We start from the raw sequence: 57671 nt of genomic DNA, 5'->3' as shown, positions 1-57671 counted from the left end.
CTTCGTCACCGTCAATGGTGCTGCGCCAAAGGCGCTTGAGGCGAAGGGCGACCAGATCTGCATCGAAGGCCTATCGCATGGCGAGCGCTACAAGCTGACCCTTCGCGCCGGCCTGCCGTCCACCGTCGACGAAATGCTCGAAGCGCCCGTCACCCTCGATATCTATGTCGCGGACCGCGCCCAAATGGTGCGCTTCACCGGCGACAGCTTCGTGCTGCCGTCGACCGCGCGCCGCGGCATCCCGCTCGTTTCCGTCAACACCGACAGCGCCAAGCTGAAACTCTACCGCGTCGGCGATCGCAGCATCGCCCAGGTGCTGCAGAGCTCGCAGTTCCTGACCCAGCTCGACGGCTACAGCGCCCAGCGCATCGAGGATGAGATCGGCGAACTCGTCTGGCAGGGCTCGATCGACATCGAGCGCGACGTCAACAAAGAGGTCGTCACAAGCTTCCCGGTCGACGAGGCACTGCCTCAACGCAAGCCCGGCGTCTACGTCCTCACCGCCGCACCGACCACCGGTATCAGCCAGGAATGGGATGCGCGCGCGACGCAATGGTTCGTCGTTTCCGATATCGGCATCTCCACCTATGCCGGCACAGACGGGCTGAACGTCTTCGTGCGCTCGCTTGCGACTGCCGAGTCGATCGAAGGCGTCGAACTGCAGCTCGTCGCCAAAAACAACGAGATCCTCGGCACGGCGGTGAGCGATGATGACGGCCGCGTGACCTTCACTGCTGGCCTGATCCGCGGCACGGCCGGGCTCACGCCCGCCGTCATCACCGCCAAGAAGGGCGAGGACGACTATGTCTTCCTCGACATGAGCCGCGCCGGCTTCGACCTTTCGGACCGTGGCGTCACCGGGCGCGCGGCTCCTGGCGCCATCGACATTCTCGCCTGGACCGAGCGCGGCATCTATCGTGCCGGCGAAACCGTGCATGCGGCAGCGCTTGCCCGTGACGTTGACGGCATGGCGATCGAGAACCTGCCGCTGACCTTCGTCTTCCTCCGCCCGGATGGTGTCGAATATCGCCGCATGACCAGTGCCGGCGGCAAGCTCGGCGGCCATACGCTCGACCTCGACACCCAGGCAAACGCCATGCGCGGCACCTGGACGATGCAGATCTTCACTGACCCGAAGTCGCCTGCGATCGGCGAGAAGCAGTTCCTGATCGATGACTTCGTGCCGGATCGCACCGAATTCGATCTCACCAGCGACGCCAAGGAAATCGCCGTCGGTGAGACGGCAAGCGTGGCAGTCGACGGGCGCTATCTCTATGGCGCACCGGCTGCCGGCCTCGAACTTGAAGGCGAAGTGACGATCAAGCCGACGCGCGAAAACGCCGCCTTCAAGGGCTATTCCTTCGGTCTTGCCGACGAAGAGGCGAGCGAAGACACGCGCCTGCCGCTCGAAGAGCTTTCGTCGCTCGACGAAGAAGGCAAATCCAGCTTCGACGTCCTCATCGACGAAGTGCCCTCGACCACGCAGCTGCTAAATGCCACCGTGACCGTTCGCATGCGTGAAGCCGGCGGCCGCGCCGTCGAGCGCTCGCTAAAACTGCCGGTGCGCGCCGAGGGCCCGATGCTCGGCATCAAGCCGGAATTCGAGGGTGAGCTCGCCGAAAACTCCGTCGGCAAGTTCCGCGTCATCGCCGTCGATCCGGCCGGCAGCAAGATCGCCATGCAGGGGCTCCTCTGGAAGCTGATCAGCGTCGAACGGAACTATCACTGGTATCGCGACGGCAGCGCCTGGAAATACGAGCCCGTCGTTACCACCAAACAGGTGGCCAACGGCAGCGTCGACCTGACGGAAGACGGCGGCGATATCTCCGTGCCCGTCGGCTGGGGCCGCTATCGCCTGGAAGTCGAGACGGCCGCGGTCGATGGCCCGACTTCGAGCGTCGAATTCGACGCCGGCTGGTATGTCGCGGCCACCTCGACGGAAACGCCTGACGGCCTTGAGATCGCGCTCGACAAGGAGAAGTATGCGGTCGGCGACACGGCCAAGCTGAAGGTCTCGCCGCGTTTTGCGGGCGAACTGCTGGTCACCGTCGGCACAGAGAACCTGATCACGACCGAGACGGTATCGATTGCGGCTGAAGGCGGCGAAGTCGAATTGCCGGTCACCGACGCCTGGGGCGCCGGCGCCTATGTCACCGCCACGCTCTACCGGCCGGGCGATGCCCAGGAAAGCCGCATGCCGATGCGCGCCATCGGCATCAAATGGCTCACCGTCGATCCGGCCGAGCGCAAGCTCGCCGTCACGCTTAACGCGCCCGAAAAGATGGAGCCGCGCCAGCCGCTCGACATCAGCCTCCAGGTCGCCGGTGCCGGTGCCAATGAGGAAGCCTATGTGACGATCGCCGCCGTCGATGTCGGCATTCTCAATCTCACCCGCTACGAGCCGCCGAACCCGGAAGCCTGGTATTTCGGTCAGAGACAGCTCGGCCTTGAAATCCGCGACCTTTACGGGCGCCTGATCGACGGCTCGCTCGGCGCGACCGGAAAACTGCGCACCGGCGGCGATGGCGGCCAGGTCGCGCTTCAGGGCAGCCCGCCCACGGAAAAGCTGGTCGCCTTCTTCGAAGGACCGGTACAGCTCGACGGCGACGGCAAGGCAACCGTCAGCTTCGACATCCCGCAGTTCAACGGAACGGCGCGACTGATGGCCGTTGCCTGGACGAAATCCGGTGTCGGCCACGCCACGCGCGACGTGGTGATCCGCGACCCCGTCGTCGCTACCGCCAGCCTGCCGCGGTTCCTGGCGCCCGGAGACCGGTCGGACCTGAGGCTCGATATCGCCAATACCGACGCACCGGCCGGCGATTACCAGATCCATGTGACGACCAGTGGCCAAGCCACGGTCGAGCAACCGGGGACGGGCAGCACGGTCACCCTGGACCAGGGCGGTCGCTCCTCCATCACCTTGCCGGTCGTCGGGCAATATCCCGGCAACGGCGTCGTCACCGTGGCGCTGACCGGCGCCAACGGCCTTTCGCTCGAGCAGTCGCTCGACCTGCTCGTGCGTCCGGCAACCCTGCCGGTGACACAGCGACAAGTGGTTTCGATCGCGCCAGGAAGCAGCCTGACGGTCGACGGGCAGTTGCTCGCCGACAGCATCCTGCAGGGCGCTTCCGTCAACCTCAGCGTCACCCGCTCTGCCGCCTTCGATATGCCGGCACTGCTGATGACCCTCGATCGCTATCCCTATGGCTGCACGGAGCAAACGACCAGCCGCGCGCTGCCGCTGCTCTACCTGAGCGAACTCGCCAAGCAGTCCGGCCTTGCCGATGACGAGGGCGTGACGAAACGGGTGCAGGAAGCGATCTACCGCGTGCTCTCCAACCAGTCCTCGTCGGGCAGCTTCGGGCTTTGGGGGCCGGGCTACGGCGACCTCTGGCTCGATGCCTATGTCACCGACTTCCTGACCCGCGCCCGCGAGCAGAAATATGACGTGCCCGAGGCCGCAATGGTTCAGGCGCTGGAAAACCTGCAGAACGGCGTCAGCTACGACACCAACGCCAAGGATCGCGGCAACGAGATCGCCTATGCGCTCTACGTGCTTGCCCGCAATCGCAAGGCGGCGATCAACGACCTGCGTTATTACGCAAACACGCTGATCAACGATTTCCCGACGCCGCTCGCCAAGGCTCATATCGCCGCAGCGCTTTCGCTGTATGGCGATGCTCAAGGGGCGCAGGACACGTTTGCCAACGCGGCGAACATGTCGACGGGCCTCGTCAATGTCAGCCTGTCGCGCTCCGACTACGGCTCGTCGCTGCGTGACGGCGCGGCGGTGCTGGCGCTTGCGGCCGAAAGCCGACCGGTCCCGCCGATCGTTCCAGAGCTATCGAAAATGGTCGCCCGCGAATGGGAACAGAAGACCTATACCAGCACCCAGGAACAGGCCTGGATGCTGCTTGCCGCCCGCGCCATCCAGAATGGCGACGAGGACATGGCGCTCGACGTCAACGGCGCATCGAAGTCCGGCAGCTATGCCGCCCAGATGACCGGCGACGCGCTCATCACCCACCCGGTGGTGATCCGCAACCAGGGTGCCGATCCGGTTTCGGCCGTGGTCACCACGGTCGCCGCCCCCGCCCAGCCGCTTTCGGCCGGCGGCGACGGCTTCACCATCGAGCGCACCTACTACACGCTCGACGGAGCCGAGGCGAACGTCATGGAAGCGCGGCAGAACGAACGCTACGTCGTCGTGCTGAAAGTCACGGAGGCCAACGACTGGCCGTCGCGCGTGCTGGTCACCGACCTGCTGCCGGCCGGTTTCCAGATCGACAATCCGAGCCTCGTCGACAGTGCCCAGCTCAGCAATTTCGAGTGGCTCGGCGAAATCACCGCGACCCATACGGAGTTCCGCAACGACCGCTTCGTCGCAGCACTCGACCGCAACATCGGCGCCGGCCGCGAGGTCACGCTGGCCTATGTCGTGCGCGCGGTAACGCCGGGCACGTATGACCATCCGGCCGCAACTGTCGAGGACATGTACCGGCCGCAGCTTTCGGCCCGCACCGCCACCGGGCGCATGGAGGTGCTGGCCGCGCAATAGGCAAGATCATGTCGATTGGGCGCAAACTGCTGATCGCCTTGCCCGTCTGCCTGCTGGTGACGGGGCTGACGGGCTTTGCGATCGAAAAGGCTGACGAGGCCTTCCCGCCGCCGCTTGCGGAGGCGGACGTCGTCTCGCGCGAGGTGGACGACGCCAACGGACAGCTCTTGCGCGCTTTCGCAACGCCGGATGGCCTCTGGCGACTGAGGACCACGGTCGACGATGTCGATCCGCAGTTCCTGAAGATGCTGATCGCCTACGAAGACCAGCGTTTTGAGGAGCATTCCGGCGTCGATATCCTGGCGCTTGGCCGCGCCGCGCTTCAATTCGTCAGCAATGGCCGCATCGTCTCGGGCGCCTCCACGCTTTCCATGCAGGTCGCCCGGCTGATCGAGCCGCGGCAGCAGCGCTCGATAACCGCCAAGCTGTTGCAAATCGCCCGCGCGATCCAGATCGAGCGACGGCTATCGAAGGACCAGATCCTCAATCTCTATCTCACCCATGCGCCTTATGGCGGCAATATCGAGGGTGTGCGCGCCGCGAGCCTCTCGTGGCTAGGCAAGGAGCCGAAACGGCTGACGGCCGGCGAAGCGGCCCTGCTCGTGGCACTACCGCAACTGCCGGAGAAGCGCCGCCCGGACCGCAACCATGCCGCCGCTGTCGCCGCCCGCGAACGGGTGCTGACGCGTCTCGCCGTTGCTGACGTGATTGGCGACGGCGAAGCGGAACGCGCGATCGCCACGTCCGTTCCGTCGCGCCGGCTGCAACTCCCGGCCTATGCCGCGCACCTCGCCGAACGGGCGTTGCGCAAAGATCCGAAGGCGGTTCGGCATGAGACGAGCTTGCGCCTTGCCGTCCAGCGCAGCCTCGAAGCCGTGGCAAAGGAAGGGGCAGCCAAGCTCGGACCGAAGGTTTCGGTCGCCATGGTGATGGCCGATGCGAAGACCGGAGAGATCGTCGCTTCGGTCGGATCGGCCGACTATTTCGATGCGAGCCGCTCCGGCTGGATCGACATGACGCGCATCACGCGTTCGCCGGGCTCCACCCTCAAGCCCTTCATCTATGGCCTTGCCTTCGAAGAAGGACTCGTCAGCCAGGAAACGATCATCGAGGACCGGCCGGCGGACTTCTTCGGCTACCGCCCACGCAACTTCGACATGAGCTACCGGGGCGATGTCAGCGTACGCGAGGCGCTGCAATTGTCTCTGAACGTTCCGGCGATCCGCCTGCTCGACGCGGTCGGCCCGGCCGAGCTGATGATGCGCTTTCGCCGCGGCGAGGTGAAGCCGGCACTTCCTGCCGGCGAAGCACCCGGCCTTGCGATCGGTCTTGGCGGCGTCGGACTTTCCCTGCGCGATCTCGTGCAGCTCTATGCGGCGCTTGCCAATCGCGGCTTCCCGCTCCGGCTCGGCGACGGCGTTGAGGGCAAGGCGGGCCTGATCGAAGCGGAACCGGTGCTTTCGCCGGTCGCCGTCTGGAATGTCTCCGACGCGCTCTCCGACGTGTTGCCGCCCGCTGGCAGTCGCCAGCGCGGCATCGCCTATAAGACCGGCACCAGCTATGGCTACCGTGATGCCTGGTCGGTCGGCTATGACGGCCGCCATGTCCTCGGGGTCTGGGTCGGACGGCCCGACAATGGCGCGGTTCCCGGTCTCACCGGCTATGGCAGCGCCGCCCCCATTCTCTTCGAAGGCTTCGCCAAATCCGGCTTCGGCATCACGCCGCTGCCCGATGCGCCGGCCGGCGCGATCCGCATTTCTCAAGCCGAACTGCCGATCAGCCAGCGCCGCTTCTCGCTGACGGCAAGCGGCCTCGTCAACGCTTCGGCCCGCGAGCCGGCGCCGCAGATCGTGTTTCCGCCCGAGGGCGCACGCGTCGAGCTCAGTGCGAACCATCAGGCGCTTTCGCCGCTGACACTCAAGCTCCAAGGCGGACGCGCGCCGTTCCGCTGGCTTGCCAATGGCAAGCCGCTGCCGGAGCTCACCCGCCGGCGGGTCACGCAGTGGCAACCGGATGGTGCCGGCTATTCGACGCTGACGGTAATCGATTCCGTCGGCCGCGCCGCCAGCGTGCGCGTCTTCATCGAGTAACAGTGCGGATCTCGCGTGCCGCGTCTTCAGCCCGCTCGGCGAGGAGCGCTTCGATCTCCTCCTCCAACCGCACCGCATCGAGCGGCTTGTGGAGAAGACGGTGGCCGCTTGCGGTCACTTCCTTCAGCCGTGTCGGCGACGTATCGCCGGAAAGGATCAGCGCCGGCACCTCCCGCCCGAGATAGGCCCTGATCTCCCGGATCGCACCGATCCCGGTCTTGCCGGCCTCGAGACGGTAGTCGGTGATGACAAGATCGACCGGCACCTCTCCCAGGCGCGCAGCCTTCGCAAGCTCCTTTCGGGCCCCGGCAGCCGAACGCCCGGCATAGACCGCATAGCCGAGCGTGCGGAGCAACAGCGCCGTCGCATCCAGCGCGTCGCGCTCGTCGTCGATGACGACGATGCCCCCATGCTGCGTCGCAGCGGCCGGATGGGCGCGTCCGGGCTTTGCCAGCGAAGGCGGCGCGACCACCGGCAAAGTGATGGAAAACATCGAACCGCGACCCTCCGTCGAGACTACCTTGACCGGGTGGCCGAGCAGAGCGGCGGTACGCTGCACGATGGCAAGGCCGAGCCCGAGCCCCTGCGCCCGGTTGCGTGCAGGATTTTGCAGTTGCACGAACTCCTCGAAGATTGCGTCCTGTTCGGACGCCGGGATGCCGACACCGGTGTCCCAGACCTGCACCTCCAGCGCAGCACCGCGGCGTCGGCAACCGATCAGCACCGTGCCGGTCCGCGTGTAGCGGAAGGCATTGGAAAGAAGGTTGTCGAGGACACGCTTCAGCATCATCGGGTCGGTATCGACCCAGACATCCGTCATCACCACGCGCCATCCGAGGCCATGGTCCTTCGCAATGCCGGAGAACTCCGCCTTGAGGTCGTGGAACAGTCGCCGTAGGGACACCGGTTCTCGCGCGACGGTCACGATTCCCGCGTCAAGCTTGGAAATGTCGAGTAACGCGTCGAGCAGACCGCCGAGATTGCCGATAACCGAGCGCGCGCGATCGGCGAGGTCGCGGGCGTTCTTGGCCGGAACGTCACCGTTGCGACCGAGTGCTGCGAGCGTCGAGGTGAAAAGGCTGAGGGCGTGGATCGGCTGACGCAGGTCGTGGCTTGCGGCAGCGAGGAACCGCGACTTGGAGCGATCGGCGCTCTGCGCCTTGTCGCGCTCTGCCTCAAGGCTCGTGATCAGCGACAGATTCTCGAAACGCAGCCGCACCGTTTCGGCAAGCGTCCTGTGGGTGACGCGGCTGTAGTAGAGGTCGACGCCGAAGAGGCAGATGGTGAAAATCAGATAGGTGTCGTAGATCGGCCCTTCGCCGAGGAAGCAGCGGATCGCGAAGGGCAGGAGGATCGCAACCAGCGAGCCGGCATAGGCGAGCGGAAAGGCAGACAGCGACGGCACCGCACCGCTGGCAATGCCTGTGATCACGATGCAGACGAAGGCAAGCGTCTGCGGCTCGTCCGGATGGAAGGCGAACCAGCCAAGCGCGCCCCAGAGACCGCTGGAAACCCACGAAAGCAGCGTGAAGCGCCAGGCCCATCGCCGCCAGTCCCGCGTCCGCCCTTCATCGGTCTGACGCCGATATCGCCAGTCGAGAAGAATGCGGGCGAACGTCAGCAGATAGAGTGCGGCACCCCATGAAAACAGCAGATCCCACGACACAAGATCGCGCAGGACATAAGCAACCGGCAGTGGAATTGCGAAATTGGCAAAAAGCACCGCGTAAGATTGACGAAATAATAAGCCTATCAGGAGAGGTTGCAGGTGTTCGCGAGTCTCCATTGCCGCTCCTGTCTCGATGCAACGCCATGTCCGCGGAGAATTGCCGATTTCGATGAAGGATTGCTTACATGCGCAAACTGCTGACGATCGTGGTGGCAGACGATCACGCCATCGTTCGCGAGGGCCTGAAGCTGCTGCTCTCCACCATGGACCACGTATCGGTGGTTGCGGAAGCGGCCGACGGCGAGACGCTGACGACCATCGTTCGCGCCAGCAGTCCTGATCTGGTGATCCTCGACCTCGGCATGCCGGGGGTTGCCGGCGTGCAGTTCATCAACGAACTCCGGGCGGTCGCGCCGCGCATGAAGATCCTGGCGCTGACCGCAAACATCGAGCCGCGAACCGTGCGGGCCGTGATCGCCGCCGGGGCCAGCGGTTACCTGACGAAGACCGGCGACCCGGCCGAACTGAATGCAGCACTCGACGCAATGCTGCGAAACGAAATTTATCTCAGCCAATCGGTTCGTTTCGCCATCGACGAACCCCGCAGCCACCAGCCGCCGCCGACAACCGATACGGCGCTCTCCCCCATCCCCCTCACCCGCCGCGAAATGCAGATCCTCTCTCTCGCCGCCCAGGGGCTGACCGCGCGCGAGACCGCCGATCGCCTCGGTATCAGCCCGCTCACGGCCCGCAAGCATCGCGAGAACCTGATGCGCAAGCTCAGTCTGCACAACACGGCAGAGATCGCGGCCTATGCGCTGCGCATCGGCCTGCCGATCGGTTGATATCGCAGTCCTCGCCGGTCTTTCCGGAAATCACCTTCCCTTAACCACGGCAAAACAGGCGATCCTGCCACAACGCCGAAATACGGCACCTGCCGTATGTCAATCGGATACAACCAAGCGTAGTTCTCCCGCTCTATCGCGCCACCGAGATGGTTCGACGCCAAGACGTCGGCCCGGGGCGTTCCGGCTATTTCGGGAGGAGCCCCCATGCCGTCGCTGGAGCATTGGATTTCGTTCGCACTGGCAACGGCGATTTTCGCCTTCATGCCGGGTCCTGCCATTCTCTATATGACGGCGCAGACGTTGGCGCATGGCCGCAAGGCCGGCCTCCTGGCGGCGCTCGGCATTCATATCGGCTGCTACGTCCACATCGCCGCCGCGGCGCTCGGGCTTGCCGCCCTGCTTCACCATGCACCGCTTCTCTATGGGGCGATCAAGCTTGCCGGCGCCGTCTATCTGGTCTGGCTCGGCGCGACCATGCTGCTCGGGGTCGGCAAACATGCCGCCCACGCCGAGGCTGCGAAACCCGGCGTCCTGCGCGACAGCATCGTGGTGGAGGTCCTCAATCCCAAGACCGCCTTGTTCTTCGTGACCTTCCTGCCGCAGTTCGTGGATCCGGCCGTGGCGATGCCGATGTCGCTGCAGTTCCTGATGTTCGGCCTGCTGGTGAACCTTGCCCTGTCGGTCGCCGATATCGCGGCCGTCTTCCTCGCCTCCTTCACCCTCGGTCGGCTGGTTGGTGGCGCCGGCAATCTTGTTCCGCGCACCTGCGGTTCGATCCTCATCGGCCTCGGCCTGATGCTGGCAAGTCAGCCGATCTGATCGCCCAAAGACGGTGCGCGCGCCGGGTCCGACCTTGGTGTATCCTTAAGGGCGCTGAAGTCGGGGGGCGCCATGCTGAATGCAACCGAGATCGCCAAGGCCGCCGAAAGCCTGCATCAGGCCGAACGCGATCGAAAACAGATCGGGCTCCTGTCGCTCAAGCATCCCGAAATGACGGTCGACGACGCCTATGCGATCCAGGCGGCTCTGGTCCGGCGCAAACGCGACGACGGCCACCGCATCATCGGCTGGAAGATCGGGCTGACGTCCAATGCCATGCAGCAGGCGCTCGGCATCGACACGCCCGATTCCGGCGTGCTCTTCGACAACATGCTGTTCGACGACGGCGCAAGCATACCCCCCGATCGCTTCATCCAGCCACGGGTCGAAGCGGAGATCGCGTTCATCATGAAAACCGGGCTCAAAGGCCCGCGGGTCAACATCGTCCAGGTCCTGAACGCCACGGATTATGTCATGCCGGCGCTGGAAATTCTCGACAGCCGGATCGTCCGCACGGATCCGAAAACAAAGAAGGCGCGCATCCTCGTCGATGCGATCGCCGACAATGCCGCCAATGGCGGCCTCATCCTCGGCGGCCGCGCCGTGCGCCCCGATACGGTCGACATGCGCTGGATGGGGGCGATCGTCTCGCGCAATGCGGTGATCGAGGAAACGGGGCTTGCGGCCGGTGTGCTCAACCATCCGGCGCGCGGCATCGCCTGGCTCGCCAATCGTCTCGCGCAATGCGGCGACGCGATCGAGCCCGGCCAGATCGTTCTCTCAGGCTCTTTCATCCGCACGCTCGAAGCCAGGAACGGCGACACGATCGTCGCCGATTTCGGCGCTTACGGCTCGGTCAGTTGCCACTTCGCGTGAAGTGTATAACGACAGGCAAGCTACACACCCGCCGCGCGGATATCACTGCACCAGGATGGCGCGGAAATCGTTGACGTTGGTGCCGGTCGGGCCGGGCTTGAAGAGATCGCCGAGCGCATCGAACGCCGACCAGCTGTCGTTCTTCTGCAGGAATGCCGCGGCATCCAGCCGTTGCGCCGCGAGACGGGCGATGGTGGTATCGTCGGCGAAAGCGCCGGCGTTGTCCTCGGAGCCGTCGATGCCGTCGGTGTCTGCGGCCAGCGCCGAGACCCCTTTGGCACCGTCGATGCCGAGCGCCAGCGCCAGCAGGAATTCGCTGTTGCGTCCGCCCTTGCCCTTGCCGCGGATGGTGACGGTCGTCTCGCCGCCCGAGAGAACGACGACCGGTTTGGTGAACGGTCGACCGCGGCCGACGACTTCCCGGGCGATCGCCGCATGCACACCGCCAACGTCGCGCGCCTCGCCCTCGATCGCATCGGAAAGAATGATCGCGTCGATGCCGGCGGCACGCGCCTCTGCAGCCGCGGCCTCGAGCGAGACGGATGCGGATGCGATCAGCCGGACTTCGTTACGGGCAAAACGCGGGTCATCAGGAGATGGCGCGGCGCTTTCCGGGCTATTGATCCACGCCATAACCTTTGCCGGCAGGTTCAGACTGTAGCGCTCGATCAGCGTCAGCGCATCCTCGCGCGTGCTGGCGTCCGCCAGTGTCGGGCCGGAGGCGACCAGCGCCGGATCGTCGCCCGGAATATCGGAAACGATCAGCGAAACGACCTTGGCCGGATAGGCCGCGGCAGCCAGCCGACCGCCCTTGATCATCGAGACGTGCTTGCGCACGGCATTCATGGCGCTGATCGGCGCGCCGGAGGCAAGCAACGCCCGGTTGACGGCGATCTCGTCTTCCAGCGTCAAGCCGGGTGGTGGCGAGGGCAAAAGCGCCGAGCCACCGCCGCAGACGAGCGCGACGACAAGATCGTCCGCCGTCAGGCCGCCGACTTCGGCGAGCAAGCGCTTCGAGGCCAGCAAACCGTTTTCATCAGGCAGGGGGTGCGACGCTTCCAGCACCTCGACCGTCTCGCATGGGGCAGCATAGCCATAGCGGGTGACGATCACGCCCGAGAGCGGACCATCCCAATGGCGTTCGAAGGCGGCTGCCATCTGGGCCGCACCCTTGCCGGCCCCAACCACCACCGTCCGCCCCTTCGGTCGCGCCGGCAGGTTGGCCGCGATCACTTTCTCCGGATCAGCCGCGGCAACGGCCGAGGTGAACAGCGCTTCGAGGAAACGGCGTGGATCGGTGATGGTTGGCATTGGTCTCCCCCTGGAGGATGTCGCGTCGCTCCATCCTTATATGTCATCCCAGCGCAAATCGCGGTTGGAACTGCATGAAAGTCTCGGGCGGCGGTTCCTCCAACCGCCGCCCGGACGCATGACCGGTCCGGCACAATGGGACGCCGGACGAGTCATGCGCATTTAAGGTCGTCGCCTGATCTTTTCAAAGCGGCGCAATTCCTGACGGAAAACCGCTTCGCACGTTCCCTGGAATTGCTTAGGCAACCTGGTGGTTCGCCATGCGCTCCAGCGCCCGGACGAGGCCGGAGTGGTCTAGGCCGCTGTCGCCGTTGGCTGCGCAGTTGTTGAAGAGTTCCTGCGTTGCCGCCGTGTTCGGCAGCGAGATGCCGAGCGACTTGGCACCCTGGAGAGCCAGGTTGAGGTCCTTCTGGTGCAGCGAGATGCGGAAGCCCGGATCGAAGGTGCGCTTGATCATGCGCTCGCCGTGAACTTCGAGAATGCGCGAGGAGGCAAAGCCGCCCATCAGCGCTTCGCGGACGCGCGCCGGATCAGCACCCGCCTTGGAGGCGAAGACAAGCGCTTCCGAGACCGCTTCGATCGTCAGCGCAACGATGATCTGGTTGGCGACCTTGGTGACCTGGCCGTCGCCGCAATCACCGACGAGCGTGATGTTCTTGCCCATCAACTTCAAGAGCGGCAGGGCGCGGTCGAAGCTCTCCTGGGCGCCGCCCGCCATGATCGAGAGCGAAGCATTCTTGGCGCCGACTTCGCCGCCGGAAACCGGGGCGTCGATGTATTCGGCACCGGTCTCGCGAACTTTCTTGGCGAATTCCTTCGTCTCGATCGGCGAGATCGAGCTCATGTCGATGACGAGCTTGCCCTTGGAAAGACCGTAGGCGACGCCGTTTTCGCCGAAGAGAACATCCTTGACCTCAGGGGTATCCGGCAGCATCAGGATGATGGTGTCGACGGTTTCGGCCAACGCCTTCGGCGAGTCGACGAACTTGAGGCCGTTGTCGAGCAGCTCTTGGCGCGGCGGGATGACGAACTTCGAGGTGACGATGGTGTGGCCGGCATCCTGCAGGTGGCGCGCCATCGGCGTGCCCATGATACCCAGTCCAATGAAACCGATTGTTGCCATGGTGTTTAGCTCCTGATCTTGATGATGTCTGCGGATTGGGTGCGCTGGCGCTCGGCGCCGAGCCAGCCAAGGCCCTCGGCCGTCGTGGTGCGCGGCTTATATTCGCAACCGATCCAGCCGTCGTAGCCGGCCGCTTCCAGCGCGTCGAAGACGAAGGGATAGTTGATCTCGCCGGTGCCCGGCTCGTTGCGGCCCGGATTGTCGGCAAGCTGGACATGAACGATGCGATCGGCAAAGCGCTTGTAGGTGCCGATCAACTCGCCCTGCGTGCGCTGCTGGTGGTAGAGATCGTACTGGATGAACAGGTTGCCGCTGCCGACCTCCTCAATGATCGAAGCCGCCTGCTCGACCGTGTTGAGATAGAAGCCCGGAATATCGAAGTCGTTGATCGGTTCGATGAGCAGGCGAATGCCCTGCTTGCCGAGTTCGCTTGCAGCAAGCTTGAGATTGGCGACCAGCGTGTCGCGCAGCACCTGTTCAGAGACACCGTGAGGCGCGATGCCAACCAGGCAGTTGACCTGCTTGCAGTCGAGCGCCGTCGCGTAGTCGATGGCGCTCGCCACGCCTTTGCGGAACTCGTCGACCCGGTTAGGCAGGATGGCGATGCCGCGTTCGCCGCTCGCCCAGTTGCCGGCCGGCAGGTTGTGCAGAACTTGGGTCAGGCCATGGCGCTGAAGCTCTGCGCGCAGGCTCACCTTTTCGAATTCGTAGGGAAACAGATATTCCACGCCCTCGAAGCCGGCCTTGGCAGCAAGGGCGAAACGATCGAGGAACGGCACCTCGTTGAACAGCATTGTCAGGTTCGCAGCGAACTTCGCCATGCGATGTTTCCTCCTTGTGTTTGTCTTGTGAGCGATGCGGGCGGCGGAGCGCCCGCATCTCCTCAGTCATTCAAAGCTCAGTCGAGCAGGGCCGTGATCGCGGTCGGCACGTCCTCGCCGCGCAGCGCCAGTTCCTCGAACTCGACGACCGCATTGATGTCGGCGCCCATGGAGATGTTGGTGACGCGCTCGAGGATGAACTCGATGACGACGGGAACCTGGTGCTCGTCCATCAGCGCGCGCGCCCGGTCGAAGGCTTCCTGGAACTCGTTCGGGCTGCGCACACGGATCGCCTTGCAGCCGAGACCTTCGGCAACCGCGACGTGGTCGACGCCGTAACCCTTCTCCGCATCGCCCGACGCGTTGATGTTGTCGAAGGCGAGGCTGACTTCGAAGTCCATGTTGAGACCGCGCTGCGCCTGGCGGATGAGGCCGAGATAGGAATTGTTCACGACCACATGCAGGTAAGGCAGCTTGTGCTGGGCGCCGACAGCCAGTTCCTCGATCAGGAATTGGAAGTCGTAGTCGCCTGAGAGTGCCACGATCGTCCGGTCCGGATCGGCAGCGCGAACACCGAGGGCCGCAGGCAAGGTCCAGCCGAGCGGTCCGGCCTGGCCGCAATTGATCCAGTTGCGCGGCTTGTAGACGTGCAGGAACTGGGCGCCGGCGATCTGGCTGAGGCCGATGGTCGAAACGTAGCAGGTGTCGCGGCCGAAGGCCTTGTTCATCTCTTCATAGACGCGCTGCGGTTTCAGCGGTGTCTGGTCGAAGTGGGTCTTGCGCAGCATGGTGCGCTTGCGCTCGCGGCACTCTTCCGCCCAGGCGGACCAGTCACGGAGCTTGCCCGCCGTCTTCCATTCCGTCGCGACATCGAGGAAGAGCTTCAGCGCAGCGCCGGCATCCGAGACGATACCGAAATCGGGCGCGAAGACGCGGCCGATCTGCGTCGGCTCAATGTCGACGTGAACGAACTTGCGGCCTTCCGTATAGGTCGGAACGTTGCCGGTGTGGCGGTTTGCCCAGCGGTTGCCGACGCCGAGCACGAAGTCGGAGGCGAGCATGTTGGCATTGCCGTAGCGATGCGAGGTCTGCAGGCCGCACATGCCGGCCATCAGCGGATGGTCATCCGGGATCGTGCCCCAGCCCATCAGCGTCGGAATAACCGGAATTCCGGTGATTTCGGCAAATTCTGTCAGAAGGTCCGATGCATCGGCGTTGATGATGCCGCCGCCGGCGACGATCAGCGGGCGTTCCGCTTCGTTCAGCATCGCGATCGCCTTCTCGGCCTGGGCCCGCGTCGCCTTCGGCTTGTAGGCTTCAAGCGGCTGGTAGGTGTCCGGATCGAATTCGATCTCGGCAAGCTGGACGTCGACTGGCAGGTCGATCAGCACCGGGCCGGGACGGCCGGAGCGCATGATGTGAAACGCCTTCTGGAAGACGAAGGGAACGAGCGCCGGCTCCATGACGGTAACCGCCCACTTGGTGACCGGTGCTGCGATCTTGGCGATATCGACAGCCTGGAAATCTTCCTTGTCGAGACGGGCGCGCGGCGCCTGGCCGGTGATGCAGAGGATCGGGATCGAATCCGCCGAGGCCGAATAGAGGCCGGTGATCATGTCGGTTCCGGCCGGGCCCGACGTGCCGATGCAGACTCCGATATTGCCGTGCTTGGCGCGCGTGTAGCCTTCGGCCATGTGGGAAGCGCCTTCGACGTGGCGCGCCAGGATATGACGAACCGAGCCGCGCGCCTTCAGCGCCGAGTAGAACGGATTAATGGCGGCACCCGGTACGCCGAAGGCACAGTCGATGCCTTCCTTTTCCAGAACAATAACAGCCGCGTCAACGGCACGCATCTTAGCCATGGGAACTCCTCCAATTTCCTGAAACAATAATCCATTATCATCGATACGCAACACACAAATGGAATTCATTTCCATCATGTGGAAATAAAGATTTTCAATAATTCGGAGAAAATCGCGGCATGGCCTGATAGAGGATGATGGGCGAGACACGTGATTTGCAGAGAGGCTTTTATGGACGGCAACGGCAGGGGAAAACGCGGACGCAAGGCGGGCGAGAACGCCGCCCCTTCATCCGTCCAGGTGCTTGATCGCAGTCTCGCCCTTTTGACGGTCGTGGCCGAAGGCGACGGCTCAACCCTCACCCAGCTCGCCGACGAGACCGGCATGGCGCCGTCGACCGTGCACCGGCTGCTGGCAACGCTTGCCGGCCACGGCATGGTGATGAACGACCCGGACACGGGCGCCTGGACAGTCGGTTTGAAGGCGTTCGAGATCGGCAACGCCTATCTGCGCTTCCGCAAGCTCGGCACCATCAGTCGGCCGTTTCTAAAAGGACTGATGGAGGAAAGCGGCGAGACGGCGAATATCGGCATCGAGGAAGGCGGCGACGTCGTCTTCATTTCGCAGGTCGAAAGCCACGCGCCGATGCGCGCTTTCTTCCGTCCCGGCCGCCGCGGTCCGGTTCATGCCTCCGGCATCGGCAAGGCCATCCTGTCCACCTGGTCCGACAAGGAGATCGCCCAGCTGCTCCACGGTCGCGAACTCGCGCATTTCACCGACAAGACGCGCGATACGCTGCCGGCGCTGTTGAAGGATATCCAGGAGATCCGCCACCGCGGCTGGTCGGTCGACGACGAGGAGCACACGCTCGGCATGCGCTGCGTCGCCGCTCCGATCTTCAACGAATACGGCGAAACGATCGCCGGCATTTCCATCTCGGGCCCGTCGGTCCGCGTCAGCGATCAGAAGCTCTCGACCTTCGGCCCCATCGTGCGCGAACGCGCGGATGCGCTGACCAAGGCGATGGGCGGCAAGCGACCGGAAGAGCTTTAAACCCCGACCAACAGAAACGCCGCGCGTCCGATCCGGACACGCGGCGTTATGGCGAGCCAGCAGGGGCGGACGCGCCTTAGGCCGTTTCGAGGCTCTTTACTGCCGAGGTGGCTGCGTCCTTCGCAGCGCGTGCAGCTCCCTTCATCGGCTTGCCGGCGACATAGGTCTCGGCCACGCATCGGTCGTCACCCATCGTCTGCAGGATGAAGAGTTCCTCGACAAGCGAACCGGCAACCCGCATGCGCAAGTCCATCGACGGCTTGGCGCGGCTATCAAGCACCACGATATCGGCATCGGCGCCGACATGCAGCGAGCCGATACGGTCGTCGAGATCGAGCGCCCGGGCGTTGCCGAGTGTCATGCGGTAGAAGGAGTTGAATGGCGTCAGCCGCTGGCCCTGCAGGTGCAGAACCTTGTAGGCCTCGTCCATCGTCTCCAGCATCGAGAAGCTGGTGCCGGCGCCGACATCGGTCGCGACCGACCAGCGGGCGCCGAGCTTGTCGAAGCGATCGCGATCGAAGAGACCCGAGCCGAGGAACAGGTTCGAGGTCGGGCAGAAATTGCCGACGGCACCGGTTTCGGCGAGTACCGAAATCTCGCGGTCGCTCAGATAGATGCAGTGGCCGAGCAAGGTCTTGCGCGTCAGCAGATCGTAGCGCGCGTAAATGTCGGTATAGTCCTTCGCTTCCGGATAGAGCGACGTGGCGAAGGCGATTTCGTCCCTGTTTTCAGAGAGATGCGTCTGGACGTAGCACTCCGGATGCTCGGCGACGAGCACGCGGCTCGCCTCCATCTGCTCCGGCGTCGAGGTGATGGCAAAGCGCGGACTGATGGCGTAGTGCGCGCGGCCACGGCCGTGCCACTTGGCAATCAGCGCCTTCGTCTCGTCATAGCCCTGCTGCGCCGTGTCGCGCAGCGCATCGGGCGCATTGCGGTCCATCATCACCTTGCCGCCAATCATCAGCATGCCGCGCGCTTCGGCGGCCCCGAAATAGGCGTCGACGCTCTCCGGATGCACCGAGCAATAGGCGGCCGCCGTCGTCGTGCCGTTCGCCAGCAGTTCGTCCAGGAAGCGGCCGGCGATGAAGTCGGCGTGCTCCGGTTTGCGGAACTTCTGCTCCTCGACGAAAATGTAGGTGTTCAGCCATTCGAGAAGCTGGGCGCCGTAGGAGGCGATCGCCTGCGTCTGCGGGAAATGCAGATGCGTATCGATCAGGCCTGGCAACACCAGATGAGGGCGATGGTCGGCGACCTTGACGCCGGCACCGGCACGACGGGCGACATCGGCGTGATCACCGATATCGGCGACCTTGCCGCCGCGCACGAGCACGGCGCCGTCTTCGAAGTAGCGATAGGAGGTGGTGTCGTCGATGCCCTTCGGTTCCTCGACGAAGGTCAGCACACGGCCGCGGATCAGCAGATCGGTCATTGGGTCTTTCCTCCATTCACGACGGATTCGTACCAGGCGACGAGCAGCTGCCGCTCCTCGTCCGATACGCCGGTGACATTGGCGGGCGGCATCGCGTGGCTGCGGCCGGCCTGCAGGTAGATTTCACGCGCGTGATTGGCGATCTCAGTGTCGGTCTCGAGCATCACGCCTTTCGGCGGGACGACGATGCCCTCCCAGCCCGGCTCCTTGGCATGGCACATGGAACAGCGGCCAAGCACCGTGTCGCGGACCTTCGGAAAGGCTTCCGCGGTGACGAACGGCTGTTGCGCGGCGGAAATCTTCGCCTCCTCGCCGCCGGTAAGAATCTTCGGCACGGTCGACAGCCACATGATGACGACGAAGAGCAGCGCAGTGACCAGCCAGGTCCAGGTCGGGTTGCCCTTGTTCGCGTGACGGGTGTTGAAATAGTGGCGGATGGTCACGCCCATCAGGAAGACCAGCGAGGCGATGATCCAGTTGTACTGGGTACCGAACGCCAGCGGATAGTGGTTCGACAGCATCAGGAAGAGAACCGGCAGCGTCAGGTAGTTGTTGTGGGTCGAGCGCTGCTTGGCGATCACGCCATACTTGGCGTCGGGCGTGCGGCCAGCGATCAGGTCGCCGACGACCACCTTCTGGTTCGGAATGATGATGAAGAAGACGTTGGCCGACATGATCGTTGCGGTAAACGCACCGAGATGCAGGAAGGCTGCGCGGCCGGTGAAGAGCTGCGTGTAGCCCCAGGCCATGCCGACCAGAATGAAGTAGAGCAGCACCATCAGTCGGGTGTTGTCGCGACCGAAGGGCGACTTGCAGATCGTATCATAGGCGAGCCAGCCGAAGGCAATCGAGCCGAGCGAGATGGCGATTGCCACCGGCTTCGAGACGTCGAGCACGTTCGGGTCGATCAGATAGAGGTCGGCGCCGGCGTAGTAGACCAGGCAGAGCATGCCGAAGCCGGAGAGCCAGGTGACATAGGACTCCCATTTGAACCAGATCAGGTGCTCCGGCATGTTGGCCGGGGCAACCAGGTATTTCTGGATGTGGTAGAAGCCACCACCGTGCACCTGCCATTCTTCGCCATAGGCGCCGGCCGGCAGGCCGGGATGTTTCTTCAGACCGAGGTCGAGGGCGACGAAGTAAAAGGACGAACCGATCCATGCAATGGCGGTGATGACGTGCAGCCATCTCACGGCAAAGGTCAGCCAATCCCAGGCGATGGCATAGTCGTACATGAAATTCTCCCATTTCTCCTCGGACCATTATGTGTCATTGCTGGAGGTCGCGGGAACGTCGCTGCTTCACCAACACTTTCAAAAAAATCTATAAAATAGCGACGGAATGGATAGGCTAGAGAGAGCCTGAAGGAGTGGGACGGAGGCATGTCTTATCTGGACAATGTGCGCGTCTTCGTACGCGTCGTAGAGCTTGGAACCCTGTCGGCAGCGGGTCGCGACCAGCGCGTGACGCCGGCGGTTGCAAGCAATAGAATCAAAGAGTTGGAACGTCATATGGGCGTTCGCCTGTTCAATCGGACGACGCGCAAGCTGACCCCGACGGAGCACGGTCGCGTCTTTTACGACGGCGCGGTGAAGATCCTCGAGGCTGTCAACGAAGCAGAAAATGCGATCGCCGATCTCTCGCGCAATCCGAAGGGCGCGCTGAAGATTACCGCTCCTTTGGGGATAGGTCGGCGGCTGATTGCATCCGGCATTCCGGAGTTTCACGACAAGTATCCCGACATCGAAGTGCGGCTTCGCCTGTCGGACCACAATGTCGATATCCTGTCGGAAGGCGTCGACGTCGCCTTCAAGCTCGGCATCCTCGAAGATTCGAACCTGCGCATGCGCGGCATCATGAATTGCGAGCGCGTTGTCTGCGGTGCGCCTGCCTATTTCGAGAAGCGGGGCATCCCTCAGACGCCCGACGCACTCATCGCCGACAAGCACGACTGTCTGCTGCTCAGGTATCCCGGTTCGAAAGAGTATTTCTGGACGCTCCAGACCATGGAAGGCGTGCGCAAGCTCGAAGTCACCGGACCCTATGATTCCGACGACGGCGACGTGCTGACGCAGTGGGCGCTCGACGGCCGCGGCATTATCAACAAGCCGCTGTTCGAGGTGAAGGCGCATATCAATTCCGGCGCACTCGTGCCGATCCTCGTCGACACGCCGCCGCTCAGCGTGCAGCTTGCGGCGATCTATCCGCACAAGCGGTTCCAGGACCCGAAGGTGCGACTGATGATCGATTACATGGCCGAGCGCTGTCAGCGCCTGATCAACGGAATGCTGGCCTGACCATTCGTCTTCCGGCCGTTTCGGCCTGGACCAAGGAGCAAGACTGCCCGCCCTAGGCATCGCCGGGGGCTGCCGGCGGCTCCTATCGACGGAGAGCCGATTCTTTCGCCCGGCACGGGGCGATCTCAAAGTAGTTTGCAAAAGAAAGAAGGCGCGCCGATGCGGCGCGCCCTCAATATTTTTCAGAGATCAGCGTTTCACGTCGCTGTGCTTCGACTTGCCGGGAACGCCGTCACCGCCGCCGTTGCCGAAGCCGTTGTTGGCGTGCTTGGGCTTGCCGCCACCGCCGCCGTCACCGCCGGTGCCGCCGCCATCGCCACCGGTGCCGCCACCATCACCACCCGTGCCGCCGCCATCGCCGCCGGTACCACCGCCGTCGCCACCGGTGCCGCCGCCATCGCCACCAGTGCCGCCGCCATCGCCGCCCGTACCACCACCGTCACCGCCCGTGCCGCCGCCATCGCCACCGGTGCCGCCGCCATCACCGCCCGTGCCACCACCGTCACCACCGGTGCCACCGCCATCGCCGCCGGTGCCACCACCATCGCCGCCCGTGCCGCCATCACCACCGGTGCCGCCCGTGCCGCCATCGCCCCCCGTTCCACCGTCACCGCCGGTACCACCCGTACCGCCATCACCGCCCGTACCACCATCACCACCGGTTCCTCCGGTGCCGCCAGTCCCGCCGTCGCCACCGGTGCCGCCCGTGCTGCCTTCACCACCGGTAGTACCCCCATCGGCGTGGGCAACGCCGATCATGAACGGCGCGCTATAGTGCGTCAGCACCGCGAATGCCGTGGACAAGAGCAGAGCACGCGTCAGTTTCTTCATAGTCGTCTCCCGATCTGATGCGTCCCCGTCTCTGTGCAATTGCGTAAAACGCGATTCGTCTGAAAAGCACTAAAGAAAATCCTGGACGCGTTACTTCCGCTAAGGTCGACCTCAGCGTCAACCTTATTTTAGAAACTACTGATGATAGACAGATCCGGAAGCAAAGGGTAAGCGACACATTTGTGGTATGGCTTACGGCGCACGGGTCATGCGACCGATCCATTCGGGTTAGGGATCACGCTGTCGCAGCTGGCGGACGGCCGAGGCCGCTAGGCCCTGGACCTCTCGATCCCCGGAAGGTTGCCGATCGCCTCGACCAGGAAATCAACCAACAGACGAACACGGGCGATGCCAGAGCGTTCCGGCACGATCAGCAGGCTGAGCGGCACCGCAGGCAATGAATAGTCCGGAAGCAGCGGCACCAACAGGCCGGCCTCGATCAGATCGTCGACGAGCCATCGGTGGGCAGGCGCGATGCCCCGGCCGGCGACGAGGGCCTCACGTGCAGCAAGCCCATGATCGATGCGAAGGCGTCCACCGAAGGGCACGGACAGATGCCGCCCGTCTGTGGCTTCGAAGTTGAGCCTGTCACTGCCGGCAATGTTCGACATGCGGATCCCCTCATGCGCCGAGAGGTCGCTTGGGGCGCGCGGAAATCCGCGCGCGGCCAGGTAGGCCGGAGCAGCCACCAGAAGACGCCGGCTCCGCCCAAGCGGCCTAAGCTTCATGGAGCTGTCGCTAAGCGGCCCGAGCCGCAACGCGACGTCGATGCCTTCCCGCACGAGGTCGATGCGCTCGTCGGTCAGGCTCAGATCGACGCCGATGTCGGGATGCCTGTCCTGGAAAGCAAAGATCAGCCGGGTAACATGCAGCACTCCGAATGCGGACGTGCAGGACACACGAATGGTACCGGCAGCAGCCCCACGCGCACCGCGCGCTTCGTCGCCGGCCTGTTCTACCAGTCGCAGGATCTGGACGCTATCGGCGTAGTAACGGCTGCCTTCGTCGGTCACCGTGACGCGACGGGTGGTGCGGCTAAGCAGCGGCACGCCGATCGCTTCCTCGAGCTCTCGCAGCTGCCGCGTCACCGTCGACTGGCCGATGCCGAACTCACGCGCAACAGCCGAAAGACTGCCCCGCTCGGCGACGCGCACGAAGGTGCGCATGCGTTCAAGCGTAACATCAGATTTATCCATTTTTCGGCATGATCCTATGCATTTCGAATATCTACCGCATAGGGATGGGGCGGTCTACCTAGAGTCTCAGTTGATGGCACCGAGGATATCGACCATGAAAGTTCTGCTTGTTTATGCCCACCCCGAACCGCGTTCACTGAACGGCGCGCTGCGCGATATCGCCGTCAAGACGCTTGAGGCGGAAGGCCATGAGGTTCGTGTCACCGATCTCTATGCCGAGGGATGGAAGTCCGAGATCGGTCGCGCCGATTTTCCGGCCCTTGCCCCCGATGCCCGGTTCAAGCCGAGCCGCGCGTCGAAGGAGGCCTTTGCCACCGATACGCTGACCGCCGACGTCAAGACCGAGCAGGAAAAGCTGCTCTGGGCCGACGCGCTGATTCTGCAGTTTCCGCTGTGGTGGTATTCAATGCCGGCGATCCTGAAAGGCTGGGTCGATCGCGTCTATGCCTACGGCTTTGCCTATGGCGTCGGCGAGCACAGCGACAAATATTGGGGCAGGCGCTTCGGCGAGGGAACGCTGGCCGGCAAACGCGCCATGCTTGTCGTGACGACGGGCGGCTGGGAGGAGCACTATTCGCCGCGGGGCGTGAACGGGCCGATCGACGACCTGCTCTTCCCGATCAACCACGGGATCCTCTTCTATCCCGGTTACGACGTGCTCCCGCCGTTCGTCGCCTACCGCGTCGACAGCCTTGACGACGCTGGTTTTCAAGCCACAGCGGATCAACTGAAAGAAAGAATGCACACGCTCGCGACAACTGCGCCCATTCCCTATCGCCGGCAGAACGGCGGGGACTATGCGATCCCGACGCTTGAACTCCGACCGGAGGTCGGCGACCCGCGCATCAACGGCTTTGCGCTCCACCTCAACGGTGCGCACCGGGGCGAAACGGCGCTCCGCTGACGGGCGGATTTGCTAACGAGCAAGCTTGGCGGCAGCCGGCCGACGCGAGATGTCCGCTTGCACCGGCTGGCGAAAATTGAGCGCAGCCGCCATGACTTCGGCGGCGGCAAGCGCAGCGATCACCGCTGGCCGCTTGTCCTTCACCGTCGTGCCGCCGATCGGGCAGACCAGCCGGTCGAAGAGGTCCGGTCGACCGATCTCGCGCGACAGCCAGTTCTTGAAAGTGGAGCGCTTCGTCTTCGAGCCGATCATGCCGACATAGGAGGCATCGTCGCGGCGAAGCGCTTCTGACGCGATCAGGAAGTCGAGCGCGTGGTCATGGGTGAGGATGACGAAGGCGCTGCCGGGAGGCGCGTCGCGCACCACTGCCTCCGGCATCGCCGTCAGGCAGGTCTCGATGCCGGGAATGTCGGCAACGGCCGAAAGCTCATTCTCGCGGGTATCGACGAGAACGGTGCGCACCGGCACCAGGGAGAGCGCCATCGCCAGTGCATCGCCGACATGGCCCGCGCCGAAGACATAGACATGCGGCCGGCTGGCGATTTCCAGGTCGCTGCGTTCAATCAGCATGGCGGCTTTCTCCCGATCGATTCGTGTGAAGGCAAGCGCCACGCGCCCGCCGCAACACTGGCCGATCTCCGGTCCGAGCGGGATCGTCATCGCCTCCGGCGCGTCGCCACGCTTCAGCGCCCGCCGGCCATGGTCGATCGCCATGTATTCGAGTTGCCCGCCGCCGATCGTGCCGAACAGGCTATCGGCGGCGACGAGCATCCAGGCGTCGGTATCGCGTGGCGTCGAACCGGCGGCACCGGTCACCTCCACAAGCACGCAGTCGCGCTCGCGTCGGAGAAAGTCCCTGATATCCTCGCGGCTCGCCACCATGACAATCAGCCCCTGTTACCCTTTCTGCCGTGCGGCCGCCCGCAGCCGCTCGATCGCCATCAACACCCGTTCCGGCGTTGCCGGCGCATCAAGGCGCGGTGCTATACGATACTCCGCAACGCTCGCGGCCGCCATCGACAAGGCTTCCAGCACGGAGATGCCGAGCATGAAAGGCGGTTCGCCGACAGCCTTCGAGCGGCGAATCGTTTCTTCGCGGTTGACCGACCACTCGGCAAGCCGGGTGTTGAAGACGCGCGGGCGATCGGATGCCAGCGGGATCTTGTAGGTCGAGGGCGCGTGCGTGCGCAGCCGGCCCTTGGCATCCCACCAGAGCTCTTCCGTCGTCAGCCAGCCCATGCCCTGAACGAAGGCGCCTTCGACCTGACCAAGATCGAGCGCCGGGTTCAGCGAGCGGCCGACATCGTGCAGGATGTCGGTGCGGTCGACCTGATATTCACCGGTCAGCGTATCGACGCTGACCTCGGAGCACGAGGCGCCATAGGCGTAGTAGAAGAACGGCCGGCCCCGGCCTTCGGCGCGGTTCCAGTGGATCTTCGGCGTCTTGTAGAAACCGGCGGCCGAAAGCTGGATGCGGGCGCCATAGGCGATCTTGATGAACTCGTTGAAGCTCAAGCGTTCCGCTCCGATCCGCACCACGTTCGGTTCGAAGGCGACATCGGCCTCGGCGACGTTCCAGCGCTCGGCAGCAAACTTGACCAGCCGTTCCTTGATCTGTTGGGCGGCATTGGCAGCGGCCATGCCGTTGAGATCGGAGCCGGAGGACGCCGCGGTTGCAGACGTGTTCGGCACCTTGCCGGTCGTCGTCGCCGTCACCTTGATCCGGTCGAGATCGACCTGGAACTCGTCGGCCACCACTTGGGCGACCTTGGTATAGAGCCCCTGCCCCATCTCGGTGCCGCCATGGTTCAGATGGATCGAACCATCCGTATAGACATGCACAAGCGCGCCGGCCTGGTTGTACTCGGTCTTGGTGAAGGAGATGCCGAACTTTACCGGCGTCAGCGCGATGCCGCGCTTAACCACATTGCTCTCGCGGTTAAACGCGATCACCGCTTCGCGACGCTTGGCATAATCCGCCGAGGTTTCCAGTTCCTCGATAATGCGGCCGATGATGTTGTCTTCCACGGTCTGGTGATAGGGCGTGAGGTTTCGGCCCTCGCCGCCATAGAAGTTCAGCTTGCGGATTTCCAGCGGGTCCTTGCCGATGGCATAGGCGATGTCCTCGATCATTCGTTCGCCACCGACCATCCCTTGAGGGCCGCCAAAACCGCGGAACGCGGTGTTGGAAACGGTGTTGGTCTTCAGCGGACGCGAGCGCAGGCGCACGTTCGGATAGAAATAGCAGTTGTCGGCATGGAAGAGCGCACGGTCGGTGACCGGACCCGAGAGATCAGCCGAGTAACCGCAGCGTGCCGAAAAGACAGCGTCCACCGCCTCGATGTGGCCCTCGTCGTCGAAGCCGAGCTTGTAGTCTACGTGGAAGTCGTGACGCTTGCCGGTGGCGCTCATGTCGTCGTCGCGGTCCGGCCGAACCTTGACCGGGCAGCGGTATTTCTTGGCAGCGACGGCCGCAACGGCGGCGAAAATGTTGGCCTGGGTTTCCTTGCCGCCGAAACCGCCGCCCATGCGGCGCACATTCACGGTGACCGCGTTCGACGGCACGCCAAGCACGGTCGCGACCATGTGCTGCGTCTCGGCCGGGTGCTGGGTCGAGGAATAGACGAGCACCTCGTCGTCCTCACCGGGAATGGCAAACGAGATCTGGCCTTCCAGATAGAAGTGGTCCTGGCCGCCGATGCGCATCTCGCCTTCGAGAATGTTCTTCGCCTTGGCAAAGCCGGCGTCGATGTCGCCACGCTCGAGCTTCAAGGGGTCGATGACCAGCGGATAGTTGGCGGCAGCCGCTTCGAGCACGTCGGTCACATGCGGCAGATCGCGATATTCGATCTTGACCTTGGCGGCCGCGCGCCGCGCCGCTTCGCGCGACGTGGCGACAACCGCGAAGATCGGCTGGCCGTGGAACTCCACCTTGTCGGTGACGAAGATCGGTTCGTCGTGCTTGTGCGCCGGGCTGATGTCGTTTTCACCGGGAATGTCGGCGGCCGTCAGAACGCCGATCACGCCTTCGCTGGCGTTCACGGCCTCAAAGTCAATCGACAGGATGTCGGCGTGCGCCCGCTGCGAGAGGCCGAGATAGCCGTGCAGGGTGCCCTGGGGCTCAGGAATATCGTCGATATATTCGGCCGTTCCGGACACATGCTTGTGGCCGGACTCGTGCCGTTCGTTTTCGTGTACGCCGCCGCGGATGCGGTCGATGGGCTGCATCACGTTCATGGCTTCCTCCCTTAAACCGCGACGGCAATGGTGCGATCGAGACGGAGCTGGCCGCCACTCGACTGCGTTTCGAGATAGAAGCGGCGAAGCAGGTTCTTCGCCACCAGTTGGCGGTACTCCGCCGAGGCGCGCCAGTCGGTGAGCGGCGTGAAGTCCTGATCGAAGGCAGCGACAGCGCGCTCGATCGTCTCCTCGTTCCACTCGGCGCCTTTTAGCACCGCCTCCACATGAGCGGCTCGCTTCGGCGTAGCGGCCATGCCGCCGAAGGCGATGATGGCGTCGCTGACCCGACCTGCCTCGAAGGCGATGTTGAAGCCGCCGCAGACGGCGGTAATGTCCTCATCCAGACGCTTCGTCACCTTGTAGACGGCCACGCGCGCCTTATCCGAAACGAAAGGAATGCGCACGCTTTCCACGAACTCGCCCGGCTCGCGGTCCTGCTTGCCGTAGGCGATGAAGAAGTCCTCGAGGACGACCGTGCGGCGGCGATCGCCCTTGCGCAGCGTGATCGCGGCGCCAAGCGCAATCAGCGCCGGCGGGGTGTCGCCGATCGGCGAGCCGTTGGCAATGTTGCCGCCCACGGTGCCCATGTTGCGGACCTGCTGGCCGCCGATGCGATCCCAAAGCTCGGTCAGTTCAGGGAAGTGCGCGACGATAACGGGGTAGGCTTCGGCGTAGCTGACGCCGGCGCCGAGCGTCACGCCGTCGGCATCGACCGTGATGCGGCGCAGTTCTTCAAGATGGGTCAGGTGAATGACCGGTGAGATGTCGCGCATGAATTTGGTGACCCAGAGGCCGACATCGGTCGAACCGGCAACGATTGTCGCCTTCGGGTTGGCTTCGAGCACGGCGGCGAAATCATCGACCGAGCCCGGCAGGATGAAGCGCTCGGTCTCGGAGCCGATTTCCACGCGACGGCCGTCCTGAAGTGCTGCCAGTTCGCCTGCGATCCGGTCGCGTTCGGCCACCAGCGGATCCTTGCCGATATCGCCGATCGTCGAGATCGCCTCGGCGGCGCGAATGATCGCGGCATAGCCGGTGCAGCGACAAAGATTGCCCTGCAGCGCCTTTTCGATTTCGGCGATCGACGGCTTCGAGTTCTCCATCCAGAGGCCATAGAGCGACATCACGAAGCCCGGCGTGCAGAAACCGCACTGCGAGGCATGCGTGTCGACCATTGCCTGCTGCACCGGATGCAACGGGCCAGCCGGCTGCGCCAAACTATCCACCGTCACGATATGACAGCCGTCGAGCGAGCCGACGAAACGGATGCAGGCATTGACGGATTCATACTTGAGCTTGGCGTCGAGCAGGCGGCCGACAAGCACGGTGCAGGCACCGCAGTCGCCCTCGGCGCAGCCTTCTTTCGTGCCCTTCAGATTGCGGTCGATGCGCAGAAAATCGAGCAGAGTCTGAACCGGCGAAACATCGGCAAGTTCGACGAGGCGGTGGTTCAGGATGAAGCGGATGGTGTTGCGGATTTGGATCGTCATTGCTCAGCTCCCGCGATAGGTGGAGTAGCCATAGGGCGAAAGCAGCAGCGGCACGTGATAGTGCGCGCCCTGGTTATCGATGCCGAAGCGGATTGGGATCACGTCGAGGAACGGGTTGTCACCGCGCTTGGCTGCGCCGCCGAGGTAATCGCCCGCATGGAACTGCAGCTCGTAGGTGCCGGTCTGCATGCGCTCGCCGCTCAAAAGCGGCTCGTCACAGCGGCCGTCGTCATTGGTCTTGACGGACTTGATATGCGTCTGGCGATCGCCATCGACCCGGTAGAGCTCGATGCGCAGCCCTTCGGCCGGTTTGCCGCTGGCCGTATCCAGCACGTGCGTCGTCAAGCGGCCGGCGTTTCCACCCTGAGATTGCATAGTTTTCGCTCCTCCCGAAGTCAGCTTTCCACCTCGCAGTATTCCGGCATTCCCACCCGCTTGGTAGCGACCGGATCATTCGAGACTTTCAAATTTTTTGGGGGGAATGGCTCGAAACAAATGCCGCTAGAAATTGGATGCAGAGACGAAAATGTCTGGAGGAGCTGCTTAGATGAGATACCCCCGCGATCTTCACGGCCACGGCCCGAACTTCAAGATCACATGGCCCGACGGCGCGCGGATCGCCGTGCAATTCGTCATCAATTACGAGGAAGGCGGCGAGAACTGCGTGCTGCATGGCGACGCAGCGTCCGAGGCATTCCTGTCGGAAATCGTCGGTGCGCAGGCCTGGCAGGGCCAGCGCCACTGGAACATGGAATCGATCTACGAATATGGCGCACGCGCCGGCTTCTGGCGGCTGCATCGCATGTTCACCGAGCGCGGCGTGCCGGCGACCGTCTATGGCGTCGCAACCGCGCTGAAGCGCTCGCCGGAACAGGTCGCCGCCATGCAGGACGCCGGCTGGGAAATCGCCTCGCACGGCCTGAAATGGATCGAACACAAGGACTTTTCGCCGGAGCGCGAGCGCCAGGAGATCGCCGAAGCGATCCGGCTGCACACCATCGTCACCGGAGAGCGCCCGCGCGGCTGGTACACGGGGCGCTGTTCCGACAACACGCTCGACCTGGTGACCGAAGCCGGCGGCTTCGACTACGTATCGGACGCCTATGCCGACGACCTGCCCTATTGGCATGAGCATGCGGGGCGCCATCAGCTGGTCATCCCCTACACGCTCGACAGCAACGACATGCGTTTTGCCACGCCGCAGGGTTTCAACAGCGGCGACCAGTTCTTCACCTACCTCAAGGACAGCTTCGACGTGCTCTACGCCGAAGGTACGGCCGGTGCGCCGAAGATGCTGAGCATCGGGCTGCACTGCCGCCTCGTCGGCCGGCCCGGCCGCGCCGCGGCACTCGCCCGCTTCCTCGATTATGTGCAGGGCCACGAGAAGGTGTGGCTCGCAAAACGCGTCGATATCGCCCGCCATTGGGCCGAAAACTACCCGTACAAGGCCTGGGACGATCGTCCGTCGCGGCTTGGCGAAGAGGCGTTCGTCGCCAGGCTCGGCGGCGTCTTCGAACATTCGAAGTGGATCGCGAAGCGCGCCTTCCAGCGCGAACTTTCGCCGGCCAACGACACCGCGATCGGCCTTGCCGCCGCCCTTTCCGCAGTCTTCCGCGAAGCTTCGGCCGAGGAGCGGCTTGCCGTGCTGATCGCCCACCCCGATCTCGCCGGCAAGCTGGCACAGGCCAAGCGCCTGACCGAAAGCTCGACCAACGAGCAGGCCGGTGCCGGCCTCGATGCGCTGACCGATGCCGAGCGTGAACGCTTCACCACGCTCAACGCCGCCTATGTCGAGAAGTTCAAGTTCCCGTTCATCATGGCGGTCAAGGGGCGCAGCAAGGACGAGATCCTCGCCGCCTTCGAAAGCCGGATCGGCAACGATCGCGATACGGAGTTCGAGACCGCGTGCCGGCAGGTGGAGCGGATCGCCTATCTGCGCCTCAAGGACATGCTGCCGAGCTGAGGGTCTCGCGATGACGATCGACGGCGTGAACCCGCCCGAATTCGCGCTGAACGCGATCAACCTTGCCTCCGCCGGTCTCGGCGCGCGGCCGGTCTTTGCAACCGACGAGTTCTTCGCGCCGCTCGAACGCATGCTGCAGGACGCGCCGCCGGTCTATCATCCCGGTGTCTATGACGAGAACGGCAAGTGGATGGACGGCTGGGAGACGCGGCGACGCCGCGGCCCCGGCAACGACCACGCCATCGTGGCACTCGCGACGAACGGCCTCATCCGGGGCTTCGAGGTTGATACCGCTCATTTCACCGGCAACTACCCGAGCGCTTGCGCCATCGACGCCTGCCTGGCACCGGATGGCCCGGACGATCGGACGGTCTGGACGGAGCTGGTCTGCCCTCGGCCGCTTGGCCCGAGCGCGCTGCATCACTTCGAAGCGCGGTCGGATTCTGTCTGGAGCCATGTGCGCTTGCGCATCTATCCCGACGGCGGCGTCGCCCGCCTTCGGGTTTACGGCGCGCCTGCGCTAGACCGGGCAGCGATCGGCGACGCGGTGGTCGATCTGGCCTCATCATTGCTCGGCGGGCGCATCATCGCCTATTCCAACGGACACTACGGCCACCAGCGGCTGCTTGCGCCCGGACGCGGCATCAACATGGGCGACGGTTGGGAGACCCGCCGGCGGCGCGAGCCCGGCAACGACTGGATCGTGGTGAAACTCGCCGCGCGCGGCGAGATCGACCGGATCGTGGTCGATACCGCCCACTTCAAGGGCAACTACCCGGACGCCTGTTCGCTGCAGGCGGCAGACCTTGGAGCGAACGCTTGCGAAGTGGCCGCATCCGTTACGGCATCGTCGATGTTCTGGCGCGAGGTCCTGCCGCCGCAGAAACTCGCCGCCGACAGCATCCACACCTATGAAGCAAGCGCACTCGCGATCGCGGGTCCGGTAACCCACGTGCGCTTCAACATCTTCCCCGACGGCGGCGTCAGCCGGCTGCGTGTCTTCGGGCGTATTGCGAAAGCCGGCATCTAGATCGTTTCGCCGAGGAGGCGAAGCGATCAAACTTCCAGGCAACCCATCAACATTGGACGGAGGAGCGTCACATGAAGGAGATCGTCATACAGCCGTTGACCCGGGAGGCCTTTGCGCCTTTCGGCGACGTGATCGAAACGGAGAATGCCAACAACTTCCCCATCAACGGGGGCAATGCAACCCGCTACCACGACCTCGCCAAGATCGATACAACAGGCGAAAAGGCCCGGCCCATGATCAGCCTGGTGCGCGGCGTACCCTATCCGCTGCCGCTGAAACTCACCATGGTCGAGCGCCATCCGCTCGGCAGCCAGGCCTTCATCCCCTTGAGCGACAACCCGTTTCTGATCGTCGTCTCCCGGGAAACCGACGAAGGCCCGAGTGAACCGATTGCCTTCAAGACCACCCCGGGCCAGGGCGTCAACATCGCCCGCAATGTCTGGCACGGCATCCTGACGCCGCTCGATGACGTCTCGGATTTCGCGGTGGTCGATCGCGGCGGCGAAGGCGTCAATCTGGAGGAACATTTCTTCAAGGAGCCGTTCCTCATCGTGTGAATCAATGCATGACCCGGTCGTCCGGTCGGGTTATCGGTGCGCCAGGGCCTCGCTGGCCGCCGAAATCGGACGAAGACTGCGACCTCAATAGCCGCCATCCCGCCGGAATTTCGTCGGCGTGTATCCGGTCACGCGGCGGAAATCGCGCGAGAAATGATAGGGATCCGGATAGCCGCAGACGGCGGCCACCGCCGAGACCTTGGCATCGGGTCCAACCAGCAGGCGTTTCGCCTGGTTGATCCGCTCGTGGCGCAGCCAGTCCATCGGCGTCGTTCCCACCATATCGCGAAAGCGACGAAAGAGTTGCGACGGGCTCAGCCGCGCAAGCGCCGCAAGATCGTCGATCGTCCAGGGCCTGGCGAGATCGCCGCGCATCACCGACAGCACCTGAAGCAAACGGTCTTCACCGGACCTGTCCTCGGCCGGTTCGGCTCCGATCAGCCGTGGCGCGATCATGTCCGCCATCAGCCCCGCGATCGCGGCGCTCGACAGGGCGTCCGTCGCCGGCGAGCGTTCGGCAAGAAATCCGCTCACACTTTCGAACGCCGCCTGTGCCCTCCGCGGGTCTCTCGGCACGAACAATGGCGACTGCTGCACGCCGAGAAACTGGTAGAGCGCATCAAGCCCGTGTCCCTCGATCCCCATCCAGAGATAACGCCAGCTTTCGCTGTCGGCAGCGCAGCTATGCGCATAGGCCTGAGAGGTATCGAGCCAGGCAACACTGCCGGTTTCGGCAGGGAAACGTTGACCGTGCACCTCGATCAACCCGCGTCCGCCTGTTGTGTAGACGAAGACGTGCTGGTGAAACCGTTTGCGGATCGGCGCCTCGTCAGGGCGCGCCGTCCGGCTTCCGGCCACCAGCGCCAGATAGGGAAACGCACCTGCGAATTTTGCCGGGGTGTGGAAATGGATCTCTTCGCTTTCGGTCAGCATGCCATTTTCTGGCATCCGATGCGAGTTTTGTCCATCATCGTGCGACAGGGCGCCATTCACAGAGCTACGGCAGTGACGTTATCATGCAGCTTTATGCACGGAGAATTGCCCATGACCGAAGCCGCGCCGAATGGCGATGCCGCGAATTTCACCTTCGCGCCGCTGTCCCCGGATTTTGCTCGCGATCCCTATCCGACCTATCGCGCGCTGCGCGAAAAAGAGGGGCTGCACTACTTTGCGGATTTCGACATCTGGCTTGCCTCGCGCTTCGAGGACGTCTCGGCGGTCGTCATGGACAAGCGCATGGTGCGCTCGCTCGAAGACCTCGCGACCAAGGAAGAGCTCTCAAAACTGCAGCGCGCCGCCAATTGGCACGACATGCCACACCACGAGCGTTTCGTGCAGTTCAGCCTGCTCGACAGCGATGGTGCCGTGCATGACCGCTTGCGCAAGCAGGTCTTCAAACTATTCACACCTGCTATGATTGCGAAGCTCCGCGACCAGATCCAGGCCTATGTCGACCGGCTGATCGATAGCCTCGCCGATCGCGGCGAGATCGACTTTGTCGATGATCTGGCCGCCCATGTTCCCGGCCATATCATCGGCCGCCTGCTCGGCGTGCCGGACGAGGACTGTCCGCAGCTGCGGATCTGGTCGGAAAACATCGTGCAGTTCTTCGACGTCGACCGATCCGACGCGCGCAAGGAGCTCGCCGAGCGCAATACGACCGAGTTCTACGAATACCTGACAGCGTTGAAGGCCGAACGTGAGCGGGCGCCGAAGGATGACCTCATCTCGGTGCTGATCGAGGCGGAGCGCTCCGGCGCCATGAACTTCGACGAATTCATCTCCACCTGCATGCTGATCCTGATGGCCGGCCACGGTTCCACGATCGATGTGCTTGGCAGCGGCATGCACGCACTCTTGCGCTTCCCCGAGCAGATGGCGCGGCTGCGGAGCGAACCCGGCCTGATCCAGACCGGCGTGCAGGAGATGTTCCGCTACGAGTCGCCGCTTCCGTTCTTCCACCGCCATTGCGTCGAGGACATCGAGATCTTCGGCCGTCGCTTCGAGCGCGGCACCAAGTTCGGCCTGCTCTATGGCGCCGCCAACCGCGACCCCAAGCAGTTCGAGAATGCCGACACGTTCGACATCGGCCGGACGCCCAACCGTCATCTCGCCTTTGGCGGCGGCGTGCATTTCTGTCTCGGCAACCACCTCGCGCGCCTCGACATGGATATCATCTTCAGCACCCTGCTTCGCCGTTTCCCAACCATCGAACTCGTCGACCGGGAGCCGGAATACAAGCGCGGTCTTTCGGTCCGTGGACCCAAGCGGCTGAAGATCGCCATCCGGCCGGCCTGATCCCATATCCTCGACACCAACATACGCAATCGGAGAATACCCATGCCCAAGATCGTCTTCATCGACGCGGACGGCACGACGAAAGAAATTCAGGCGGAGATCGGCCAATCGCTGATGTCAGCCGCCGTGCAGAACGGCATCGACGCCATTGCCGCCGAATGCGGCGGCTCCTGCGCCTGCGGCACCTGTCACTGTTACATCGACGGCGAATGGAGCGACCGCCTGCCGGCGCCCGAGTTCCAGGAACAGGACATGATCGAGTGCGTCGTCAATCCGAACGAGCGCAGCCGCCTGAGCTGTCAGATCACGGTGTCGGCCGAACTCGACGGCCTTGTGGTGCATCTGCCCGCCGGGCAATACTGAGAAAATCCAGGAAAAGTGTGAAGCGGCTTTCCGTTCGGATTTGCGCTCTTTAAGCCAGATCGACGCAAAAAGACCGAAGCAACATTTCGTTGCTCCGGCCAGCACTTACGGGGAAATCCTGATCGGCCGAGGCGGCATGCCCCGGCCGATTTTCGTTATTCGGCGAAGAACGCGAAACGCACGATGAAGAGCGCTGCCACGAGCTGGGTTGCCGGGTGGATGACGCTCCACTTACCGGTGAAGACCTTCAAGACGACATAGCTGACGAAGCCGAAGGCGAGGCCGTTGGCGATCGAGTAGGTGAAGGGCATGGCGAGTGCTGTAAGCGCTGCCGGAGCCGCTTCCGTCAGGTCGTCCCACTCGACTTCCGTCAGTTCGCGCATCATCAGGCCGGCAACGTAGAGCAGAGCCGGGGCCGTCGCATAGGACGGAACGGCAGCTGCCAGCGGCGAGAAGAACAGCGCGGCCAGGAAGAGCACGCAGACGGTGAGCGCGGTCAGACCCGTACGGCCGCCGGCCTGGACGCCCGAGGCACTTTCGACATAGGCGGTCGTGCTGCTGGTACCGATCAGCGAGCCGGCGACGATCGCCGTGCTGTCGGCGAGAAGCGCGCGGCCCAGACGGTTCGGCTTGCCTTCTTCCACCAGTTTGGCGCGCTTGGCGACACCGATCAGCGTGCCGGTAGCGTCGAAGACTTCGACGAGCACGAAGACGAGGATGACATGCAGCAGGCCGCCGTGCAGGGCGCCCATGATGTCGAGCTGCAAGAAGGTCGGCGCGATGCTCGGCGGTGCCGAGACGATGCCCTTGAACTCGCTGACGCCGAGGATCATCGACAGGACGGTGACGACCAGGATGCCGATCAGGATCGAGCCGCGAACTTTTAGCGAGTCCAGAACGGCAATCACGAAGAAGCCGAGGATCGCGAGCAGCGGGCCAGTCTGCTTAAGGTCGCCGAGACCGACGAGCGTTGCCGGGTTGTCGACGACGATGCCGGCGTTCTTCAGGGCGATGATGCCAAGGAAGAGGCCGATACCGGTGGCGATCGCGCTTCGAAGCGAATGCGGAATGCCGGCGATCAGCCAGCTTCGCACGCCCGTCACGGTCAGGATCAGGAAGATCACGCCCGAGATGAAGACAGCACCCAGCGCCTGCTGCCAGGTGAAGCCAAGCGCCGCAACGACGGTGAAGGCGAAGAAGGCGTTGAGGCCCATGCCCGGCGCCATGCCGATTGGCCAGTTGGCGACGAGCGCCATGACCGCAGAGCCGAGTGCCGCGGCAATACAGGTTGCGACGAAGACGGCATCCCTATCCATGCCCGTGCTCGACAGGATGTCGGGGTTGACGAAGATGATGTAGGACATCGTCAGGAATGTCGTGATACCGGCGATCACCTCGGTGCGCGCCGTCGTCTGATGCTCTTTCAGCTTGAATAGTCGTTCAAACATCTTTCCTCCCTTGGCGGCGTCACCACGACGCAGCCGAACGACAGTGAGCGGGAAACCGTCTCCTCCAGTTCCCGACCAGTGCATTTCGAACGCCCGGATGTTCCCGGAACGATCGCTTCGCTTTAGGCTTCGTGCCGGCTGGCGATCGTCCGCCCTCTTTCGGACGACGCGAATGCCTCTTGCACAGCCTTTGGATTGTGCGACTTCCGGACGCAGACCGCTAGCCGTCCATTCCCGGGATCGATGATGAAAGACTTTCAAATTTTTCGGAGAATTTGAGGGGCCGCTGGACTACACTTGCGGGGGTATTTTCCACCGTTCGCGCGACTGGAAATGCCGCAAACAAATATCTTGAAAGCCTATTGACCTTCCAACGGTGGGAGACGCCATGTTTGTCTCACAACCGAACCAAGGAGACAAGCATGCAGAACTACAAGATCGACAACATGACCTGTGGCCACTGCGCCGGCGTCGTCCAGAAGGCGATCCTGAGCGTCGACCCGCAGGCAACGATCAAGGTCGATCTCGGCAATCGGGAAGTCAGCGTCGAGACCGCCGCAGCGGCAGGGCCGATCGCAGACGCCCTGAAGGCGGCCGGATACGAGAGCCGCGCGCTCTGAGCGCACGCTCCCCTCCGACACCTCCGGTCACGAAACGCCCCGGCTTTCCGGGGCGTTTTGTTGTCAGGGCAATGTTTCGGTCACCGTCAGCCGGCGACGGCTGCAGCCCCCTCCGGCTGGCGCCCGAGCATATCCGGATGCCGTGCCAGGTGCTCGAACAGGCGAGCGACCGCTTCGGCGCCGGGATCGATGTGCCCTTCGAGTTGCTTGGCATTGATGTAAGCGGCACGCCCTGCCCTTGCCCGCACCAGCGTCGCGGTCAGATTGGCGCCGTCGCGCGCCGCCTTGGAGGCCGCGCCGATGCTCGCGTCGAGCGCGTCCAGTGCCGGAGAAAGCGCGTCGACCATGGTGCGGTCGCCGATCTGCGCCCCGCCGATTTCCTGCATGCGCGCCAACCCGGCTTTCAGCGCTTCGCGGATCGAAAGCCCGCTCGAGGCGCCATCCCCGGCGGCGGCAAAGAAGATCGCCAGAAGCACGCCCGAAGAGCCGCCCATCGTCTGGCTCAACTCCTGCCCGATGGCGCGGAAGAGCTGCGTGTGGTCGGATAGCGGCAGGCGATCGAGGGCCTGAATGAGTGCCCGTGCGGCGCCGGCGAGCGTCGAGCCGGTGTCTCCGTCTCCGGACTTGGCATCGAGTGCATTCAGGTCCTTTTCCGCATCGATCAGCAGGTTGCAGCAGGCAAGCAGGAACTGCCGCGTCGCATCGTGCCGCGAAGGCAGAGGCGAAATCGGCGTCAGGCCATCAGGCAGAGCGCGTACATTCACCGGCCTGACGGCGGTCACGCCTGGCCAGGCCGGAAGCGCCACGGGCCGGGACAACAGCTCCAACTCGACCTTGTCGGCTGGGTAGACGGAGACGGAAAAGCCGCGCATGTCCAGCGACGTCATCATCGGCGCAGGTCCGACCAGATGCACGATCCGATCGGCGATCGCCGACTGGGCGAGCTCGTGCATGAGAATAGACATTTCCAGGATAGACGTTCCGCCGAGATTGTTGACGAGCACCACGTGCGGCTTGTCCTCCATCGCCGCCTGCAGACGCTCGACCATGGCGGCAACAGCGCTTCTCGCATCGGAATGCACAATCTGCTCGACGCCAGCTTCTCCATGGATGCCGAGGCCGAGTTCCGCATGGCCCTCGGGGATGCGATGTTCCTTCGGCGAGCCCGGAACGGTGCAGGTATCGAGCGACATGCCGATGGTGCTCGTGCCCGATATGACCTTGCGCGCCGCATTGGCGATCGTATCGAGGTCCGCCCCGCTTTCTGCGAGCGCTCCGGCGATCTTGTGGACGAACAGGGTACCGGCGACACCGCGTGCCTGCGGAAGGTCCGGCAGCGCGATGTCGTCATCGACGATGACCATGCTCACATTGAGGCCGTAGGCGCGGGCGCGTTCGGCCGCGAGGCCGAAGTTCAGCCGGTCACCGGTGTAGTTCTTGACGATCAGCAGGCAGCCGGCAGGTCCCGTCACCGCCAGGATACCAGCGAGGATCGCGTCCACGCTCGGCGATGCGAAGACGTCGCCGCAGACGGCGGCCGTCAGCATGCCCTTGCCGACGAAGCCGATATGCGCGGGCTCGTGTCCCGAGCCGCCACCGGAGACGAGCGCGACCTTGCCCTTGTCCCAGTCAGAGCGCAGGACGACGCGAATGTGCGGATATCCGTCGAGGCGGCTGAGCGCGCCGCCGGATGCGGCAAGAACCCCGTCGATCGCTTCCGTAACCGCATTTTCCTTGCGGTTGATAAACTGATTCATGTTCGCCTCCTAAGCGATGCGCATTCCGGCCGCGTCGAAGAAGAGCGGCTTGTCTGGCTGGATCTTGATGGTCTCGCCGCCGCGGAACCCGGTATGGGGGTCCGTGACCGTCACGAGGTTGTGCTGCTTGAACGTGAGATGCAGGCGCGTCTGGTCGCCCAGATGTTCGACACGGGTCACAAGTGCATCTTCTCCGGCGCCCTGGACGATATTTTCGGGGCGAAGGCCGATCGACTGCGCCTTGTCCGGCGCGCCCGCAAAAAGCTTGGCAGGCAGGACGTTGATGCGCGGCTGGCCGAGGCGGGTCGCGGCGTAAACGCTGACCGGCGCTTCGTAGACCTCTCTTGGTGATCCGAACTGAACAAGCCTGCCCTCTTCGAGCACACCGATATGCGTTGCCATGGTCATCGCTTCTATCTGGTCGTGGGTGACGTAAAGAAGCGTCGCCCCGGACTTTGCCTGAATGTTCTTCAGTTCGACGCGCAGATCGGCTCGAAGCTTCGCGTCGAGCGAACTCAAGGGCTCGTCCATCAGGTATATCTGCGGGTTTCTGACAAGCGCACGCCCGATCGACACGCGCTGCATTTCGCCACCGGACAAGGCGGTCGCCTTGTTGTCGAGCTTGTGCGAAATCTGCAAGACCTCGGCGATGGCGTTCACCTTTTCGTCGATCGTCTTCTGCGGCGTTTTCAAGAGCGGGGATTTCAGCGGAAATTCCAGGTTCTGCCGGACGGACAGATGCGGGTAGAGCGAATATTGCTGGAATACCATCGCCACGTTGCGCTGCGCCGGCGTCAGTCCTTGCACGGACATCCCGCCGATAAAGATCTCGCCGCTATTAGGCGTGTCGAGCCCCGAGACCATGCGCAACGTCGTCGTCTTTCCGGCGCCTGTCGGGCCCAGGAGAACCACGAACGACCCGTCCGGGATCGTCATCGAGACATCGTCCAGCGCTGTGTGGGTGCCGAATGTCTTCGTCACGTTTCTTAGGATGACTTCAGCCACGGCGCAGCACTCCCTCGTTGGCTTCGGAGACAAGAGCACGACCCGTCTCCGCATTGAAGAGCGTCAAGGTCCGCGCGTTGAAATCGAGACCGAGAAGCTCGTCGGTACGGGCTGCCTGACTGGAGGGCGTGCGCGCCTTGATCTCGCCGTTGGGCGTTTCGATCGTGACGATCTGTGTCGTGCCGAGATACTCGACGGCGATCACGCGGCCTCTGTAGCTGGAGTCGTCGACGAAACGGACATGCTCGGGACGCACACCGAGCGACAGCGTGCCGGCCCTGCCCTCACGCGACGCCGGCACCGCCACCTTTTTCCCACCGAGATCGATGCTGTCGCCGCCGACACCGATCATGCCCTCGAACTCCAGAAAGTTCATGGACGGGGAGCCGATGAACTTGGCGACGAACTTGGTCGCCGGCCAGTCGTAGATCTGCTGCGGCCGGCCGAATTGCTCGATGACGCCGTGGTTCATGACGACGATCTTGTCGCCCATCTGCATCGCTTCCAGCTGGTCATGGGTCACATAGACGGTGGTCGCGCCCATGCGATCGTGCAGCGCCCGCAGTTCCCCCGCCATGTGTTCGCGGAACTCCGCGTCGAGCGCGCCGAGCGGCTCGTCCATGAAGAAGGCCTTCGGGTTGCGGACAATCGCCCGGCCGAGCGCAACACGCTGGCGGTCACCGCCCGAGAGCCCGCCAACCGGCTTGTCGAGAATGCCTTCAATTCTGAGGATCCTTGCCACCTCGGCGACACGCGCGGCGACATCCGCCTTTTTCATCCCCTGGCTGACGAGCGGATAGGAGATGTTCTTGCGTACGTTCATGTGGGGATAGAGGGCGAACATCTGGAAGACGAAGGCGATATCGCGCTCCCTCGCCCGCTTCATGCCGACCTCTTCGCCGCCGATATAGATCTGGCCGCTCGTCGGCAGCTCCAGTCCCGCCATCATCCGAAGCGTCGTCGTCTTGCCGCATCCCGATGGGCCGAGCAGCATGAAGAACTCGCCGTCTTCCACCGTGAAGCTCGAAGACTGGACAGCCGTGAACGCTCCGAACTCCTTGCGCACATTCTCAATTCTGATCTGTGCCATGGGTCACTCCGGAAAATGGCTGACGATGATGAACATGACTGTTCCAAGCAGCGTCACGAGGAAGGAGAAGGAGTAGAGCGTGAGCGAGACTGGCTGCATGAGCATGACCACGCCGAGCGCGATGAGCACCGATGCCACCATTTCCCATGCGCCACGGCGAAGGCGGAGCAACTGGTTGAGGAAAGCTGTCATTTTCTTACCGCTCCGAAGGTGATGCCGCGCAGCAGGTGTTTGCGAAGCAGGATCGTGAACACCATCACGGGGACGAGGAAGAGGGTCGCACCGGCCGCCACCGCCGGCCAGTCCTGCCCACCGACCCCGATGATCGTCGGGATGAAGGGCGGTGCGGTCTGCGCGGTGCCCGACGTGAGCAGCACGGCGAAGGCGTATTCGTTCCAGGCGAAGATCAGGCAGAAGATAGCCGTCGACGCGATGCCGGTCGCCGCCTGGGGCAGCACGACCTTGTAGAAAGCCTGGAAGCGAGTGTAGCCGTCGATCAGCGCTGCCTCTTCATACTCGATCGGGATCTCGTCGATGAAGCCCTTGAGCAGCCAGACCGAGAGCGACAGGTTGACTGCCGTATAGAGCAGGATCATGCCGGCATGGGTGTCGTTCAGCCCGAGCGAGCGGAACATCAGGAAGATCGGAATGGCGACCGCGATCGGCGGCATCATGCGCGTGGAAAGGATGAAGAACAGCAGGTCGTCCTTGAGCGGCACCTTGAAGCGCGAGAAGGCATAGGCCGCGGCCGTTCCGAGCACGATGCACAGGACCGTCGAGCCGAACCCGATGATGACGGAATTGTAGAAGCGCTCCGGGAACCGCGACGGGCCGGCGATGATCAGCCCATCCTTGCGAACGAGACGCTCGTACCAGGTCTTCGGTTCGCCCATTTCCTTCAGTTGTTCTTCCGAAACGCGGGTGCGCGTCGTGAAGAGGTTCACATAGCCTTCGAGCGTCGGCTCGAAGAAGGTCTTCGGCGGATAGGCGATCGCGTCAGAGGGCGATTTGAAACCAGTTCCGATGATCCAGAGCAACGGGAGAATGGTGATCACCGCATAAAGCACGACCAGGGCGCCTGCGAACCACTTCTGCCGTGCGGATGGCTCCGTTACAGAAAAGCTGCTCATCTCTGCTTCACCTTGTTGAGTGCTTTGACATAGATCGACGCAAGGCCGAAGACGGTCACGAAGAGGATGACGGCATAGGCGGACGCGTATCCGGTGCGCCATTTCTCGAAGGCTTCACGCTTCAGATTGATCGACGTCAGCTCCGTGATCGAGCCCGGGCCACCGCCCGTCAGCTGCACGACCAGGTCGAACATCTTGAAGTTCTCGATGCCGCGGAAAAGGATGGCCAGCATCAGGAACGGCAGCACCATCGGGATGGTGATGGTCCAGAACTGGCGCCAGCTGCTGGCCCGGTCGCACTCCGCCGCCTCATAGATGCTGCTCGGAATGGAGCGCAGCCCGGCAAGGCAGATGAGCATGACGAATGGCGTCCACATCCAGGTGTCGACGATGATGATCGCCCAGGGCGCCAGCGACGTGTCGCCGATCATCGAGAAGCTGGACGGGTCTGCTCCGGTCAGGAACCCGATCGCGTAATTGAACAGGCCGATCTGCGGCTGGTAGAGAAAGGTCCAGAAGTTTCCGACGACGGCCGGGCTCAGCATCATCGGGAGCACGATGATGGTCGTCCACAGGTCATTGCCGCGGAACTTCTTGTTGATGAGATAGGCGAGAGCAAAGCCGATCAGCACCTGCAGGACGATCGTCCAGATCAGGAAATGGGCCGTCGCCTGCATCGTCAGCCAGATATCCTTGTCGGTCAGGATGTTCAGGTAGTTGCGCAGACCGACGAACTGAACAGGTTCGTTCGGGCGGTTTACGCGAAAATTGGTGAAGCTCAGCCGGACGGTCCAGATCAGCGGAAAGATGTTGATCGCAAGCAAAAGCACAATGGACGGTGCGACGAAGATCCAGGCGATCGCGCGGTCCGACAACCCTCTGATGCGCCGTGCAAACACGGGCGGCGTCGCGTGCGCAGCGCGATCGATCGAAGAATGGAGCATGGTATTCCCCTAAGGCATTGACGAATGGGCATGCGGGGCCGGCGCGAGAGATCGGCCGGCCGGCCCCGCATGGACGCTTCCGCCGGGAGGCGGCGGGTGTTTGCGTCAATACTTGCCTTCGTCTTCGAAGATGTCCTTCCAGTCCTCAGAGAGACCGTCGAGCGCATCCTTCGCCGTGCCCTGGTTGGCAACGACGTAATCGTGGAAGCGCTTCTGCGAGGCCTGCAGCAGCGAGGCGTAGGACGGCTCGGCCCAGAAGTCCTTCACGATTGCCATCGAATCGAGGAACGTCTGCGCATAGGGCTGGCTCGTGGCGAAGCTCGGGTCCTCGACCACCGAGCGCAGCGCGGAGTATCCGCCGAGCGCCCACCACTTTTTCTGGATTTCAGGCTGCGCGAACCACTTGATGTAATCCAGCGCTTCCTTCTGCTTGTCGGACGCTGCGACGACCGAGATGCCCTGGCCGCCGAGCTGGGCGAACTGCACACCGGTCGGACCAGCAGGATTGGGGAAGTAGCCGGACTTGTCGCCGCCGACATTGGCGTCGGCATGGATGCCGGGCCAGGTGAAGGCAAAGTTCATCTGCAGGGCGACCTGGCCGGACTTGTAGGCGTCGATATCCTCCGACATGTAGGCGTCGGAATGGCCGGGCGGTGTGCAGCAATCGTAGAGCGCCTTGTAGAATTCCAGACCCTTGACCGCGTCCGCCGAGTTGACGAAGCCGTCGAGCTCATAGGCTTTCTTCGGATTTCCGTACTCGAAGCCGTAGCTGTAGAGCACGTCCATCACGCCCATGGTAATGCCTTCTGAGCCGCGCTCCGTATAGATGGCAGCGCCATAGACGGTCTTGCCGTCGACCTGGCGCTTCTGGAAGAATTCGGCGATGTCCTTGAGTTCGGCGAAGGTCTTCGGCACGGCGAGATCCCGGCCGTATTTCTGCTTGAACTCCGCCTGGAGTTCGGGACGCGAGAACCAGTCCTTGCGATAGGTCCAACCGACCACGTCACCGAACGCCGGCAGAGCCCAGTAGTTCGGCGAATTCTTCGGCCATTCCGCGTAACCGATGACGGTTGCGGGAATGAAGTCGTCCATCTTGATCCCTTCCTTGTCGAAGAAATCATTGAGCTTGATGTACTGGCCATTCTCGGCGGCGCCGCCAATCCACTGGCTGTCGCCGATCATCAGATCGCAGAGCTTGCCGCCGGAATTCAGCTCGTTCAGCATCCGGTCGGCGAAGTTCGGCCACGGCACGAATTCGAACTTCATCGTGTTGCCGCTCTTGGCTTCGAAATCCTTGCTGAGCTCGACGAGCGCATTGGCCGGATCCCAGGCGGCCCAGCAAAGGGTCAGTTCGGCTGCGGAAGCGTGCGTACCGGACGCACCCGCAATGGCAAAATACGCTCCGACCATGACTGTGGAGCTCAACAGAATCCGTTTCATCATTGGGTTCCTCCCCCTTGTACCTTCTGACCTCCATCAGAAGGAAAGCGCCCTGACCGGGCGGTTGGCGTACCTAAATCCTCTTGGCACTAGCGGTGGGCGCGGCCGCATTCAGGGCCTGCGTTCTTCGCTGAAGGATTCATAACTGAGGTGCGCACCTCAGCGCAAGCGATTTTTGAGGTGCGCACATCAATTCTTGATTTCGCGGCGATTTTGGTGGAGTAGATTGGAGACGATACACACTGGGAGTTCCGCATGCGGCCAACAGCCAAAGATCTTGCTGAGGCAGCGGGCTTGAGCCTCGCAACCGTCGACCGCGTGCTGAACGACAGGCCGAATGTCAGCCCGAGGGCCGTTCGCAGTGTCAACGAAGCCATTGAGCGCATTGGATTTATTCGAAACCCGGCAGCCGTCAGCCTTGCCCGCAACAAGAGCTACCGGTTCCGGTTCGTGCTGCCGACGAGCGGCGATCTCTATCTGGCGGAACTCATCCATCGGGTGGAAGAGGCGCGGGTGTCGATGAAGGGGGATCTCATCGACCTCGATTTCGTCCAGATCCCGATCGACGACCCGCATAAGGTTGCCAAGTACCTCGCCGATATAGACGAGAACGAATTCGACGGGATCGCGATGATGGCGCCGGAATCGCCGCAAGTGCGCGACGCGATCGGCCGCCTGATCGAACGCGGCGTCAAGTTCGTGCAGTTTCTGTCCGGACAGGAAAAGCTCCCGACCGCCGATTTCGTGGGCGTCGACAACTACGCCGCCGGCGCGACGGCGGCCAAGATCATCGGCCGGTTTGTCGGCCGGAGGGCGGGAAAGGTCCTGATCGTGGCCGAGACGATGCAGTCGCTCGACAGCATCCAGCGACGCTTCGGCTTCGACGATATCGTCAATTCACAGTTCCCTCACCTGCAATGTCTGCCCTCGGTCGAAACCCACGGCGACGAGCGCAGGGCCACCCAGATCCTCCAGCGAGTCCTTGAAAACAATCAAGAGGTTGCGGCGATCTACGTGTTGAGTTCCGAGGCCAGGATCCCGCTCGAGGGCGCAGCATCCTTCACCGATCTGCAAAAGATCACGGTGGTCGTCCACGAACGCACCCCCTTCAGCGAACGCGGCCTGCGCGACGCCAGCGTTGACGCCGTCATCGCCCAGGACCCGGGACACGCGGTGCGCAGCGCCATCCGCATCATGCGCGCGCGAACGGATTTTCGCGAACCGCACGCCGCACAGGACAAGATCAGAATAGAGGTCCTCCTCAAGGAGAACCTCTGACCCTCGGAGAGTGCATCTTTGACGTGCGCACCCCAAGCAGATGGGGGCAACGCCTGATCGCGACGGCGCCGCCGGCAGGCGCGTGAGGAGGCCCGCCCCACGCACCCGACTATGACCAGGCGCCTTCGTTCAAGGCGATCGAGGACAGGCGCGGACCGCTAAATGACGTGGGTGGATGCGGAGATCAGGCGCGCGCTTTGGCGCGCACCTTCTGCGGCTGCGCGGACGGTTGCTGGCTGGCGCTGCCGCCATAATTCACCAGCATCTGCATGGCTTTCTCTATTCCCGCGGGACTGTTCGGGTCGGTGTCGTTCGCGCGACACCAATCCTCGTGCTGCTGTTTGATCACGTCCATGTCGGCGGTAGAGAATGTGCCGGGCATTCTTCGCCCTCCCTTTAAAAAATCACACCAAAGAGAAAACTATCACAACGGCGGAAAGAGGCTCCCCGCACAACTAGGGGGTTTGCGCCCTCGAACAGCAAATTCCTTTGCGCAGCCGCCTTTTCGCAGAGCTATGACGGGCACCTGAACATTGCTCGCGCCGAGGCAAACTTGACACGATCGGCGGCATCGCGGCAGCATGAGGGGTAACTCAAAGCCGTGACTTGGCGAGACCTGCAGTTCGGCGGAAGACCGAGCAAACGCGTTCTGGCCCGGTCGGGAGGGAGGGAAGTGATGGGGTATGATTGGAGCGGCTCGCGCGAACGGCGGATGAAGGTCGCACGGTTCAGTGCGGCGCTGACACTGGCCGCAATGTTCGTAACCGTAGCGGCGCAGGTCGTGACGAGAGCAATTTGAGCCCGTCCTCTTCGTTATGATGCGGACGAAGACGCCTTCATCCGGGCGTCGACCTCCCGCGCCACACCATGGGGTGCCGGAAGAACGGAACCCAGGCTCCCCATGGACAGCGAAAGGCAAGTCTCGGCCGCCAGCGGCTACCTCTCCTGATATGTCCGAGCATGCTCGATAGGCAACGGGAGGTCTTGGCGGCACGAGCATGAAGGGCACATGACGACGACCATCAAATCCAACGAGACACAGCCCGAACGTCTCAAGATCGGCTTCGTTCTGGCGCGGTCCTTCACCCTTTCGGCATTCGCGCTCTTCATCGACACGCTGCGACTTGCGAGCGACGAGCTCGACAAGTCCGGCCGCATCCGTGCCGACTGGCAGGTGCTGGGCAACACGCGGCATCTCATCGCCTCCAGTTGCGGCGTGCAGGTGGCGCCGACATCCGACCTCGTTGATCCAGCGGGGTTCAACTACATCGTCGTGGTCGGCGGCCTGCTCAACAGCAAACAGCCGATCGACGACGACACCGTCCGCTTCCTCCAGAAGGCGGCGGCGCGCAAGGTGCCTCTGATCGGTCTCTGTACTGGGACATTCGTCCTTGCCGAAGCGGGCCTGATGACGGGGCACACCGTCTGCGTGAGCTGGCTTCATTATCAGGCGTTCCGCGAGCGGTTCCCCGATCTCAAGGTTCGTTCGGACCGTCTCTTCAATCTCGATCGCACCCGTGGATCCTGCGCTGGCGGCAGCAGTGCCGCCGACATGGCGGCCCATATCGTGCGCCTGCATATCAGCAAGGAAGCCGAGCGAAATGCGCTCGAAGTGCTGCAGATCGACAAGGCCCGCTCGCATCTTCATGTCCAGCCGAGAAAACCGCTGGCGATCGAGAGCAACGACCCACGCCTGAATGCCGCTCTCATCATCATGGAGCAGCACACGGACAACACGCTGTCGATCCCGGAGCTGGCCGCATCCGTCGGCTTGTCCCGACGGCAGCTCGAACGCCTGTTCATGGACAAGGCGAAAATGTCGCCGGCGCTCGTCTATCGGAAGTTTCGGCTGGAACGCGCCAAGCATCTGCTGACGCAGACGAAGGCGCCGTTGATCGACATCGCGCTCGAAGTCGGGTTCGAGAACGCCGGCCACTTCTCGCGGATTTTTGCAAAAACCTACGGTCAATCGCCGAGCAAGTTCAGGGCCACGCTTTCGGCGTGACCCGTCACAGGCGATCCTGCCGACAGCGCACTGGCCATAGCCGCCGCCGTCGGCTCATCAGTTTCCTCAGGCCTGACCGCTGCCCGCCGATACTGCTTCCTTGACGGCGAGCTCGGCCATGGCCAGTGCTGCCTCCCGCGTCGCTGCCGCCGCGATGAAGCGGCCGTTGTGGCAGAACCGCGCGCCAGCCACGCCGCAAGCCGCCTCCAGCTCGCCGTTCGTCAGGCCGGCCCAGGCAGCCGGCAGATCGGCGCGCAGCTCAAACCCTTCATCGGCCTTGCGAATGCCCGTCAGGCACCAGTCATTCTCGCGCGGATGAACGACGAACAACAGGTGGTCGGCGCCAGCTTTCACGATCGCCGGGCGGAACGGCATGCCCCGCGGCAGTTCGAGCACTCGGCTCTCACCGGCAAGGGCGATCTGCTGCAGCACGAGCGCCTCGGCCCGAAGCTTGGCGGCGCGTTGCGACACGCCAGCCTCGACGAAGGCGCGCGCGATCGAAAGGGCCTGATGGAAGCTGCGGTCCTCGGCCTCCTGGCCGGATTCGTCGAAGACAGGCTTCAAGGTTTCCAGCAGCGCCGACAGCGTCAGCCCCGCCAAGGGGCCGGCCACGGAGGGGTCGAGCGCGCCGTTATCGACCAGATCCACCGGCAGCACGAAGCGCGCATCGAAGGCCGCATGGACCGCCTCCACATGGGCCTCAGGAACGCCGAACGCTGCCAGATAGGCGCGACCGTAATGCTTCCAGATCAAGCCGAACGAACTGTAGGGCTGGCCATCCTCTCTAACCGGCGCCCCGCGCTGATGATGATCGAACAGCCCGGCCCCGGCATCATACTGGCCACCAACATCATAAATGATGCGGTCCGCCCCGGGCTTCAGCCATTCCGACGCCCGGCTGCGAACGAGGCGAGCCTCAGGGAAAAGCCGCGTAAGGATGACGCTGGAAAGCAGCTCGTCGGCGTGGAAACCACCGGAATGGGTAACGAGAAAGTCTGGGATCATTCCGAATGGCCTTATGGTTGGTGACGCGTGTGTGCGGCACGACATAGCCATTGCCCGCGGTGACCTCAACCCGTCATCGCGCCTTCGTCGCAGTGTTCTGCCCTCAAGCTATCCAAAATCCGGCGCTAGATGTCGTGCCCGTCCTGATGCTGCCCCACGCGTTCGCAAGCCGACGACATCACTGTCATCAGGTCCGCGACCTTAGCAGCCAAGGCCGACCTCCCCGTCAACCAACCGACGGAGCTGTTGCCGTCACGCCTTGCGCAGCATATTGCTCTAACGCGTCATTTCGAAGATCGCCTCGCCGGAAATCGGGTCCGTGACCCCGAGATCCTGGCTGAGTTCCAGGAGCGTATCGCGGAACGTGTCGAGGTTCGCCTTCATCATGGGCCGTGCCGCGGCGATCGCCTCAAGGCTTTCCCATTCGGCAATTGAGAAATACGATCCATCCGCTGACTTGCTGAGCGCCATCTTCCTCAAGCCTTCAAAGTCGCGACCAGCGCTGCGAAACAGCTGCTCAAACCGTTCCTCTTGACCGGGTCTCACGCGGAAACGGACACAATTATAAGCCGTCATCCTAACCTCCCTATGGGACGCAACTTCTACAGGATGGATCCGATGCAGTTCACTCGCAAGAGGCAGGCGAAGCACGGTCGCAGCCTTGCGATCGCCGGCAAACCGGGAGCCATTCGAACTGCGCTTTGACAAACCTGCCGGGCCTCGCGGCTGAACTTGGTCGAGGCGGCTTCATCGTGCATCGCGGGCCATTATCGCTGCGGTGGCAGACCTCTCCCAGCCGCTCTGAAGATGGCGTGCAGAAATCTCTTTTGCGCCCTTGACCTTCCCATCGTTGGAAGCCCCATGTTGTGACAAAAGACAGAGAAAGGAGCACGATCATGGGATCTGTGACCCCCATTAGAACAAACGACCTCGAAGCGATGTCCGCCGCCGCATTGAGCGCCAGCATTCCCGTCGAGGGCATGACCTGCGCATCCTGCGTGGCGCGCGTCGAAAAGGCTATTCGCGCTGTGCCTGGTGTGACCGAAGCCTCGGTCAACCTTGCAACGGAACGCGCTGACGTCCGCTTCGATGCCAGCACCAAGTCGGCCGACATCGTCAAGGCGATCGAGAATGCCGGATATGGTGCGGCCGAAGACACGGTCGAGCTCACCATCGAAGGCATGACCTGCGCGTCCTGCGTCGCCCGCATTGAAAAGGCGCTGAAGACCGTGCCGGGCGTCACCGAAGCCAACGTCAATCTGGCGACCGAGCGCGCGTCGGTGCGCATAACCAGGGGCATCGCCACCGCCGCCGCACTCGAAGAGGCGGTTCGCGTTGCCGGCTATGCCGCCAAGCGCATCACCGGCGACGAAAGCGTCGACCGCGAAGGCGAGAAGCGCGAACAGGAGACGCGAAAGCTTGGGCGCGCGTTGCTGATTGCCGGCGTCCTGACGCTGCCGATCTTCGTGCTTGAAATGGGCTCGCACTTCATCCCGGGCGTGCACGAATTCGTCATGAACAATATCGGCATGCAGGAAAGCTGGTATCTGCAGTTCGCGCTGACGACGCTGGTGCTCTTCGGCCCGGGCCTGCGTTTCTACCAGAAGGGTGTCCCCGCCCTCTTCCGCCTGGCGCCGGACATGAACTCATTGGTCGCGATCGGCACCTCCGCCGCCTGGATCTATTCGGTCGTCGCCACATTCGCGCCCGAGCTTCTGCCAGACGGTACGGCCAACGTCTATTACGAGGCAGCTGCAGTCATCGTCACCTTGATCCTGCTCGGCCGGTTCCTGGAGGCGCGCGCCAAGGGCCGGACCTCCGAGGCGATCAAGCATCTGATGGGCCTGCAGGCAAAGACCGCCCGCGTCATCCGCAACGGCGAGACGGTCGAGGTGCCGCTGTCCGACGTGCAGACTGGCGACACCGTCGTCGTGCGCCCGGGCGACCGGGTTCCTGTCGACGGCAGCGTCCTCGACGGAAACTCCTATGTCGACGAATCGATGATCACCGGCGAGCCGGTTCCGGTCGAAAAGGTGGCCGGCAGCGAAGTCGTCGGCGGCACGATCAACAAAACCGGCTCCTTCACCTTCCGGGCCACCAAGGTCGGCGCCGATACGGTGCTGGCGCAGATCATCAAGATGGTCGAGCAGGCCCAGGGCGCCAAGCTGCCGATCCAGTCGCTGGTCGACCGCGTCACCGCCTGGTTCGTGCCAGCCGTCATCGCGATTGCGCTTTTGACCTTCGGCGTCTGGCTGGTCTTCGGTCCGGATCCGGCGCTCACCTTCGCGCTCGTCAACGGCGTCGCCGTGCTGATCATCGCCTGCCCTTGCGCCATGGGCCTTGCCACCCCGACCTCGATCATGGTCGGCACCGGCCGCGCCGCCGAAATGGGTGTGCTCTTCCGCAAGGGCGAGGCACTGCAGACGCTGCGCAACGCCGCCGTCATCGCCGTCGACAAGACTGGTACGCTGACCAAGGGCCGCCCGGAACTGACCGACCTCGAAACCGCCGAAGGCTTCGATCGTGATACCGTGCTGACGCTGGTCGCCGCCGTGGAGACCCGCTCCGAGCACCCGATCGCCGAAGCAATCGTCGACGCAGCCAAAGCAAAGGGACTGGCGATCGCCGAACCGGCCAGGTTCGAAGCAATCCCCGGGTTCGGCGCCAGCGCCGAAGTCTCGGGCCGGACCGTCCATGTCGGTGCCGACCGCCTGATGACGCAGCTGAAGCTCGACGTGTCGGCCTTCGCCGACCAGGCGGCCCGCCTTGGCTCGGAAGGCAAGAGCCCGCTCTATGCCGCGATCGACGGCAAGCTGGCGGCGATCATCGCCGTTGCCGACCCGATCAAGGAGACGACGCATCAGGCGATCCGCATGCTGCACGATCTCGGCCTGAAGGTCGCGATGATCACCGGCGACAACCGCCGCACCGCAGAGGCGATCGCGGCCAAGCTCGGCATCGACGAGGTAATCGCCGAAGTGCTTCCAGATGGCAAGGTCGCGGCTCTGAAGAAGCTGAAGCAAGGCGGACGCGCGGTCGCCTTCGTCGGCGACGGGATCAACGATGCGCCGGCGCTCGCCGAAGCCGATGTCGGCCTGGCGATCGGCACCGGTACGGACGTCGCCATCGAGAGCGCCGACGTGGTGCTGATGTCCGGCGATCTCCTGGGTGTGCCGAATGCGATCGCGCTGTCCAAGGCGACGATCCGCAACATCAAGGAGAACCTGTTCTGGGCCTTTGCCTATAACGCGGTACTGATCCCGGTTGCCGCCGGCGCGCTCTACCCGGTCTACGGCCTCTTGCTGTCGCCGATCTTTGCGGCCGGTGCCATGGCGCTGTCGAGCGTCTTCGTGCTGGGCAATGCCCTGCGGCTTCGGGCCTTTCGCCCGGTTGCCGCAGCACAGGCGGCCTAGGTTCGATCGTCTCCCCGGCTCTCGCCAGCATGGCGGAAGCCGGGGAGAGCCCTTATATTCTCAAGGGAATGGCCGCACGGCGGTAAAAAGGATGACATCATGAATATCGGCGAAGCTTCCCGCGCCTCCGGCGTCTCGACGAAAATGATCCGCTACTACGAGACAATCGGCCTCATCCCGCAGGCCGACCGCAGCGAAGCCGGCTATCGCAACTATGGCGACAACGACGTCCATACGCTGCGCTTCATCCGCCGCTCGCGCGATCTCGGTTTCACTGTCGAGCAGATGGCGGACCTCTTGGCGCTCTGGCGCGACCGCGAGCGCGCCAGCGGCGAGGTCAAGAAGATCGCGCTCGAACATGTCGAGATCCTGGAGCGCAAGGCCGAGGAGCTGAAGGCGATGAGCCGGACGCTGAAACATCTCGCCGCCCATTGCCATGGCGACGGCCGCCCGGACTGTCCCATTCTCGAAGATCTCGCAGACGCCACGAACGCGCCGACGAAGGCAACCGAGCCCGCCCGCTTCGGTACGGCCGGCATCGATCCGGTCCGCAACCGGCGGCACGGGTGACGACGAGTGCGCATCCTGGAGCCTCACGCATTCGTGACGGCGCCAGGCGCAAGCATCATTGACAGGAATCAAAGGCGTTTCTACGGATCGATCATGGAGAAGGTGCGAACCACATATCTGCGTTTGCTGATAGTGCTGAAGCTGGCGATCGCTTTGTCGCTGGCCGTGCTGCCTTTTTCCACCGCCTCCGGCATGATGCATGCGGCCGCGCACGGCTCGATGCAGATCGAGGCAGCCGCCAATCCGATGCAAGCTGCGACCGAGCATTGCCCGAGCCTAGAAAAGGGCAAGGTGAAGCCGGCACAGGAAAACGGCAAGTCGGACAAGAAGGATTGCTGCAAGACCTTCTGCGCCGCCGTGGCGGTGCTCGGCGATGTCGACGGAAGCCATCCGGCTTTCCCGCGCTCCATCCGCAATTTCGGCCCGCACCCGCAGCTCACCCCCGGTGAGCTCGACGGCCTTCATCGTCCCCCAAGAGCCTGATTTCGTGAATCCGTGACCGCTGCTGCGGGTCTCCGTTGGTCTTGGCCGACGGAAGGATCTGCAGTGGTGCGAAGCGTTGCCGTGGTTTCCGCGTGTCCGATGTGACGCTCGACCACCTCTAGCGCCGTCCGCGACAAGGCCCGCCCGGTTTCATCCGGTCGATCGCCGGCCTCTGCCATTCACATTTCAGGTTTGACCATGAAACGTTTGTTTTCCATGGCGCTCCTGCCCATCATCCTGGGCGGATGCGCTGCCACATTGCCTGCCGAGGTCTCAAGCCTTGGCGATCCCGCCAATAGCACGAGCGGTATTCGAAGCACGCAGTATCGCAGCCCCATTTCGGGCTACACCCACCGCGAACCCACCGGCCCCAAGGCCTGGGGCCCCCTCAACGAAAAACAGTCGACCGCCAAGGGAGACGCGTCATGAGGCTTCGCAAGCTCAACCTCGCGGCAGCCATCGGTCTGCCCCTCGTGCTCGCCGGCTGCGTGACCGAATACTCGGCCAAGGACGCGGGCTTCACCACCGTGGATGCCAAGGTCTCGACGGCCGCGACCAAGAAAAGCGTCTGGATCCAGAACCGCGAACAGGCAGACAAGGTCAATGCCGAGGTCAAGGCGCTCCTGAAGCGCAAGACAATCGACGCCGACACCGCCGTTCAGGTCGCACTCCTCAACAACAAGGGCCTGCAGGCCGCCTATGCCGATCTCGGCGACGCGTCGGCGGATGCCTGGCAGGCGACGTTGTTTCTCAACCCGACTGTCTCGATCGGCACCACCGGGATCGGCACACCGGAACTGCAGGCCTACAAGGCGATCGAGGGGCTGGTCACCACCAACATCCTGGCGCTCCTGACCCGCGACAAGACCATCGCGGTCGCCGACGCGCGTTTCCGCCAGGCGCAGCTCAACGCCGCGCTCAGCACGCTGCAGCTGGCCGCCGAAACCCGCCGCGCCTGGATCGAAGCGGTTGCCGCATGGGAAACAGTCGCGCAACTGAACCAGGCCCAGGCGGCTGCGGACGCCTCCTCGGAACTCGCCGCAAAACTGGGTGAGACCGGCGCCATGGGCAAGGGCAACCAGGCGCGCGAGCACGTCTTCAACGCTGAACTCGCCGGCCAGGCAGCCGAAGCCCGGCTTGCAGCCCGTCTTGCCAAGGAAAATCTGACGCGACTGATGGGTCTCTGGGGTAGCGATGTCGACTACCAGGTGCCGAACCGCCTGCCGAACATGCCGAAGACGCTGGCCCGCAAGGACAGCATCGAGGCCGAAGCGCTGAAGCGCCGCGTCGACCTGCAGATCGCCCGCCTCGACCTCGAAGCCGTGGCCAAGTCCTACAGCCTCACCGAGGCGACCCGCTACGTGACCGACCTGGAACTCGTCGCCGGTGCGGAGGCGGAACGGGAGAAGGAGGATCATGGCACCAAGGTCGAGACGACCGGCCAGTTCGAGTTCGAATTCGTGATCCCGATCTTCGACAGCGGCAATGCGCGCATGCGCAAGGCCGAGCTTGCCCATATGCGCTCGGCGAACCTGTTGGCGGAAAAGGCGGTCAACATCCGCTCGGAAGCACGCTCAGCCTACGAGGCCTATCGCTCGCGCTACGACATCGCCCGGCACTACCGCAACAACGTCGTGCCGCTGCGCACCAAGATCGAGGAAGAAGCGACGCTCAGCTACAACGGCATGATCACCAGCACCTTCGAGCTGCTTGCCGACGTCAGGGCCAAGGTCAATTCGACCGTGCTCTCCGTCAACGCGAAGCGCGATTTCTGGCTGGCCGATGCCGATCTGATGACCGCAATCCACGGCGGCGGATCGGGCGGCTCGGCTGGAGGCGCGGCAGCGCCCGCGGCAGCGGAAGCCGGCGCCGGACACTAGGGCGGGAGCAGGAAAAGTGTGTGCGGTTTTCCGTACGCATCCCGCCCTAACTCAAAAAAGGATCAGATATGTTCAACAGAAGAAACTTCCTCGGCGCCGGTGCTGCTCTCGTTTCGACCGCCGCCTGGGCCCAAACCTCAAATTCCGGCCTGCCCGAAGCGGCAAGCATGGACAATGCCTCGACCCAGAAGCCGCTCGTGCCGACGAGCGGACCGGACTACAGCCCGGTCGTCACCCTCAACGGCTGGACATTGCCGCACCGTGTGAACAACGGCGTCAAGGAATTCCACCTTGTCGCGGAGCCGGTCGAACGCGAGATGGCCGACGGCATGACCGCCTATCTCTGGGGCTATAACGGCCAGTCGCCAGGCCCGACAATCGAGGCGGTCGAAGGCGACCGCGTGCGGATCTTCGTCACCAACAAACTGCCGGAACACACCACCATTCACTGGCACGGCATGATCCTGCCTTCGGGCATGGATGGCGTCGGCGGCCTGTCGCAGCCGCATATTCCGGCCGGCAAGACCTACGTCTACGAGTTCGACCTCGTGAAGTCCGGAACCTTCATGTACCACCCCCATGCCGACGAAATGGTACAGATGGCCATGGGCATGATGGGCTTCTTCGTGGTGCACCCGAAGGATCCGAACTTCATGCGTGTCGATCGGGATTTCGTGTTCCTGCTCAATGCCTATGACATCGATCCCGGCACCTATGTGCCGCGCATCATGGAAATGACCGACTTCAACATGTGGTGCTGGAACAGCCGGATCTTCCCGGACATCGACCCGCTGGTCGTGTCCAAGAACGACCGCGTGCGGGTCAGGGTCGGCAACCTCACCATGACCAACCATCCGATCCACATGCACGGCTACGACTTCGAGGTGACCTGCACCGATGGCGGCTGGGTGCGGCCGGAGGCACGCTGGCCGGAAGTGTCGATCGACATTCCCGTCGGCGCCATGCGCGCCTACGAATTCGACGCCAAGTACGAGGGCGACTGGGCGATCCATTGCCACAAGTCGCACCACACGATGAACGCGATGGGCCACGATATCCCGACCTTCATCGGCGCCGACAAGAAATCGGTCGCGGAAAAGATCCGCAAGGTGAAGCCCGACTACATGCCCATGGGTACGGCCGGCATGGCCGACATGGGCGAAATGGAAATGCCGCTCCCCGACAACACGATCCCGATGATGACCGGCTGGGGTCCGCACGGCGCGTTGGAGATGGGCGGCATGTTCTCGGTGGTGAAGGTGCGCGAAGGCATCTCCGCCGGCGATTACAGCGATCCCGGCTGGTACGAAAACCCGCCGGGAACACAGGCCTGGGAATGGACCGGCGCATTGCCGGAACCGACGCGGGCCAAGGATGCCAAGACCGTGCTCACGCCCAAACCGTGAGAGGGCGGCCGACTGCAATGACCTCTTTCAAATCCATCAGGAACATTACGATGAAGAAATCAGCACTCGCTCTGGCGCTCGTTATCGCCTCCGCCCTTTCCTCCCAGGCGCTCGCCAGCGGCAGCCACGCCGGCGGCCACGACAAGGTGTCGATCGGCGAGCCCGGCGACAGCAAGAAGTCGACGCAGACGATCCGCGTCACCATGAAGGAAACCGACGACGGCAAGATGATCTTCACCCCGGCAACCATCAAGGTTCGCCAGGGCCAGACGGTCCATTTCGCCATCAGGAACGCCGGCGAACTCGCCCACGAATTCGTGCTCGACGACAAGGCGACGATCCAGGAACACAAGATCACCATGGAGAAGTTCCCCGACATGGAGCACGACGACCCGAACGCCATCCGGCTCGAGCCGGGCAAGTCCGGCGACATCTACTGGACGTTCACCAACGACGGCACCTTCGAATTCGCCTGCCTGGTGCCGGGCCATTACGACGCCGGCATGCACGGCCCACTCGACGTAGTGAAGAAGTAACCCGAGAAAACAGGAAAGGATGAAACCATGAAAACCGTAGGCAAACTCCTCGCAGCGCTCGCATTGGCTGTTTCCACCGCCACGTTCTCCCTACCCGCCCAGGCCGCGGAGTTCACCAAGGGCGTGGTCAAGAAGATCGACACCAAGGCCAAGAAGGTGACGATCGACCATGAGGATCTGAAGAACCTCGACATGCCGGCCATGACCATGGTGTTCCGCGTCGATGACGCGGTGCTTGCCAAGCTCAAGGAAGGCGCGTCGATCGAATTCGTCGCCGACCGTGTCAACGGCAAGCTGACCGTGACCGAGATCAAGTAGCAGCGACAAACTGCCCGGGTCGACTTTGCGCGGCCCGGGCGCCACAATCCTGAGATCAGGCAAGAATGGAAAGGAATGTTCGATGAACGTATTACGCAGGCATTTCGTGGCGGGCACGATCGCGGGCATCACCCTCTTTGCGACGGGCGCCGTCGCGGCAACCGGCACCATGGCCGTCTACAAGGATCCGCAATGCGGCTGCTGCGAACAATGGGCCGACGCAATGGAAGCGGCCGGCTACAAGGTCGAGGTGCGCGATGAGGCCGACATGTCGGTGATCAAGACGCGCTTTGCGGTTCCGGCCGACATGGAGGGCTGCCATACCGCCGTCATCGACGGCTATGTCATCGAGGGCCATGTACCGCTCGAAGCGGTAAAGAAGCTGCTGGCCGAAAAGCCGGATGTCGCCGGCATCGCGGTTCCCGGCATGCCTTCAGGCTCGCTCGGCATGGGCAACGATCCGCAGGCCTCGTACGATGTCTACACCATCGCCAAGGCGGGCGGCGCGAAGTCGACGGTTTATTATCAGGTCAGGCCGGCGAACTAAGCCGCGCTTCGCCCTCTAAAGGAGAGCACACAATCCAAGACGCCTTCGCGACGGCGAGGGCGCCTTGGCTTTCAATGAAGCCAGCGCCTGAATAAGTTAGGGGTTCTCCGGGTCGATTGGCGATTCCAGCACCTGCGGCTCTCCGATCTCAACCGCATGCCCGTCCAGGTCACTGAAGCGGAACACACGCTGGCCCCATGCCTGACGCTCGACCGGATGGATCAG

51 protein-coding genes (2 of these 51 running past the window's edge) are annotated in these 57671 nt (G+C 63.4%); 25 read left to right on the top strand and 26 right to left on the bottom strand.

What is annotated here, in order from left to right; all coding sequences use genetic code 11:
• Both IB262_RS22280 and pbpC read left to right on the top strand, forming a co-directional pair.
• Window positions 1–4561, top strand: the 3' portion of a protein-coding gene (locus IB262_RS22280; protein WP_192493822.1) for an alpha-2-macroglobulin family protein. The gene continues 890 nt to the left of window position 1, outside the view; the window shows 4561 of its 5451 coding nt (coding positions 891–5451); its start codon lies off the left edge, out of view; it ends in the stop codon at window positions 4559–4561.
• A gap of 8 nt (window positions 4562–4569) precedes the next feature.
• Complete coding sequence (gene pbpC / locus IB262_RS22275; RefSeq protein WP_192493787.1) at window positions 4570–6651, top strand: penicillin-binding protein 1C; 2082 nt, start codon at window positions 4570–4572, stop codon at window positions 6649–6651.
• Here the strand turns inward: pbpC and IB262_RS22270 are convergent.
• Window positions 6641–8317, bottom strand: coding sequence for an ATP-binding protein (locus tag IB262_RS22270; RefSeq protein WP_348646924.1), 1677 nt, complete (start codon window positions 8315–8317; stop codon window positions 6641–6643). The genes pbpC and IB262_RS22270 overlap by 11 nt on opposite strands.
• Window positions 8318–8505: 188 nt before the next feature.
• On the opposite strand from IB262_RS22270, the gene IB262_RS22265 reads away from it, so the two are divergent.
• From IB262_RS22265 to hpaH, 3 genes are all read left to right on the top strand, one after another.
• Window positions 8506–9165 carry a response regulator transcription factor gene (locus IB262_RS22265; protein ID WP_127889942.1) on the top strand — a complete coding sequence of 220 codons (660 nt, stop codon included), beginning with the start codon at window positions 8506–8508 and terminating at the stop codon, window positions 9163–9165.
• A gap of 207 nt (window positions 9166–9372) precedes the next feature.
• Window positions 9373–9987, top strand: coding sequence for a LysE family translocator (locus IB262_RS22260; protein WP_192493785.1), 615 nt, complete (start codon window positions 9373–9375; stop codon window positions 9985–9987).
• A 72-nt stretch (window positions 9988–10059) separates the two neighbouring features.
• Entirely contained in the window at window positions 10060–10863 is an 804-nt protein-coding gene (hpaH, locus tag IB262_RS22255; RefSeq protein WP_192493784.1) for a 2-oxo-hept-4-ene-1,7-dioate hydratase, read from the top strand.
• Window positions 10864–10905: 42 nt separating this feature from the next.
• On the opposite strand, the gene IB262_RS22250 is transcribed toward hpaH, so the two are convergent.
• The 4 genes from IB262_RS22250 to gcl form a co-directional block, all read right to left on the bottom strand.
• The gene (locus IB262_RS22250; protein WP_192493783.1) at window positions 10906–12174 is read right to left on the bottom strand and encodes a glycerate kinase; all 1269 of its coding nucleotides are present in this window, start codon (window positions 12172–12174) and stop codon (window positions 10906–10908) included.
• Window positions 12175–12412: 238 nt separating this feature from the next.
• The gene (locus tag IB262_RS22245; RefSeq protein WP_034799385.1) at window positions 12413–13297 is read right to left on the bottom strand and encodes a 2-hydroxy-3-oxopropionate reductase; all 885 of its coding nucleotides are present in this window, start codon (window positions 13295–13297) and stop codon (window positions 12413–12415) included.
• Window positions 13298–13302: 5 nt separating this feature from the next.
• Window positions 13303–14118 carry a hydroxypyruvate isomerase gene (gene hyi / locus IB262_RS22240; protein ID WP_192357682.1) on the bottom strand — a complete coding sequence of 272 codons (816 nt, stop codon included), beginning with the start codon at window positions 14116–14118 and terminating at the stop codon, window positions 13303–13305.
• 77 nt (window positions 14119–14195) lie between these two features.
• The gene (gene gcl, locus IB262_RS22235) at window positions 14196–15980 is read right to left on the bottom strand and encodes a glyoxylate carboligase (protein WP_034799378.1); all 1785 of its coding nucleotides are present in this window, start codon (window positions 15978–15980) and stop codon (window positions 14196–14198) included.
• 171 nt (window positions 15981–16151) lie between these two features.
• Here gcl and IB262_RS22230 point away from each other — a divergent pair, with 171 nt between their 5' ends.
• Window positions 16152–16973 (top strand): IclR family transcriptional regulator, encoded by an 822-nt coding sequence (locus tag IB262_RS22230; protein WP_060521692.1) that lies wholly within the window; start codon window positions 16152–16154, stop codon window positions 16971–16973.
• A gap of 76 nt (window positions 16974–17049) precedes the next feature.
• On the opposite strand, the gene guaD is transcribed toward IB262_RS22230, so the two are convergent.
• Together guaD and IB262_RS22220 are read right to left on the bottom strand one after the other, a co-directional pair.
• Complete coding sequence (gene guaD / locus IB262_RS22225) at window positions 17050–18402, bottom strand: guanine deaminase (RefSeq protein WP_089043749.1); 1353 nt, start codon at window positions 18400–18402, stop codon at window positions 17050–17052.
• Window positions 18399–19637 (bottom strand): urate hydroxylase PuuD, encoded by a 1239-nt coding sequence (locus IB262_RS22220; RefSeq protein ID WP_089043748.1) that lies wholly within the window; start codon window positions 19635–19637, stop codon window positions 18399–18401. Before IB262_RS22220 ends, guaD begins: the two co-directional genes overlap by 4 nt.
• A 147-nt stretch (window positions 19638–19784) precedes the next feature.
• Here IB262_RS22220 and IB262_RS22215 point away from each other — a divergent pair, with 147 nt between their 5' ends.
• Window positions 19785–20699 (top strand): LysR family transcriptional regulator, encoded by a 915-nt coding sequence (locus IB262_RS22215; protein WP_034799367.1) that lies wholly within the window; start codon window positions 19785–19787, stop codon window positions 20697–20699.
• A 189-nt stretch (window positions 20700–20888) separates the two neighbouring features.
• Here IB262_RS22215 and IB262_RS35720 read toward each other — a convergent pair whose 3' ends face one another.
• Complete coding sequence (locus tag IB262_RS35720; protein ID WP_206615364.1) at window positions 20889–21530, bottom strand: hypothetical protein; 642 nt, start codon at window positions 21528–21530, stop codon at window positions 20889–20891.
• 269 nt (window positions 21531–21799) lie between these two features.
• The gene (locus IB262_RS22205) at window positions 21800–22726 is read right to left on the bottom strand and encodes a LysR family transcriptional regulator (RefSeq protein WP_089043747.1); all 927 of its coding nucleotides are present in this window, start codon (window positions 22724–22726) and stop codon (window positions 21800–21802) included.
• A 94-nt stretch (window positions 22727–22820) separates the two neighbouring features.
• On the opposite strand from IB262_RS22205, the gene IB262_RS22200 reads away from it, so the two are divergent.
• Window positions 22821–23630 carry an NAD(P)H-dependent oxidoreductase gene (locus IB262_RS22200; protein WP_089043746.1) on the top strand — a complete coding sequence of 270 codons (810 nt, stop codon included), beginning with the start codon at window positions 22821–22823 and terminating at the stop codon, window positions 23628–23630.
• A 12-nt stretch (window positions 23631–23642) separates the two neighbouring features.
• Here the strand turns inward: IB262_RS22200 and xdhC are convergent, their stop codons facing one another.
• The 4 genes from xdhC to uraH are packed head-to-tail and all read right to left on the bottom strand — an operon-like array spanning window position 23643 to window position 28735.
• Window positions 23643–24509: a xanthine dehydrogenase accessory protein XdhC gene (xdhC, locus tag IB262_RS22195; protein WP_089043827.1), complete on the bottom strand. Its 867-nt coding sequence runs from the start codon at window positions 24507–24509 to the stop codon at window positions 23643–23645.
• An 18-nt stretch (window positions 24510–24527) separates the two neighbouring features.
• Window positions 24528–26867: a xanthine dehydrogenase molybdopterin binding subunit gene (gene xdhB, locus IB262_RS22190; RefSeq protein WP_034799363.1), complete on the bottom strand. Its 2340-nt coding sequence runs from the start codon at window positions 26865–26867 to the stop codon at window positions 24528–24530.
• 11 nt (window positions 26868–26878) lie between these two features.
• Window positions 26879–28360 (bottom strand): xanthine dehydrogenase small subunit, encoded by a 1482-nt coding sequence (xdhA, locus tag IB262_RS22185; RefSeq protein ID WP_192493782.1) that lies wholly within the window; start codon window positions 28358–28360, stop codon window positions 26879–26881.
• A gap of 3 nt (window positions 28361–28363) precedes the next feature.
• On the bottom strand, window positions 28364–28735 hold the full coding sequence (gene uraH, locus IB262_RS22180; RefSeq protein WP_034799357.1) for a hydroxyisourate hydrolase: 372 nt from the start codon (window positions 28733–28735) through the stop codon (window positions 28364–28366).
• 172 nt (window positions 28736–28907) lie between these two features.
• Between uraH and puuE the strand changes: the two genes are divergently transcribed.
• The 3 genes from puuE (at window position 28908) to IB262_RS22165 (ending at window position 31910) form a co-directional block, all read left to right on the top strand.
• Window positions 28908–30323 carry an allantoinase PuuE gene (gene puuE / locus IB262_RS22175; protein ID WP_192493781.1) on the top strand — a complete coding sequence of 472 codons (1416 nt, stop codon included), beginning with the start codon at window positions 28908–28910 and terminating at the stop codon, window positions 30321–30323.
• 10 nt (window positions 30324–30333) lie between these two features.
• Window positions 30334–31353 (top strand): allantoicase, encoded by a 1020-nt coding sequence (alc, locus tag IB262_RS22170; protein WP_034799351.1) that lies wholly within the window; start codon window positions 30334–30336, stop codon window positions 31351–31353.
• 71 nt (window positions 31354–31424) lie between these two features.
• A complete protein-coding gene (locus IB262_RS22165) occupies window positions 31425–31910 on the top strand; it encodes an ureidoglycolate lyase (RefSeq protein WP_034799348.1) in 486 nt (161 codons plus the stop codon).
• Window positions 31911–31994: 84 nt separating this feature from the next.
• Here the strand turns inward: IB262_RS22165 and IB262_RS22160 are convergent, their stop codons facing one another.
• Window positions 31995–32843 carry an AraC family transcriptional regulator gene (locus tag IB262_RS22160; protein ID WP_159416072.1) on the bottom strand — a complete coding sequence of 283 codons (849 nt, stop codon included), beginning with the start codon at window positions 32841–32843 and terminating at the stop codon, window positions 31995–31997.
• Between the two features lie 111 nt (window positions 32844–32954).
• Here IB262_RS22160 and IB262_RS22155 point away from each other — a divergent pair, with 111 nt between their 5' ends.
• Both IB262_RS22155 and IB262_RS22150 read left to right on the top strand, forming a co-directional pair.
• Complete coding sequence (locus tag IB262_RS22155; RefSeq protein ID WP_090426505.1) at window positions 32955–34208, top strand: cytochrome P450; 1254 nt, start codon at window positions 32955–32957, stop codon at window positions 34206–34208.
• A 42-nt stretch (window positions 34209–34250) separates the two neighbouring features.
• Window positions 34251–34571, top strand: coding sequence for a 2Fe-2S iron-sulfur cluster-binding protein (locus IB262_RS22150; RefSeq protein WP_043613820.1), 321 nt, complete (start codon window positions 34251–34253; stop codon window positions 34569–34571).
• Window positions 34572–34726: 155 nt separating this feature from the next.
• Here the strand turns inward: IB262_RS22150 and IB262_RS22145 are convergent, their stop codons facing one another.
• A complete protein-coding gene (locus IB262_RS22145; RefSeq protein ID WP_034799339.1) occupies window positions 34727–36019 on the bottom strand; it encodes an NCS2 family permease in 1293 nt (430 codons plus the stop codon).
• A 422-nt stretch (window positions 36020–36441) separates the two neighbouring features.
• Here IB262_RS22145 and IB262_RS22140 point away from each other — a divergent pair, with 422 nt between their 5' ends.
• Window positions 36442–36639: a heavy-metal-associated domain-containing protein gene (locus IB262_RS22140; protein WP_034799336.1), complete on the top strand. Its 198-nt coding sequence runs from the start codon at window positions 36442–36444 to the stop codon at window positions 36637–36639.
• 86 nt (window positions 36640–36725) lie between these two features.
• On the opposite strand, the gene IB262_RS22135 is transcribed toward IB262_RS22140, so the two are convergent.
• From IB262_RS22135 to IB262_RS22105, 7 genes are all read right to left on the bottom strand, one after another.
• Window positions 36726–38396, bottom strand: coding sequence for a dihydroxyacetone kinase subunit DhaK (locus IB262_RS22135; RefSeq protein WP_192493780.1), 1671 nt, complete (start codon window positions 38394–38396; stop codon window positions 36726–36728).
• 9 nt (window positions 38397–38405) lie between these two features.
• A complete protein-coding gene (locus tag IB262_RS22130; RefSeq protein ID WP_034799319.1) occupies window positions 38406–39401 on the bottom strand; it encodes an ABC transporter ATP-binding protein in 996 nt (331 codons plus the stop codon).
• Entirely contained in the window at window positions 39394–40491 is a 1098-nt protein-coding gene (locus IB262_RS22125) for an ABC transporter ATP-binding protein (protein WP_034799317.1), read from the bottom strand. Before IB262_RS22125 ends, IB262_RS22130 begins: the two co-directional genes overlap by 8 nt.
• A gap of 3 nt (window positions 40492–40494) precedes the next feature.
• Complete coding sequence (locus tag IB262_RS22120; protein ID WP_034799314.1) at window positions 40495–40683, bottom strand: hypothetical protein; 189 nt, start codon at window positions 40681–40683, stop codon at window positions 40495–40497.
• On the bottom strand, window positions 40680–41621 hold the full coding sequence (locus IB262_RS22115; RefSeq protein WP_043613810.1) for a carbohydrate ABC transporter permease: 942 nt from the start codon (window positions 41619–41621) through the stop codon (window positions 40680–40682). The genes IB262_RS22120 and IB262_RS22115 overlap by 4 nt, the downstream gene beginning before the upstream one ends.
• The gene (locus tag IB262_RS22110) at window positions 41618–42565 is read right to left on the bottom strand and encodes a sugar ABC transporter permease (protein ID WP_112772105.1); all 948 of its coding nucleotides are present in this window, start codon (window positions 42563–42565) and stop codon (window positions 41618–41620) included. The genes IB262_RS22115 and IB262_RS22110 overlap by 4 nt, the downstream gene beginning before the upstream one ends.
• A 105-nt stretch (window positions 42566–42670) precedes the next feature.
• Window positions 42671–43975, bottom strand: a complete 1305-nt coding sequence (locus IB262_RS22105) for an ABC transporter substrate-binding protein (RefSeq protein ID WP_089043826.1) — start codon at window positions 43973–43975, stop codon at window positions 42671–42673.
• 285 nt (window positions 43976–44260) lie between these two features.
• Between IB262_RS22105 and IB262_RS22100 the strand changes: the two genes are divergently transcribed.
• Window positions 44261–45283, top strand: a complete 1023-nt coding sequence (locus IB262_RS22100) for a LacI family DNA-binding transcriptional regulator (protein ID WP_034799296.1) — start codon at window positions 44261–44263, stop codon at window positions 45281–45283.
• A 184-nt stretch (window positions 45284–45467) separates the two neighbouring features.
• Here IB262_RS22100 and IB262_RS22095 read toward each other — a convergent pair whose 3' ends face one another.
• On the bottom strand, window positions 45468–45665 hold the full coding sequence (locus IB262_RS22095; protein ID WP_034799295.1) for a hypothetical protein: 198 nt from the start codon (window positions 45663–45665) through the stop codon (window positions 45468–45470).
• A gap of 627 nt (window positions 45666–46292) precedes the next feature.
• Here IB262_RS22095 and IB262_RS22090 point away from each other — a divergent pair.
• Entirely contained in the window at window positions 46293–47288 is a 996-nt protein-coding gene (locus IB262_RS22090) for a GlxA family transcriptional regulator (RefSeq protein ID WP_089043737.1), read from the top strand.
• Between the two features lie 66 nt (window positions 47289–47354).
• Here IB262_RS22090 and IB262_RS22085 read toward each other — a convergent pair whose 3' ends face one another.
• Together IB262_RS22085 and IB262_RS22080 are read right to left on the bottom strand one after the other, a co-directional pair.
• Window positions 47355–48293: an MYG1 family protein gene (locus IB262_RS22085; RefSeq protein ID WP_060644318.1), complete on the bottom strand. Its 939-nt coding sequence runs from the start codon at window positions 48291–48293 to the stop codon at window positions 47355–47357.
• Window positions 48294–48569: 276 nt separating this feature from the next.
• On the bottom strand, window positions 48570–48869 hold the full coding sequence (locus IB262_RS22080; protein WP_060644317.1) for an antibiotic biosynthesis monooxygenase family protein: 300 nt from the start codon (window positions 48867–48869) through the stop codon (window positions 48570–48572).
• A gap of 362 nt (window positions 48870–49231) precedes the next feature.
• Here IB262_RS22080 and IB262_RS22075 point away from each other — a divergent pair, with 362 nt between their 5' ends.
• From IB262_RS22075 to IB262_RS22035, 9 genes are all read left to right on the top strand, one after another.
• On the top strand, window positions 49232–51706 hold the full coding sequence (locus tag IB262_RS22075) for a heavy metal translocating P-type ATPase (RefSeq protein WP_060644316.1): 2475 nt from the start codon (window positions 49232–49234) through the stop codon (window positions 51704–51706).
• Window positions 51707–51805: 99 nt separating this feature from the next.
• Window positions 51806–52276 (top strand): Cu(I)-responsive transcriptional regulator, encoded by a 471-nt coding sequence (gene cueR, locus IB262_RS22070; RefSeq protein ID WP_034799282.1) that lies wholly within the window; start codon window positions 51806–51808, stop codon window positions 52274–52276.
• Window positions 52277–52369: 93 nt separating this feature from the next.
• Window positions 52370–52759 (top strand): hypothetical protein, encoded by a 390-nt coding sequence (locus IB262_RS22065; RefSeq protein WP_060644315.1) that lies wholly within the window; start codon window positions 52370–52372, stop codon window positions 52757–52759.
• 198 nt (window positions 52760–52957) lie between these two features.
• A complete protein-coding gene (locus IB262_RS22060) occupies window positions 52958–53188 on the top strand; it encodes a hypothetical protein (protein WP_060644314.1) in 231 nt (76 codons plus the stop codon).
• Window positions 53185–54639, top strand: a complete 1455-nt coding sequence (locus IB262_RS22055) for a TolC family protein (protein WP_089043734.1) — start codon at window positions 53185–53187, stop codon at window positions 54637–54639. Before IB262_RS22060 ends, IB262_RS22055 begins: the two co-directional genes overlap by 4 nt.
• A 68-nt stretch (window positions 54640–54707) precedes the next feature.
• On the top strand, window positions 54708–56045 hold the full coding sequence (locus tag IB262_RS22050; protein ID WP_060644312.1) for a copper oxidase: 1338 nt from the start codon (window positions 54708–54710) through the stop codon (window positions 56043–56045).
• A 50-nt stretch (window positions 56046–56095) separates the two neighbouring features.
• A complete protein-coding gene (locus IB262_RS22045) occupies window positions 56096–56581 on the top strand; it encodes a plastocyanin/azurin family copper-binding protein (RefSeq protein ID WP_034799273.1) in 486 nt (161 codons plus the stop codon).
• Between the two features lie 27 nt (window positions 56582–56608).
• Complete coding sequence (locus tag IB262_RS22040) at window positions 56609–56899, top strand: copper-binding protein (RefSeq protein ID WP_060644311.1); 291 nt, start codon at window positions 56609–56611, stop codon at window positions 56897–56899.
• An 82-nt stretch (window positions 56900–56981) separates the two neighbouring features.
• Window positions 56982–57446, top strand: a complete 465-nt coding sequence (locus IB262_RS22035; protein WP_034799270.1) for a DUF411 domain-containing protein — start codon at window positions 56982–56984, stop codon at window positions 57444–57446.
• A 96-nt stretch (window positions 57447–57542) separates the two neighbouring features.
• Here the strand turns inward: IB262_RS22035 and IB262_RS22030 are convergent, their stop codons facing one another.
• Window positions 57543–57671: the end of a VOC family protein gene (locus IB262_RS22030; RefSeq protein ID WP_060644310.1), read on the bottom strand. Its footprint extends 273 nt past the window's final position; the window shows 129 of its 402 coding nt (coding positions 274–402); the start codon falls outside the window, past its right edge; its stop codon occupies window positions 57543–57545.

The sequence above is a fragment of the Ensifer sp. ENS02 genome (assembly GCF_014851885.1).
Taxonomy (GTDB): domain Bacteria; phylum Pseudomonadota; class Alphaproteobacteria; order Rhizobiales; family Rhizobiaceae; genus Ensifer; species Ensifer adhaerens.
The sequence above is the reverse complement of the archived record's forward strand: the minus strand, read 5'-3'. Positions and strand labels throughout refer to the sequence as shown.

Coding starts and splice junctions, on each gene's coding strand:
- pbpC (WP_192493787.1), top strand. CDS start 4,570: ATGTCGATTGGGCGCAAACTGCTGATCGCCTTGCCCGTCTGCCTGCTG.
- IB262_RS22265 (WP_127889942.1), top strand. CDS start 8,506: ATGCGCAAACTGCTGACGATCGTGGTGGCAGACGATCACGCCATCGTT.
- IB262_RS22260 (WP_192493785.1), top strand. CDS start 9,373: ATGCCGTCGCTGGAGCATTGGATTTCGTTCGCACTGGCAACGGCGATT.
- hpaH (WP_192493784.1), top strand. CDS start 10,060: ATGCTGAATGCAACCGAGATCGCCAAGGCCGCCGAAAGCCTGCATCAG.
- IB262_RS22250 (WP_192493783.1), bottom strand. CDS start 12,174: ATGCCAACCATCACCGATCCACGCCGTTTCCTCGAAGCGCTGTTCACC.
- IB262_RS22245 (WP_034799385.1), bottom strand. CDS start 13,297: ATGGCAACAATCGGTTTCATTGGACTGGGTATCATGGGCACGCCGATG.
- hyi (WP_192357682.1), bottom strand. CDS start 14,118: ATGGCGAAGTTCGCTGCGAACCTGACAATGCTGTTCAACGAGGTGCCG.
- gcl (WP_034799378.1), bottom strand. CDS start 15,980: ATGGCTAAGATGCGTGCCGTTGACGCGGCTGTTATTGTTCTGGAAAAG.
- IB262_RS22230 (WP_060521692.1), top strand. CDS start 16,152: ATGGACGGCAACGGCAGGGGAAAACGCGGACGCAAGGCGGGCGAGAAC.
- guaD (WP_089043749.1), bottom strand. CDS start 18,402: ATGACCGATCTGCTGATCCGCGGCCGTGTGCTGACCTTCGTCGAGGAA.
- IB262_RS22220 (WP_089043748.1), bottom strand. CDS start 19,637: ATGTACGACTATGCCATCGCCTGGGATTGGCTGACCTTTGCCGTGAGA.
- IB262_RS22215 (WP_034799367.1), top strand. CDS start 19,785: ATGTCTTATCTGGACAATGTGCGCGTCTTCGTACGCGTCGTAGAGCTT.
- IB262_RS35720 (WP_206615364.1), bottom strand. CDS start 21,530: ATGAAGAAACTGACGCGTGCTCTGCTCTTGTCCACGGCATTCGCGGTG.
- IB262_RS22205 (WP_089043747.1), bottom strand. CDS start 22,726: ATGGATAAATCTGATGTTACGCTTGAACGCATGCGCACCTTCGTGCGC.
- IB262_RS22200 (WP_089043746.1), top strand. CDS start 22,821: ATGAAAGTTCTGCTTGTTTATGCCCACCCCGAACCGCGTTCACTGAAC.
- xdhB (WP_034799363.1), bottom strand. CDS start 26,867: ATGAACGTGATGCAGCCCATCGACCGCATCCGCGGCGGCGTACACGAA.
- xdhA (WP_192493782.1), bottom strand. CDS start 28,360: ATGACGATCCAAATCCGCAACACCATCCGCTTCATCCTGAACCACCGC.
- uraH (WP_034799357.1), bottom strand. CDS start 28,735: ATGCAATCTCAGGGTGGAAACGCCGGCCGCTTGACGACGCACGTGCTG.
- puuE (WP_192493781.1), top strand. CDS start 28,908: ATGAGATACCCCCGCGATCTTCACGGCCACGGCCCGAACTTCAAGATC.
- alc (WP_034799351.1), top strand. CDS start 30,334: ATGACGATCGACGGCGTGAACCCGCCCGAATTCGCGCTGAACGCGATC.
- IB262_RS22165 (WP_034799348.1), top strand. CDS start 31,425: ATGAAGGAGATCGTCATACAGCCGTTGACCCGGGAGGCCTTTGCGCCT.
- IB262_RS22160 (WP_159416072.1), bottom strand. CDS start 32,843: ATGCTGACCGAAAGCGAAGAGATCCATTTCCACACCCCGGCAAAATTC.
- IB262_RS22155 (WP_090426505.1), top strand. CDS start 32,955: ATGACCGAAGCCGCGCCGAATGGCGATGCCGCGAATTTCACCTTCGCG.
- IB262_RS22150 (WP_043613820.1), top strand. CDS start 34,251: ATGCCCAAGATCGTCTTCATCGACGCGGACGGCACGACGAAAGAAATT.
- IB262_RS22145 (WP_034799339.1), bottom strand. CDS start 36,019: ATGTTTGAACGACTATTCAAGCTGAAAGAGCATCAGACGACGGCGCGC.
- IB262_RS22140 (WP_034799336.1), top strand. CDS start 36,442: ATGCAGAACTACAAGATCGACAACATGACCTGTGGCCACTGCGCCGGC.
- IB262_RS22135 (WP_192493780.1), bottom strand. CDS start 38,396: ATGAATCAGTTTATCAACCGCAAGGAAAATGCGGTTACGGAAGCGATC.
- IB262_RS22125 (WP_034799317.1), bottom strand. CDS start 40,491: ATGGCACAGATCAGAATTGAGAATGTGCGCAAGGAGTTCGGAGCGTTC.
- IB262_RS22120 (WP_034799314.1), bottom strand. CDS start 40,683: ATGACAGCTTTCCTCAACCAGTTGCTCCGCCTTCGCCGTGGCGCATGG.
- IB262_RS22115 (WP_043613810.1), bottom strand. CDS start 41,621: ATGAGCAGCTTTTCTGTAACGGAGCCATCCGCACGGCAGAAGTGGTTC.
- IB262_RS22110 (WP_112772105.1), bottom strand. CDS start 42,565: ATGCTCCATTCTTCGATCGATCGCGCTGCGCACGCGACGCCGCCCGTG.
- IB262_RS22105 (WP_089043826.1), bottom strand. CDS start 43,975: ATGGTCGGAGCGTATTTTGCCATTGCGGGTGCGTCCGGTACGCACGCT.
- IB262_RS22100 (WP_034799296.1), top strand. CDS start 44,261: ATGCGGCCAACAGCCAAAGATCTTGCTGAGGCAGCGGGCTTGAGCCTC.
- IB262_RS22095 (WP_034799295.1), bottom strand. CDS start 45,665: ATGCCCGGCACATTCTCTACCGCCGACATGGACGTGATCAAACAGCAG.
- IB262_RS22090 (WP_089043737.1), top strand. CDS start 46,293: ATGACGACGACCATCAAATCCAACGAGACACAGCCCGAACGTCTCAAG.
- IB262_RS22085 (WP_060644318.1), bottom strand. CDS start 48,293: ATGATCCCAGACTTTCTCGTTACCCATTCCGGTGGTTTCCACGCCGAC.
- IB262_RS22080 (WP_060644317.1), bottom strand. CDS start 48,869: ATGACGGCTTATAATTGTGTCCGTTTCCGCGTGAGACCCGGTCAAGAG.
- IB262_RS22075 (WP_060644316.1), top strand. CDS start 49,232: ATGTCCGCCGCCGCATTGAGCGCCAGCATTCCCGTCGAGGGCATGACC.
- cueR (WP_034799282.1), top strand. CDS start 51,806: ATGAATATCGGCGAAGCTTCCCGCGCCTCCGGCGTCTCGACGAAAATG.
- IB262_RS22065 (WP_060644315.1), top strand. CDS start 52,370: ATGGAGAAGGTGCGAACCACATATCTGCGTTTGCTGATAGTGCTGAAG.
- IB262_RS22060 (WP_060644314.1), top strand. CDS start 52,958: ATGAAACGTTTGTTTTCCATGGCGCTCCTGCCCATCATCCTGGGCGGA.
- IB262_RS22055 (WP_089043734.1), top strand. CDS start 53,185: ATGAGGCTTCGCAAGCTCAACCTCGCGGCAGCCATCGGTCTGCCCCTC.
- IB262_RS22050 (WP_060644312.1), top strand. CDS start 54,708: ATGTTCAACAGAAGAAACTTCCTCGGCGCCGGTGCTGCTCTCGTTTCG.
- IB262_RS22045 (WP_034799273.1), top strand. CDS start 56,096: ATGAAGAAATCAGCACTCGCTCTGGCGCTCGTTATCGCCTCCGCCCTT.
- IB262_RS22040 (WP_060644311.1), top strand. CDS start 56,609: ATGAAAACCGTAGGCAAACTCCTCGCAGCGCTCGCATTGGCTGTTTCC.
- IB262_RS22035 (WP_034799270.1), top strand. CDS start 56,982: ATGAACGTATTACGCAGGCATTTCGTGGCGGGCACGATCGCGGGCATC.